Source organism: Pseudomonas sp. Tof1 (genome assembly GCF_055390395.1).
This window is the reverse complement of sequence record NZ_AP024344.1, coordinates 6,361,669-6,418,388: the sequence shown is the minus strand read 5'-3', so window position 1 is coordinate 6,418,388 and position 56,720 is coordinate 6,361,669. Positions and strand designations below refer to the sequence as shown.

General features: G+C 64.6%; 45 protein-coding genes and 10 pseudogenes (2 of these 55 only partly in view). 28 read left to right on the top strand and 27 right to left on the bottom strand.

The window, feature by feature from the left end; all coding sequences use genetic code 11:
- Positions 1-161, bottom strand: the start of a protein-coding gene (locus tag ACZ5KU_RS28975) for a hypothetical protein (RefSeq protein WP_464736594.1). It extends 418 nt beyond the left edge of the window; only the first 161 of its 579 coding nucleotides appear in the window; its start codon is at positions 159-161; the stop codon falls past the left edge of the window.
- Positions 162-373: 212 nt separating this feature from the next.
- On the opposite strand from ACZ5KU_RS28975, the gene ACZ5KU_RS28970 reads away from it, so the two are divergent.
- The 7 genes from ACZ5KU_RS28970 (at position 374) to ACZ5KU_RS28940 (ending at position 4,932) form a co-directional block, all read left to right on the top strand.
- On the top strand, positions 374-619 hold the full coding sequence (locus ACZ5KU_RS28970) for a hypothetical protein (RefSeq protein ID WP_054064621.1): 246 nt from the start codon (positions 374-376) through the stop codon (positions 617-619).
- Positions 620-790: 171 nt separating this feature from the next.
- Complete coding sequence (locus tag ACZ5KU_RS28965; protein ID WP_054058616.1) at positions 791-1,135, top strand: type II toxin-antitoxin system Phd/YefM family antitoxin; 345 nt, start codon at positions 791-793, stop codon at positions 1,133-1,135.
- Positions 1,135-1,794: an AAA family ATPase gene (locus ACZ5KU_RS28960; protein ID WP_054064622.1), complete on the top strand. Its 660-nt coding sequence runs from the start codon at positions 1,135-1,137 to the stop codon at positions 1,792-1,794. Before ACZ5KU_RS28965 ends, ACZ5KU_RS28960 begins: the two co-directional genes overlap by 1 nt.
- Before the next feature lie 108 nt (positions 1,795-1,902).
- Positions 1,903-2,445 carry a DUF2780 domain-containing protein gene (locus tag ACZ5KU_RS28955; RefSeq protein ID WP_464736593.1) on the top strand — a complete coding sequence of 181 codons (543 nt, stop codon included), beginning with the start codon at positions 1,903-1,905 and terminating at the stop codon, positions 2,443-2,445.
- Positions 2,446-2,585: 140 nt separating this feature from the next.
- The gene (locus ACZ5KU_RS28950; protein ID WP_193394242.1) at positions 2,586-3,011 is read left to right on the top strand and encodes a DUF350 domain-containing protein; all 426 of its coding nucleotides are present in this window, start codon (positions 2,586-2,588) and stop codon (positions 3,009-3,011) included.
- A gap of 11 nt (positions 3,012-3,022) precedes the next feature.
- Complete coding sequence (locus ACZ5KU_RS28945; RefSeq protein WP_464736592.1) at positions 3,023-3,775, top strand: DUF1190 domain-containing protein; 753 nt, start codon at positions 3,023-3,025, stop codon at positions 3,773-3,775.
- Entirely contained in the window at positions 3,775-4,932 is a 1,158-nt protein-coding gene (locus tag ACZ5KU_RS28940) for a glutathionylspermidine synthase family protein (protein WP_464736591.1), read from the top strand. The genes ACZ5KU_RS28945 and ACZ5KU_RS28940 overlap by 1 nt, the downstream gene beginning before the upstream one ends.
- 3 nt (positions 4,933-4,935) lie before the next feature.
- On the opposite strand, the gene ACZ5KU_RS28935 is transcribed toward ACZ5KU_RS28940, so the two are convergent.
- Positions 4,936-5,823, bottom strand: a complete 888-nt coding sequence (locus ACZ5KU_RS28935; RefSeq protein ID WP_464736590.1) for an acyltransferase — start codon at positions 5,821-5,823, stop codon at positions 4,936-4,938.
- A gap of 195 nt (positions 5,824-6,018) precedes the next feature.
- Here ACZ5KU_RS28935 and rloA2 point away from each other — a divergent pair, with 195 nt between their 5' ends.
- Positions 6,019-6,519 carry a retropepsin-like aspartic peptidase RloA2 gene (gene rloA2 / locus ACZ5KU_RS28930; protein ID WP_054064627.1) on the top strand — a complete coding sequence of 167 codons (501 nt, stop codon included), beginning with the start codon at positions 6,019-6,021 and terminating at the stop codon, positions 6,517-6,519.
- A 187-nt stretch (positions 6,520-6,706) separates the two neighbouring features.
- On the opposite strand, the gene ACZ5KU_RS28925 is transcribed toward rloA2, so the two are convergent.
- Positions 6,707-7,513, bottom strand: a complete 807-nt coding sequence (locus tag ACZ5KU_RS28925; protein ID WP_416773578.1) for an RHS repeat-associated core domain-containing protein — start codon at positions 7,511-7,513, stop codon at positions 6,707-6,709.
- On the opposite strand from ACZ5KU_RS28925, the gene ACZ5KU_RS28920 reads away from it, so the two are divergent.
- The 4 genes and pseudogenes from ACZ5KU_RS28920 (at position 7,508) to creD (ending at position 11,500) form a co-directional block, all read left to right on the top strand.
- A complete protein-coding gene (locus tag ACZ5KU_RS28920; RefSeq protein WP_416773594.1) occupies positions 7,508-7,693 on the top strand; it encodes a hypothetical protein in 186 nt (61 codons plus the stop codon). The two genes, ACZ5KU_RS28925 and ACZ5KU_RS28920, sit on opposite strands and share 6 nt — an antisense overlap.
- Positions 7,694-7,941: 248 nt before the next feature.
- Positions 7,942-8,622, top strand: coding sequence for a two-component system response regulator CreB (gene creB / locus ACZ5KU_RS28915; RefSeq protein WP_054058620.1), 681 nt, complete (start codon positions 7,942-7,944; stop codon positions 8,620-8,622).
- On the top strand, positions 8,622-10,040 hold the full coding sequence (creC, locus tag ACZ5KU_RS28910) for a two-component system sensor histidine kinase CreC (RefSeq protein ID WP_054058607.1): 1,419 nt from the start codon (positions 8,622-8,624) through the stop codon (positions 10,038-10,040). Before creB ends, creC begins: the two co-directional genes overlap by 1 nt.
- An 87-nt stretch (positions 10,041-10,127) precedes the next feature.
- A pseudogene (creD, locus tag ACZ5KU_RS28905) lies at positions 10,128-11,500 on the top strand (cell envelope integrity protein CreD).
- A 144-nt stretch (positions 11,501-11,644) separates the two neighbouring features.
- Here the strand turns inward: creD and ACZ5KU_RS28900 are convergent.
- The 8 genes and pseudogenes from ACZ5KU_RS28900 to ACZ5KU_RS28865 all read right to left on the bottom strand — a co-directional run bounded on the left by ACZ5KU_RS28900 (position 11,645) and on the right by ACZ5KU_RS28865 (position 21,605).
- Positions 11,645-12,937: an MFS transporter gene (locus ACZ5KU_RS28900; RefSeq protein WP_416770778.1), complete on the bottom strand. Its 1,293-nt coding sequence runs from the start codon at positions 12,935-12,937 to the stop codon at positions 11,645-11,647.
- 332 nt (positions 12,938-13,269) lie between these two features.
- A complete protein-coding gene (locus ACZ5KU_RS28895; RefSeq protein WP_054064632.1) occupies positions 13,270-13,449 on the bottom strand; it encodes a hypothetical protein in 180 nt (59 codons plus the stop codon).
- Complete coding sequence (locus ACZ5KU_RS28890) at positions 13,446-14,570, bottom strand: PepSY-associated TM helix domain-containing protein (RefSeq protein WP_464736589.1); 1,125 nt, start codon at positions 14,568-14,570, stop codon at positions 13,446-13,448. The genes ACZ5KU_RS28895 and ACZ5KU_RS28890 overlap by 4 nt, the downstream gene beginning before the upstream one ends.
- Before the next feature lie 61 nt (positions 14,571-14,631).
- Complete coding sequence (locus tag ACZ5KU_RS28885; RefSeq protein ID WP_464736588.1) at positions 14,632-17,061, bottom strand: TonB-dependent siderophore receptor; 2,430 nt, start codon at positions 17,059-17,061, stop codon at positions 14,632-14,634.
- Positions 17,062-17,262: 201 nt separating this feature from the next.
- Positions 17,263-18,243 carry a FecR domain-containing protein gene (locus ACZ5KU_RS28880; protein ID WP_464736587.1) on the bottom strand — a complete coding sequence of 327 codons (981 nt, stop codon included), beginning with the start codon at positions 18,241-18,243 and terminating at the stop codon, positions 17,263-17,265.
- Positions 18,240-18,758: an RNA polymerase sigma factor gene (locus ACZ5KU_RS28875; protein ID WP_419737375.1), complete on the bottom strand. Its 519-nt coding sequence runs from the start codon at positions 18,756-18,758 to the stop codon at positions 18,240-18,242. The genes ACZ5KU_RS28880 and ACZ5KU_RS28875 overlap by 4 nt, the downstream gene beginning before the upstream one ends.
- Positions 18,759-18,967: 209 nt before the next feature.
- On the bottom strand, positions 18,968-19,675 hold the full coding sequence (locus tag ACZ5KU_RS28870) for a 3'-5' exonuclease (RefSeq protein WP_054058347.1): 708 nt from the start codon (positions 19,673-19,675) through the stop codon (positions 18,968-18,970).
- Positions 19,672-21,605 (bottom strand): annotated as a pseudogene (locus tag ACZ5KU_RS28865) (putative nucleotidyltransferase substrate binding domain-containing protein). The gene ACZ5KU_RS28870 and the pseudogene ACZ5KU_RS28865 overlap by 4 nt, the downstream one beginning before the upstream one ends.
- A 318-nt stretch (positions 21,606-21,923) precedes the next feature.
- Between ACZ5KU_RS28865 and ACZ5KU_RS28860 the strand changes: the two are divergent.
- Positions 21,924-22,367, top strand: a complete 444-nt coding sequence (locus ACZ5KU_RS28860) for a response regulator (RefSeq protein ID WP_054058345.1) — start codon at positions 21,924-21,926, stop codon at positions 22,365-22,367.
- A gap of 113 nt (positions 22,368-22,480) precedes the next feature.
- On the opposite strand, the gene ACZ5KU_RS28855 is transcribed toward ACZ5KU_RS28860, so the two are convergent.
- On the bottom strand, positions 22,481-24,658 hold the full coding sequence (locus tag ACZ5KU_RS28855; protein ID WP_054058344.1) for a malate synthase G: 2,178 nt from the start codon (positions 24,656-24,658) through the stop codon (positions 22,481-22,483).
- Positions 24,659-25,111: 453 nt separating this feature from the next.
- Here ACZ5KU_RS28855 and ACZ5KU_RS28850 point away from each other — a divergent pair, with 453 nt between their 5' ends.
- Positions 25,112-25,630, top strand: a complete 519-nt coding sequence (locus ACZ5KU_RS28850; RefSeq protein WP_054058343.1) for a glycine cleavage system transcriptional repressor — start codon at positions 25,112-25,114, stop codon at positions 25,628-25,630.
- Between the two features lie 216 nt (positions 25,631-25,846).
- Here ACZ5KU_RS28850 and rarD read toward each other — a convergent pair whose 3' ends face one another.
- From rarD to ACZ5KU_RS28820, 6 genes and pseudogenes are all read right to left on the bottom strand, one after another.
- Complete coding sequence (gene rarD / locus ACZ5KU_RS28845; RefSeq protein WP_054064638.1) at positions 25,847-26,734, bottom strand: EamA family transporter RarD; 888 nt, start codon at positions 26,732-26,734, stop codon at positions 25,847-25,849.
- 202 nt (positions 26,735-26,936) lie between these two features.
- Entirely contained in the window at positions 26,937-27,911 is a 975-nt protein-coding gene (locus ACZ5KU_RS28840; protein ID WP_054058341.1) for a serine/threonine protein kinase, read from the bottom strand.
- A gap of 170 nt (positions 27,912-28,081) precedes the next feature.
- Positions 28,082-29,730: pseudogene (locus ACZ5KU_RS28835) on the bottom strand (PhoX family protein).
- Entirely contained in the window at positions 29,628-29,981 is a 354-nt protein-coding gene (locus ACZ5KU_RS28830) for a hypothetical protein (protein WP_464736586.1), read from the bottom strand. The pseudogene ACZ5KU_RS28835 and the gene ACZ5KU_RS28830 overlap by 103 nt, the downstream one beginning before the upstream one ends.
- Positions 29,982-30,128: 147 nt before the next feature.
- Complete coding sequence (locus ACZ5KU_RS28825; protein ID WP_464736585.1) at positions 30,129-30,893, bottom strand: TOBE domain-containing protein; 765 nt, start codon at positions 30,891-30,893, stop codon at positions 30,129-30,131.
- Positions 30,894-30,955: 62 nt separating this feature from the next.
- Positions 30,956-31,696 (bottom strand): double zinc ribbon domain-containing protein, encoded by a 741-nt coding sequence (locus ACZ5KU_RS28820; RefSeq protein WP_416770771.1) that lies wholly within the window; start codon positions 31,694-31,696, stop codon positions 30,956-30,958.
- Between the two features lie 88 nt (positions 31,697-31,784).
- Between ACZ5KU_RS28820 and bioB the strand changes: the two genes are divergently transcribed.
- The 10 genes and pseudogenes from bioB to ACZ5KU_RS28770 all read left to right on the top strand — a co-directional run bounded on the left by bioB (position 31,785) and on the right by ACZ5KU_RS28770 (position 44,418).
- Positions 31,785-32,840, top strand: a complete 1,056-nt coding sequence (gene bioB, locus ACZ5KU_RS28815) for a biotin synthase BioB (protein ID WP_054059332.1) — start codon at positions 31,785-31,787, stop codon at positions 32,838-32,840.
- 184 nt (positions 32,841-33,024) lie between these two features.
- Positions 33,025-34,215, top strand: coding sequence for an 8-amino-7-oxononanoate synthase (bioF, locus tag ACZ5KU_RS28810; RefSeq protein ID WP_054064640.1), 1,191 nt, complete (start codon positions 33,025-33,027; stop codon positions 34,213-34,215).
- The gene (locus ACZ5KU_RS28805) at positions 34,208-34,939 is read left to right on the top strand and encodes an alpha/beta fold hydrolase (RefSeq protein WP_416770764.1); all 732 of its coding nucleotides are present in this window, start codon (positions 34,208-34,210) and stop codon (positions 34,937-34,939) included. The genes bioF and ACZ5KU_RS28805 overlap by 8 nt, the downstream gene beginning before the upstream one ends.
- Complete coding sequence (gene bioC, locus ACZ5KU_RS28800; protein WP_054061586.1) at positions 34,932-35,744, top strand: malonyl-ACP O-methyltransferase BioC; 813 nt, start codon at positions 34,932-34,934, stop codon at positions 35,742-35,744. The genes ACZ5KU_RS28805 and bioC overlap by 8 nt, the downstream gene beginning before the upstream one ends.
- Positions 35,741-36,420, top strand: a pseudogene (bioD, locus tag ACZ5KU_RS28795) (dethiobiotin synthase). Before bioC ends, bioD begins: the two are co-directional and overlap by 4 nt.
- A 127-nt stretch (positions 36,421-36,547) precedes the next feature.
- On the top strand, positions 36,548-36,841 hold the full coding sequence (locus ACZ5KU_RS28790) for a hypothetical protein (RefSeq protein ID WP_054057051.1): 294 nt from the start codon (positions 36,548-36,550) through the stop codon (positions 36,839-36,841).
- Between the two features lie 335 nt (positions 36,842-37,176).
- Positions 37,177-38,981, top strand: a pseudogene (locus ACZ5KU_RS28785) (phenylacyl-CoA dehydrogenase).
- Between the two features lie 245 nt (positions 38,982-39,226).
- Positions 39,227-40,522, top strand: a complete 1,296-nt coding sequence (locus ACZ5KU_RS28780) for a GGDEF domain-containing protein (protein WP_054057049.1) — start codon at positions 39,227-39,229, stop codon at positions 40,520-40,522.
- Positions 40,523-40,612: 90 nt separating this feature from the next.
- Positions 40,613-42,409 (top strand): acyl-CoA dehydrogenase C-terminal domain-containing protein, encoded by a 1,797-nt coding sequence (locus ACZ5KU_RS28775; RefSeq protein ID WP_416770760.1) that lies wholly within the window; start codon positions 40,613-40,615, stop codon positions 42,407-42,409.
- 230 nt (positions 42,410-42,639) lie between these two features.
- Complete coding sequence (locus ACZ5KU_RS28770; RefSeq protein ID WP_464736584.1) at positions 42,640-44,418, top strand: acyl-CoA dehydrogenase C-terminal domain-containing protein; 1,779 nt, start codon at positions 42,640-42,642, stop codon at positions 44,416-44,418.
- A 227-nt stretch (positions 44,419-44,645) separates the two neighbouring features.
- On the opposite strand, the pseudogene ACZ5KU_RS28765 reads toward ACZ5KU_RS28770, so the two are convergent.
- A pseudogene (locus ACZ5KU_RS28765) lies at positions 44,646-45,574 on the bottom strand (LysR family transcriptional regulator).
- 102 nt (positions 45,575-45,676) lie between these two features.
- On the opposite strand from ACZ5KU_RS28765, the gene ACZ5KU_RS28760 reads away from it, so the two are divergent.
- From ACZ5KU_RS28760 to ACZ5KU_RS28745, 4 genes and pseudogenes are all read left to right on the top strand, one after another.
- Positions 45,677-46,375, top strand: a complete 699-nt coding sequence (locus ACZ5KU_RS28760) for an MOSC domain-containing protein (RefSeq protein WP_464736583.1) — start codon at positions 45,677-45,679, stop codon at positions 46,373-46,375.
- Positions 46,372-47,655 (top strand): aspartate aminotransferase family protein, encoded by a 1,284-nt coding sequence (locus ACZ5KU_RS28755; RefSeq protein WP_054057044.1) that lies wholly within the window; start codon positions 46,372-46,374, stop codon positions 47,653-47,655. The genes ACZ5KU_RS28760 and ACZ5KU_RS28755 overlap by 4 nt, the downstream gene beginning before the upstream one ends.
- Before the next feature lie 218 nt (positions 47,656-47,873).
- A pseudogene (locus ACZ5KU_RS28750) lies at positions 47,874-48,238 on the top strand (type II toxin-antitoxin system RelE/ParE family toxin).
- Complete coding sequence (locus ACZ5KU_RS28745; protein ID WP_054057042.1) at positions 48,222-48,542, top strand: helix-turn-helix domain-containing protein; 321 nt, start codon at positions 48,222-48,224, stop codon at positions 48,540-48,542. Before ACZ5KU_RS28750 ends, ACZ5KU_RS28745 begins: the two are co-directional and overlap by 17 nt.
- Positions 48,543-48,571: 29 nt before the next feature.
- Here the strand turns inward: ACZ5KU_RS28745 and pqqE are convergent, their stop codons facing one another.
- The 8 genes and pseudogenes from pqqE to ACZ5KU_RS28705 all read right to left on the bottom strand — a co-directional run.
- The gene (gene pqqE / locus ACZ5KU_RS28740; RefSeq protein ID WP_192842658.1) at positions 48,572-49,717 is read right to left on the bottom strand and encodes a pyrroloquinoline quinone biosynthesis protein PqqE; all 1,146 of its coding nucleotides are present in this window, start codon (positions 49,715-49,717) and stop codon (positions 48,572-48,574) included.
- Entirely contained in the window at positions 49,710-49,985 is a 276-nt protein-coding gene (pqqD, locus tag ACZ5KU_RS28735) for a pyrroloquinoline quinone biosynthesis peptide chaperone PqqD (protein WP_054057040.1), read from the bottom strand. Before pqqD ends, pqqE begins: the two co-directional genes overlap by 8 nt.
- Positions 49,982-50,733 (bottom strand): annotated as a pseudogene (gene pqqC / locus ACZ5KU_RS28730) (pyrroloquinoline-quinone synthase PqqC). The gene pqqD and the pseudogene pqqC overlap by 4 nt, the downstream one beginning before the upstream one ends.
- Before the next feature lie 12 nt (positions 50,734-50,745).
- Positions 50,746-51,656 (bottom strand): annotated as a pseudogene (gene pqqB, locus ACZ5KU_RS28725) (pyrroloquinoline quinone biosynthesis protein PqqB).
- A gap of 75 nt (positions 51,657-51,731) precedes the next feature.
- A complete protein-coding gene (gene pqqA / locus ACZ5KU_RS28720; protein ID WP_054057055.1) occupies positions 51,732-51,806 on the bottom strand; it encodes a pyrroloquinoline quinone precursor peptide PqqA in 75 nt (24 codons plus the stop codon).
- A gap of 131 nt (positions 51,807-51,937) precedes the next feature.
- Positions 51,938-54,424, bottom strand: a complete 2,487-nt coding sequence (gene pqqF / locus ACZ5KU_RS28715) for a pyrroloquinoline quinone biosynthesis protein PqqF (protein WP_464736582.1) — start codon at positions 54,422-54,424, stop codon at positions 51,938-51,940.
- Positions 54,425-54,472: 48 nt separating this feature from the next.
- Positions 54,473-55,266 (bottom strand): annotated as a pseudogene (locus tag ACZ5KU_RS28710) (carbon-nitrogen hydrolase family protein).
- 14 nt (positions 55,267-55,280) lie between these two features.
- Positions 55,281-56,720, bottom strand: partial view of a flavin monoamine oxidase family protein gene (locus ACZ5KU_RS28705; RefSeq protein ID WP_054057035.1) — the 3' portion only. The gene runs 243 nt beyond the window's last position; only the last 1,440 of its 1,683 coding nucleotides appear in the window; its start codon lies off the right edge, out of view; the stop codon is at positions 55,281-55,283.

The following is a 56,720-nucleotide window of genomic DNA, read 5'->3' as shown; positions in this document are numbered from 1 at the left end:
CTGATGCGGTGTTCGAGGGTCAGCCAGGCGGTCTGCTCGTCGCCGAGGTTGTCGGGCAGTTCGGGGTTGAGCGGGCCGCGCTGGCACTCGTGCACGCCGAAAGCGATGGCCAGGCCGGCCAGGATGATTGCCAGGGCGGTTCCGCCGATTTTCACGTCCATACGCGCATACTCCCTCAGGGACTCCCATTTTACGCCAAGTGCCCAGCCGCCCGCACAGGCCGCGATCATCGATTCCCAGTCCCTGCCCGCGGTTTTCCATCGGGGCCGGTCGTGTTTTCCGCTGCCGGCTGTCGCCGCCGGGCAATGGTCGCCACGTCGCTCGCCTCCCAACATGAGCCCCCCATTACATCACTCGATAACGAGGTGCCTTCATGGCCAAAAAGGAAATCCGACTCTCCCTGGAAGACATCGACAACAATGGCAGCCCGGAGGTGCTGGTAGAGTTCTACGAAGGTAATGAGCTTGTCTTTGCTTCGGCCGTTTCCTCGTCTGGCGAGGACAAGACCTACGACACCGTCAACGTCCGGGTGGACATGGATGAAGATGGCGACCTGGATGCCGACGATGAGCGTCATCTGCTCTCCCTGTGCCAGGCTTTCGCCGGATTCGCCCGCTAACCCTTCGGATGGCCGCCTGCCTTCGCCACGCCGCGGGTAGGCGGCTTGCCTCTGGCCCTCACGCCCCTGGCGGGAAGGGGCAGGGCTTTTACAAGTCAATAGGGCAAAAATGGCCAAAATGGCCGGCGGTTGTTATAGTGCAGGGGACTTCCCTGTCTGCGAGCACACGTCATGATTGCCCTGCCTGACCTCCTCGATCTGCCGCGCCAGAATGCCTCCCAGGTGAAGAACAAGTGGGCCGATGTGGTCCGCCTGGTCCATCAGTCCGGCAGTGTTGCGGTCACCAACCATTCCACCGTGGAAATGGTCCTGCTGGACGCCGAGACCTACCAGCAACTGACCGCCCAGGTGCAGGCCTACCAGGATCGCGAACAGTCGGCCCTGGATGAGTTGACCCAGCGTTTCGATGCGCGTCTGCGGAGCCTGCAGGAACCCCGGGCGGCCCAGGGTGTACGCTCGCTGCTGGCGTCCAGGGGCAAGCTGGGCAAGCGGCCTGAAGCCGGCTCCACGTTCTGATGAGTGCGCCGCCGGCGAGCGAGCGCCCGTTCATTTTCGTGCTGGCCGGGGTCAACGGCGCCGGCAAGAGTTCGGTGGGGGGCGCGTTGCTCGCCGAGAACGGCCTGGACTGGTTCAACCCCGACAGCTTTGCCCGAGAACTGACCGCCAGCCTCGGCATCGACCCGCAACGGGCCAACGGCCTGGCCTGGGAGCATGGTCGCCAGCAGCTGGAAAACGCCCTGCGCGAGGGGCGCAACCATGCCTTCGAAACCACCCTGGGCGGCAACACCATCGCCCTGATGCTCGCCCAGGCGGCGCAGACTCACGATGTGGTGATGCTATTCTGCGGCCTGTCCTCGCCGGAACAGCACCTGCGCCGGGTGCGCCTGCGGGTGGCGCGTGGCGGTCACGATATTCCACAAGCGAAGATCCGCGAGCGCTGGGTCAAATCGCGGCTCAACCTGGTCGCCCTCATGCCGTATCTGGCGCACCTGCAGGTGTTCGACAACAGCACCGACGTCGAGCCGGGCGAGGAGATTCCCGATCCGTTGCTGGTGCTGGAAATGGCCGACGGCCATCTGCTCAGCCCTGATCCGCAGGACGCCCAGGCCCTGCAAGCCACGCCCGAGTGGGCGCGGCCACTGGTCCAGGCGGCGATCGAACGGCTGCCCGGCTGACGAAAAGGTCACCCCCGCCAGGCGGAACAAGCCCGGCTTTTTCCACTCCAATGGCCAGCGCCGACCGCTGGCCAGCGGCGGCCTTCGATGACTTGTGAGGTAGCTGCAATGAAAATTCCACGCGGTGTCGTACTGGCTTCGCTCCTGACCTTCGCCGCTACGCCGGTGTTCGCGGCGTTCAGCCTGAATGACGCGGCCAATGCGTTGTCGGCTTTGCAGGGTGGTCAGAACGGCAATGCCACGGCGCCGGAGGGTGGCCTGCTCAGCGCCCTGGGATCGCAACTGAACGTCACCCCGGAACAGGCCATCGGCGGCGCCGCCGCCATGCTCGGCCTGGCGAAGAACCAGCTCAGCGGCAACGACTATTCGCAGTTGAGCCAGAGCGTACCGGGCCTCGACCAGTTGTCCGGCGCGGGTGCCCTGGCCGGGCTTGGCGGCCTGCTCGGCCATTCGGTCGGCGACTCGGCGGTGGGCAACGCCCTGGGGAATGTGAAGAACACCCACGACCTGAACAACGCCTTCGACGCCCTGGGCATGGACAGCGGCATGGTCGGCCAGTTTGCGCCGATCCTCCTCAGCTACCTGGGCGAACAGGGTGTCGGCGGCTCGCTGTTGCAGAGCCTCGGCGGTATCTGGGGCGCGGGTGGCTGAACCCCGCTACGGCTGACGACGCACCGGACTCCGCGAGGAACCGGTGCGTTTTTGTCTGTGCGGCCACGACGCCGGTTCAGTTATCGCGTGCGGTGTGCTATTTGTCGCCGCCTGTTCATGGAGAGAGTGTCACAAGCATGTTGGTCGATGCGGTGAAGATGTCGTTGCACCTGGATGCGGTGATGGGATTCGTCCTGTACCTGCTGGTGGCACTGCTGGTTTTCGGGCTGTATGCCTGCCTCTACACCCGGATGACGCCGCACAGGGAGTGGACGCTGATCCGCGAGGGCAATATTGCCGCCGCGATCGCACTGGGCGGCGCGTTGATCGGTTTCGCGATTCCGGCGGCCAGTGCCATCGCCCATTCGGTATCGCTGGTGGATTTCCTGATCTGGGCGCTGATCGCCCTGGTCGCCCAGTTGCTGGCGTTCGGCCTAGTCAGTCTGTCGATTCGTGGCCTGTCGGTACGGATCGCCAAGGGTGAGTCGGCGGCGGCGATTCTCTCGGCGGCGATTTCCATCAGTGTCGGCCTGCTCAATGCGGCCTGCATGACCCCTCCGGTCTGAGGGGGCTGGCGATGAAACGTAGTCAACGTGTTGGCCTGGTCCTGCTGGGCAGCGTGCCCTTCGTGCTGGTGGCCTGTGACGGTGAACAGGTGCGTACGCGGGACGTCATCAAAACCACGTCGTACACCAGCGAGCCGGCCTGTGTCGCGGCCGGCGTGGCGGCCGATGTCTGTGCCGACGCGGCGGCCGAGGCTCGGGAACAGCATCTGGAAATCGTTCCGGAATATGCCAGCCAGGATGCCTGCGCCAGTGATTTCGCCCGCAGCGATTGCGTGGCTGACCTGGGCAACAGCCGTTTCCACCCGCTGATGTCCGGCTTCAACCTGACCACCGTGCAGGCGGTGCCGGCACCTCTTGAGCAGGAGCAGGAACAGGAGGCCCAGGCTGCCGTCCAGAGCGCCCCGCCCGTTTCATCCTTGGGCGGCGGCAGCTATGGCGGTTCGTTCGGCGGTTCCGGTTACTCCAGCCATTCCAACGATTGGGGCAGCCGCTTCTGGCGCTGGATCGGCCTGGGCAGCGACCCCTATGCGCCGCGCTACTTCAGCGAGCCGCTGTACAACGAGCGCGACGGCCGTGGCGGTTATCAGGCCAGCAGCCTCAACCAGCAGGCCCGGGCCGGCAAGACCTTCGCCCAGTCGACCAACGCGCGCTTTCGCCTGAACAGCCCGGGGCAGTTCACCCCGGCCTCCTACCGTGGCTCGGCACCGCGGATGGTCAGCCGTGGCGGTTTCGGCTCGTCCCACGGCAGCAGCAGGGGCGGCTGATGAAACGCATCTCCAGCGTACCCCGCCCGGACTGGCAGGCCACCGCCGAACGGCTGGGCTTCCACTTCCACACCTTCGATGGCGAACCCTATTGGGACGAGTCGGCGTACTACCAGTTCAGCCTGCGCCAGATCGAGGACGACCTCGAAGAGCCGACCCGCCAGTTGCATGAGCTGTGCATGGAACTGGTCGAGCGGGTGGTGGACAGCGAGCACCTGCTCGACCGCCTGGCGATTCCCGAGGGCTATCGCGACCTGATCCGCCATTCCTGGCGCCAGGGCCACCCGCACCTCTACGGGCGGATGGACCTGTGCTACGACGGCCGCGGCCCGGCCAAGCTGCTGGAGACCAACTACGACACGCCGACTTCGTTGTACGAGGCGAGTTTCTTCCAGTACGTCTGGCTCGAGGAGCAGATGCGCCGCGGGCAACTGCCGGCCCGTGCCGACCAGTTCAACAGCATCGAGGACAAGCTGCTGCAGGCCTTCGTCGAGATCGGCTTCCCGTCGCCATTGCACTTCGCCTCGGTCCGCGACTCGCTGGAGGATCGCGGCACGGTCGAGTACCTGAGCGACATCGCCCGCCAGGCCGGGCTGACGACGCAACTGCTCGACATCGAGGCGATCGGCCTGGACCGGGCCGGGCGTTTCGTCGATGAGCAGGACCTGCCGATCAGCACCCTGTTCAAGCTCTATCCGTGGGAAAACCTGTTCAGCGAAGCCTTCGGCCCGGCCATCGCCCACAGCCGGACGCTGTTCGTCGAGCCGCCGTGGAAGGCGATCCTGTCGAACAAGGGCGCCCTGGCGCTGCTCTGGGAAATGCATGAGGGCCACCCGAACCTGCTGCCGACCTTCATCGACCCGCAGCCGAACGGCCGTCCGGAACGGGGCTGGGTGCGCAAGCCGTTCTTTTCCCGGGAGGGCGCCAATGTCGAGATTCACTCGCCGACCGGCGAACGGGTCAGCGAGCCGGGCCCCTATGACCAGGGGCCGTTCGTGCTGCAGCAGTTCAAGCCGCTGCCTTCATTTGCCGGCAGCCACACGGTGCTCGGCAGCTGGATGATCGGTGATCGGCCGGCCGGCATCGGCATTCGCGAAGACAACTCGCTGATCACCAAGGACACCAGCCGTTTCCTGCCGCACATCATCCTCGACTGAGGTTCAGTCGCGCTCGCTGCGCAGGGCGGCGATGCGCTGGTCCTTCTCGCTCCAGAGCTGGTTGACCCAGTCCTGGACCCGCTTGCGCAGCACCGGGTCGTTCTCGTAGTCGCCCTGCCACAGGCTCGGGTCCATGGCGCGGGTGTGGAAGTCAATGATCACCTTGGGCACGTTGCCGCTGATCAGGTCCCAGAAACCGGGGATCTTCTCCTGTGGATAAACCACCGTGACATCGAGCACCGCGTCCAGCTGTTCGCCCATCGCGGCGAGGACGAAGGCCACGCCGCCGGCCTTGGGCTTGAGCAGATGCTGGAACGGCGAGGCCTGCTCCTGGCGCTTGGCCTCGCTGAAGCGGGTGCCTTCGAGGTAGTTGACCACGGTCACCGGCTGGCGCTTGAACAGCTCGCAGGCGGCCTTGGTGATTTCCAGGTCCTGGCCCTTGAGTTCCGGGTGCCTGTCGAGGAAGGCCTTGGAGTAGCGCTTCATGAACGGGTAGTCCAGCGCCCACCAGGCCAGGCCCAGGAATGGCACCCAGATCAGTTCCTTCTTGAGGAAGAACTTGAAGAACGGCGTGCGCCGGTTGAGCGACTGGATCAGCGCCGGAATGTCGACCCACGACTGGTGGTTGCACACCACCAGGTACGAAGTGTCGCGGCGCAGGTCATCGGCGCCGCGAATGTCCCAGCGGGTGGGAATGCACAGGGAGAAGATCAGCTTGTCGATCTCGGCCCAGGTCTCGGCGATCCACATCACTGCCCAACTGGCGTAGTCGCGCAAACGGCCGGGCAGCACCAGCTTGAGCAGGGCGAACACCATCAGCGGGCCGAACAGCACCAGGGTGTTGAGCAGGAGCAGCAGCGTAACGAGGCTGCCGGTGAGCAGGCGGCGCATAAGGGAACTCTTTCAAGGGCGTGAGGGCGCGCCATCATAAAGCGGGGGCGGACAGACGCCAAATCCGCTGATCGACGAATGTTTCACGCACGATGTGCCAGGATGGCGGTCATTTAGCCGATTGTTCATGAACCAATGACGACGGTGCGGTCTAAACTGCTCGCCTCTGCGCGTCCACACAAAGGTACAGCCCAAGTGAAATCCGTTCTTGCCCTGTTGTCCCTCCTGGCCCTGCCGGTCATGGCCGCCGAGCCGACCCTCTACGGGCGCTACGAATACATCCGTCTGCCGGAGATCGGCCAGACCTTCAAGGCCAAGATGGACACCGGCGCGCTCACCGCGTCGCTGTCGGCCAAGGACATCGAGCTGTTCAAGCGTGACGGCGAGGACTGGGTGCGCTTCCGCCTCGGCACCGCTGACGCCGACAACAAGGTCTACGAGCACAAGGTCTCGCGCATCAGCAAGATCAAGACCCGTGCCGAGGAAGACGAGGACGGTGAAGCCGCCGACCCGAGCAAGCGCCCGGTGGTCGACCTGGAAATGTGCCTGGGCAACGTCAGGCGCACGGTGGAGGTCAACCTGACCAACCGCAGCAGCTTCAACTACCCGTTGCTGATCGGCGCCAAGGCCCTGCGCGAGTTCGGCGCGGCGGTGAATCCGGCGCGGCGGTATACGGCGGACAAGCCGGATTGTTGAGCCTGGTTCGAGTCAGCCAGCCGATCCAGCGGGTCGTAGTGATAGCGACACAGGAGGGTTTCGCGAGCAGAGGTCGGCATGGCGTAGTCTCCGTTCAGGGGCGAAATACTCTGCCGAGTGTTGGCTGTTTTCAGGCTCTTGCCTACTAGCAGAACCATCAGGTTCGTGGTGCAGTGAGTACGCAGATCTATAGATACGCCAGCACGACATATTTTCGGCGATGCTCCCGGCCGTGCCGAATATTTTCCAGTCTTCTGCTGACTCGCTGAAAGAGTTCTTGACCGTAGTCAGGATCGGTCGGACGGAGCGGGGTTGTGTCTGTTGCTTCTCTATAGGTGGGCGGCGCTATCTGAGGGTTGGATTGTGTCCTGCCGTAGTCGTAGTTTGAATGGGATTGATTGGGCCTGGTCGAGGAAGATGCCTGAGTCCTTTGGGAAGGTTGACTGTGGAGCATAGGTGCTGGTTGTGCTGATGGGTGGGAACGCCACCGTTCTGCGCTTATGCTGTAAGTCGCGACACGTTCAGAGTCGATGGGGACGGTCAAAGTATCGAGACCGGTTTGAGGTGCTCCCGGAGGCCGGTCCAGGTTCACTGGTACGGGCGTGGATGGTTCTGCTGTCCCAACTGGTTGTGAAACTTGAGCTCTACCCGGCCGAGTCGTAAGGTGAGATCTTGAACGCGGTAGGCTTGATAGAATCTCGCCGAATCCTGGAACATGCCCGGTCGGATCCTGCCTGTTGACCGGATCTCCCAAGCAGTACGCATAGGCATTCAACCCACCTTGCCCAAACGGACTCAAGTTGTCCGGACTGTTGAAACGCATCAACACCGGGTTGAATGCCCGGTAGCCATTGCCCAGCAGATAGTGCCCGGTCAGCGGATCTGGCCGTTCGCCGTTAAATCCGAGCAAGCTGAGCAATCCATTCTGCGGTGTCCGCTGTCCGTAGGCGGAATAGGCGCTGGGTTGTCGCTGCTGGGGGCTGAGGCAATGCAGGACCGAACCCTGGGTATCGGTGGCGAGCAGATGGCTTTCGCTGGCGTTTGCGTCCTGCCGGTGTTGTGCCAGCAGATGGTCGTCGTACTGGAACACACCGGTGCGAACCGTGCCCTGGATCTCGCTGGCCAGGCGGCTCTTGCAGTAGAAGCGCTGGACGCTGGCCTGGTCGACCGGTGAGCAGTCGGCCAGCCGATCCAGTGGGTCGTAGTGATAGCGACACAGAGGGTTTTCGCGAGCAGAGGTCGGCATGGTGTGGACTCCGTTCAAGGGCGAAAATACTCTGCCGAGTGTTGGCTGTTTCCGGGCTCTTGCCTACTAGCAGAACTATCAGGCTCGCGCCCCTGCTCACAAAGCCAGCCCCGGCCGATTGACGGCGCGACACGCCTGCGGCACCGTTGCGCGATCACTCCCAGCGCTCGGACGCCATGCCCCATATCCTGATTGTCGAAGACGAAGCGGCGATTGCCGATACCCTGATCTATGCCCTGCAGGGCGAGGGGTTCACCACCACCTGGCTGAACCTCGGCGCCGCCGCGGTGGAGTACCAGCGCACCACGCCGGCCGACCTGCTGATTCTCGATATCGGCCTGCCGGACATCAGCGGCTTCGAAGTCTGCAAGCAACTGCGGCGCTTCACCGAAGTGCCGGTGATCTTCCTCAGCGCCCGTGACGGTGAGATCGACCGGGTGGTGGGCCTGGAGATCGGCGCCGACGACTACGTGGTCAAGCCCTTCAGCCCGCGGGAAGTGGCGGCGCGGGTGCGGGCGATACTCAAGCGTGTGGTGCCCCAGGCGCCGGCGGCGGTGGTCGACGAGCGTTTCGTGGTCGATCACGAACGGGTGCAGATCAGTTACCGCGGCCAGGTCCTGAGCCTGACCCGCCATGAATTCCGCCTGCTTGCCTGCCTGCTGGAACAGCCCGAGCGGGTATTCAGCCGCGAGCAACTGCTCGATGCCGTCGGGGTCGCGGCGGATGCCGGCTACGAGCGCAGCATCGACAGCCACATCAAGAGCCTGCGGGCCAAGCTGCGGCTGGTGGCCAGCGCGGCCGAACCGATCCAGACCCACCGCGGCCTGGGCTACAGCTACAGCCCGAGTCACAGCTGATGCCGCTGGGGCTGCGGATCTTCCTCGTCTACTTCCTGTTCGTCGGCCTGACCGGCTATTTCGTGCTGAGCACGGTGATGAAGGAAATCCGCCCCGGGGTGCGCCAGTCCACCGAGGAGACCCTGGTGGACACCGCCAACCTGCTGGCGGAAATCCTCCATGATGACGTCAAGTCCGGCACCCTCGGCCAGAGCCGCCTGCCCGAGGTGCTCAAGGCCTACGGCCAGCGCAAGCCGGCGGCGAACATCTGGGGCCTGCCGAAGAACCAGGTCAACCACCGCATCTATGTGACCGATGCCAAGGGCATCGTCCTGCTCGACTCTGCCGGGTTGGCCCTCGGCCAGGATTATTCGCGCTGGAACGACGTGTACCTGACCCTGCGTGGCGAGTACGGTGCGCGCTCGACCCGCTCCGATCCCGACGACCCGAATTCGTCGGTGATGCATGTCGGCGCGCCAATCACCGACCACGGCCAGATCATCGGCGTGGTCACCGTGGCCAAGCCCAACAGTTCGCTGCAGCCCTATGTCGATCGCACCGAGCATCGGCTGATTCTGTGGGGCGCCGGGTTGATCGCCCTGGGCCTGCTGTTCGGTGCACTGCTGTCCTGGTGGCTGAGCGCGGCCCTGCGCCGGCTGACCGCCTATGCCCAGGCGGTCAGCGAAGGCCGACGTGCCGAGCTGCCGCATTATCGCGGCGGAGAAATGGAGCAGTTGGCCAATGCCGTGGAACACATGCGCACACAACTGGAAGGCAAGGCCTACGTCGAGCGTTATGTGCATACCCTGACCCACGAACTGAAAAGCCCGTTGGCGGCGATCCGTGGGGCTGCGGAGCTTTTGCACGGCGAGATGCCGGACGCCCAGCGCGAGCGTTTCGTCGGCAATATCGAGAACGAGAGTGCGCGGATGCAGCAGTTGATCGAACGGCTGCTGAACCTGGCGCTGGTGGAACAGCGCCAGGTGCTGGAAGAGCAGGTCGAGGTGCCGCTGGCGGCATTGGTCGACGACGTGCTGCAGGCCCAGGCCGCCCGTATCGAGCGGGCCGGCTTGCAGATCGAACGCCGGATCGCTGCGCACGTCAGCGTGTTCGGCGAGCGTTTCCTGCTGCGCCAGGCCATCGGCAACCTGCTGGAGAACGCCCTGGACTTCACCCCGGCTGGCGGGACGATCCGCTTCGCCGCCGAGCGCGAGGGACAGCTGTTGCGGTTCAGCCTGTTCAACCAGGCCGAGGCGATTCCCGACTACGCCCTGCCACGCCTGAGCGAACGTTTCTACTCGCTGCCGCGCCCGCAGAGCGGCCGCAAGAGCACCGGGCTGGGGCTGAACTTCGTCGAGGAAGTGGTGAAGCTGCACGGTGGCGAACTGCGGATCGGTAATGTCGAGGGTGGGGTCGAGGTGACGTTGCGCCTGCCCTGAATCTCCACACAGTCTCCACATGGGCTCCATCAACGCCCCATAAGGAGGCTCCAGACTCTCTCCCATTCCAATCAGGGAGAGAGACCCATGAACCGCAGTCTGGCAATAAAATTCGGGGCGATTGCCCTGCTGATGCTGTTGTTGCTGATCCCGTTGATGATGATCGACGGCTTGATCGGCGAGCGGCAGTACCTGCGTGACGGTGTCCTGGAAGATATCGCCCGCAGTTCCAGCAACAGCCAGTTGATCAGCGGTCCGGTGCTGGTGGTGCCCTATCGCCAGACGGTGCGCGAGTGGAAGACCGACGCCAAGGGCAAGCGTACCCAGGAGAGCAAGGAAGTCAGCGGGCGGCTGTACCTGCTGCCGGAGCGTTTCGTCCTCGATGGCACGGTCCAGACCGAGCGCCGTGCGCGCGGGATCTATGAGGCGCGGCTGTTTCACGCCAATAACCATATCAGCGGCACCTTCGTCGTGCCGCCACAGTTGGGCATCGACGAGGGTTTCGCCGATTACCGCTTCGACGAGCCCTATCTCGCGGTCGGTATCAGCGATATCCGGGGTATCGAGAACGCCCTGACGCTGCAGTTGGGCGACCGGCAACTGGAGTTCATGCCGGGAACCCAGGTGAGCTGGCTGGGCGATGGTGTGCATGTGAACCTGCCGCGGGTCGACGGTCGGCTGCAGCAGCGCCTGGACTTCGAGTTCGATCTGGCGCTGCAGGGCACCGGCCAGTTGCAGGTGATTCCGGTGGGCAAGACCAGCAACGTGCACCTGGCCGCCGACTGGCCGCACCCGAGCTTCATCGGCAACTACCTGCCGACCCAGCGTGAAGTGGGCGAACAGGGCTTCACGGCCAACTGGCAGACCTCGTTCTTCTCCACCAACCTGCATGAAGCGATGGGCAATTGTGTGGACACCAACGATTGCGAGGCTTTCAAGTCCCGCAGTTTCGGGGTGAGCCTGATCGATCCGGTGGATCAGTACCTGAAGTCCGATCGGGCGATCAAATATGCATTGCTGTTCATCGCCCTGACGTTCGCCGGTTTCTTCCTGTTCGAAGTGCTCAAGCGCCTGGCGGTGCACCCGATCCAGTACGCTTTGGTGGGCGTGGCGCTGGCACTGTTCTACCTGCTGTTGCTGTCGTTGTCGGAGCACCTGGGGTTCGGCCTGGCGTATCTGGTGTCGGCGGGGGCCTGTGTCGGTCTGATCGGTTTCTATGCCTGCCACGTGTTGCGCAGCCTGGGGCATGGGCTGGGTTTTGCGCTGGCGCTGGCCGCGCTCTACGGCCTGCTGTACGGATTGTTGAGCGCCGAGGACTATGCATTGCTGATGGGCTCGCTGCTGCTGTTCGGCCTGCTCGGCGTGTTCATGGTGCTGACCCGCAAGCTGGACTGGTACGGGGTTGGTTTGGCGAAGGGGGCGATGACCTGCCGGTCGCCGGCGAGGTGGCCCATGAGTAGGTCGCTGGGGTTGCGCGAGGACCAGCAGTGGGGGATGGAGTTGGCACGGCTTATCCGCGAAGGCGCCCTTGAAATGGCCAAGAGCTTCGCGGCGGTTCGGCGCCCCGAACCGCCGCGAACAGGCCCTTGAGCCTCACATGAGGGCTACGCCGTGGCGGGAGTGCCGCTCAGCGTCGGTTCATTCGGCGCCGGCTTGAGCGGCCGGGCCACGTTCCACACCAGCAGCGCGGCGACGATGTCGAAGATTGCCAGCACCACGAACAGTGGGCTGTAGCCGACCTTGGTGACCATGATGCCCAGCAGCATGGTGAACAGTGCCGCGCCGAAGTAGCCGAACATGCCGCCGACCCCGGTGGCGGTGGCCACTTCGTTCTTGCCGAAGGAGTCGGAGGTGATCGCGTACAACGCGCCCGACAGGGTCTGGTGGGCAAAGCCGCCGACACAGAGCAGGGCGATGGCGGTGTAGGGGCTCTCCACCAGGCCGATGCAGGCCGGGCCGATCATGCAGCTGCAGCCGAGAAACATCACCATCTTGCGCGAGGTGAACAGGCTGACCTTCAGGTGCTTGTGGAAGAACGGGCTCAGGTAGCCGCCGAGGATACAGCCGAGGTCGGCAGCGAGGAACGGCAACCAGGCGAACATCGCGATTTCCTTGATGTTCATGTGCCGTTCGGTCATCAGGTACAGCGGAATCCAGGCGTTGAAGGTCTGCCAGGCCGGTTCGGAGAGAAAACGCGCGCTGGCGATGGCGAAGAAGTTGCGGCTGATGACGACTTTCTTCCAACTGCCCTTTTTCGTGCCGGTGTCCTTGAAGTGTTCTTCCTGGCCACTGAGGATGTAGTCGCGCTCGGTGTCGCTCAGGCGCTTCTGGTCCCGCGGGTGCTTGTACAGCCACAGCCAGGTCAGGCTCCAGACGATGCCCAGGGCGCCGACGATGATGAACGCCAGTTGCCAGCCGCTTTGCAGGATCGCCCAGACCACCAGCGGCGGTGCCAGCAGTGCACCGAAGGACGAGCCGATGTTGAACCAGCCGATGGCGACGGAGCGCTCCTTGGCCGGGAACCACTCGGTGGTGGTCTTGACCGCCGCCGGCAGGCCGGCGGCCTCGGTAACGCCGAGCAGCCCGCGCACGAACGCCAGGCCCTGCCAGCCGCTGGCCAGGGCCGCCGCCGCGCAGGCCAGGGACCAGGCGATAGCGAAAATCGCGAAGCCCAGCTTGGTACCGATGGCGTCGACGATGTAGCCGGCGATCGGCTGCATCAGCGCATAGCCGATCTGCCAGGCGACGACGATATGCGAGTACTGCTCGGTGGAAACGCTCATCTCGCTCATCAGCGTCGGTGCGGCCACCGACAGCGTGTTGCGAGCCAGGTAGTTGACCATCAGGCCACAGGTGACCAGGCCGATCATCCACCAGCGGATGCCTTTGATTTTCATCACTTCACCCTTGTTGTTTTTGGAGTCGAGGGAGTGCGCAGCGCCCCGCGTTCGAACGGCAAGCCGGTTCACGAGGGGCATCAGGAGGGCGGCGAATGGGCCGGGTGTGCAAGGCGCAGGGGCCTGCCGAGGAAGCCATGAGTCCGATCATTTGCGTTGACACTCTTTGAATTATTTTTATTGGAGCGAATTTGTTTCGTTGTATGTCGTCGTATGACTTGTGCCTTTATAAGGACTGTCGAGAGTGGATGTCAATTGTGATTTCAATAAAAAAGCGCCTCTTGGGGTTTTTGACCCGTGGGCGCTTCTGATGTTGTCGTATGACTCGGCGGTCAGCGGCGTCGCAGCAGAGCCTGGATGCCGATGAGGGTTGGCACGCCCAGGCCCAGCCAGCTCAGCGTGTCCCACAGGCCGTCGCCGAGCAGGGCGGTGAACAGGCCGGCGGCCGTGAGCACGGCGATCAGCAGCGGGATGGCGAAGACCTTCCAGAAACTCGACACTCGCGGTTTCATCGGCTGGTCTCCGTCGTCACGGTGGCCCTGGCGTGGCGGCGGACCCACCACAGGTACAGGCCGCTGCCGAGCACGATGATGGTCAGCACGTCGAGCAGGGCCCAGAGGATCTTCATCGGCAGGCCGCCGTAGTCGCCGAAGTGCAGCGGCTGCGACATGCCCATCGCGTCCATGTACCAGGGCCTTTCGGCCACTGCGGTGACCTGCAGGTTGCCGGCGTCGATCAGCACCGGCGTCAGCAGGTGCGAGGTCAGGTGGCTGGCGCCCTTCATGAACACCGCGTAGTGGTGTTCGCTGGAGAAGCGTGTGCCGGGGAAGGCGATGAAGTCCGGTTGCATGCCGGGCGCGGCCTGTTCGGCGATCTTCAGCAGCTCGCTGGCCGGTGCGCGGAGGGTCAGTGGCGGGGCGTTGCGGTAGGGCTCGACCATGGCGGCGAGGCTTTCGTTGCGCCAGGCGTCGATGATCAGGTCGGCGCAGGCGCTGATCACACCGGTGATGCCGACCACCAGGCACCAGGTCAGCGTGACGATGCCGATCAGGTTGTGCAGGTCGAGCCAGCGCAGGCGCGTGGACTTGTCCTGGCGCACGCTGGCGAACTTCAGGCGGCGCATGAACGGCAGGTACAGCACCGTGCCGGAGACCAGTGCCAGTACGAACAGCACGCCCATGAACGCCAGCAGCAGTTTGCCGGGCAGGCCGGCGAACATGTCCACGTGCAGGCGCAGCAGGAACAGCGTCAGCCCGCCGTTCGCCGCCGGTGTTTCCAGCGCCTCGCCGGTGCGGGCGTCGAGCAGGAAGGAATGGGACGAGTTGGGTTCGGTGCCGGCGGTGGCGGCCATGATCGCGATCACCCCGTTCGGGTCATCGTCGTCCCAGGCCAGGTACTGCAGGGCTTCGCCTGCGCGATGGGCCTGGGCGGCCTGGACCAGTTGCTCCAGGTTCAGTCGTGGAGTGTCGGCGGGCATCTGCCGCAGCTCGGGTTCGTTGCCCAGCAGATGATCGATTTCATGGTGGAAGACCAGCGGCAGCCCGGTCAGCGCCAGCATCAGCAGGAACAGGGTGCAGATCAGGCTGGTCCAGGTGTGGATGAAGGACCAGCGGCGGATGGTTTGGCTTTTCATGGCTTTCCCAAATGCGAAAGGGTCACGGTTGCCCGTGACCCTTGTTTCAACGCCTGGCGGTTTACCACTTGTAATTCACGCTGGCGACCACACTGCGCTGGTCGCCGTAGTAGCAGTAGTAGCTGTCGCAGGTGGACAGGTATTCCTTGTCGAACAGGTTGGTGGCCTTGACCGCCACGGTGGCGCCCTTGAGGGCGTTGTCCACGCGGCCCAGGTCGTAATGGACCGAGGCGTCGAACACCGTGTAGGCGTCGGCCTTGCCCAGCCAGGTGTTGGCCTGGTCGCCATAGGTGTTGCCGGTGTAGCGGGCGCCGGCGCCAATGCCGAAGCCGTCGAGCAGGCCGCTGTGCCAGGTGTAGTCGGTCCACAACGAGGCCTGCTGCTCGGGCATCCGTTGCAGGCGGTTGCCCTTGTAGAGGCCTTTCTGTACTTCGGACTTGGACAGGGTGTAGCTGGCGATCAGCTTGAGGTTCTCGGTCACGTCGGAGGTCGCTTCCAGTTCCAGACCCTTGACCTTCACTTCGCCGGTCTGGCTGGTGACCGAGACATTCCCGACCATGTCGGTGACCTGGACGTTTTTCTGGGTCAGGTCGTAGACCGCGGCGGTGAGCAGGGTGTTGCTGCCTGGCGGCTGGTATTTCACGCCCAGTTCCCATTGCTTGCCTTCGGTCGGCTTGAAGGTTTCGGTGGGCGAAGCGCTGGCGTTGCTGGCCGGCTGGAACGACTCGGCGTACGACAGGTAGGGCACCACGCCCGAGTCGAACACGTAGCTGATTGCCGCGTTGCCGGTGAACGCCTTGTCACGCTGGGTGTTGGTGACGTCGTTCTTGTTGAAGTAGGTGGTGCCGCTGTGGACCCAGTCCTCACGACCGCCGAGGGTCAGGCGCCATTGGTCCAGGGCCATCTGGTCCTGGATGTACAGGCCGGTCTGGTTGGTTTTCTGGTTGTAGTCGTAGTAGGCGGTGGAACGTGCCGGACGGGTGATCGCCAACCCGTAGGTCGGGTTGTTCACGTTGATACCGGGCGCGCTGCCGAAGATCGAGGTGTAGGTGGTATCGCTGCGCTGGTGGTCCAGGCCGAGCAGCAGGGTGTGGGCGATGTCGCCGGTGTTGAAATTGCCCTGCAGGTTGTTGTCGACGGCGATCTGGCCGATGTTTTCGTCGGTGCTGGTGGTGGTGCGCGAAGACAGGTTGCCCTGGTCATCCACCAGCCCATAGGGATAGGAAGTGGGTGTGATGGCCTGGAAGTGCAGCTCGGACTTGGTATAACGCAGGTTCTGGCGGAACTGCCAGGTGTCGTTGAAGCGGTGCTCGAAGGCGTAGCCCAGCGAGTAGTACGTGCGGTCGTAGTATTCCCAGTTCGGGTCGCCGAGGTTCTTGTCGCGGGAGATGTCGCCAAATGGCATCTTGATCTTGGTGCCCTGGATCGGCCGGAACTGGCTGGTCATCCCGGTATCGTCGCGGGTGAACTGCGACAGCAGGGTCAGCCGGGTGTCGGGGTCGATGTTCCAGGTCAGGCTGGGGGCGATGTTGTAGCGCTTGTCGTCGATCTTTTCGATCTGGGTACCGCCGTCGCGCACCACGCCGCTGAGGTTGTAGAGGAACTGGCCGTCGTCATCGATCTTGCCGGTGCTGGCGAAGTTGATCTGGCGATGGTTATCGGTGCCGTACTGCACTTCGATTTCATGGCTGGCTTCGGCGCTGGGGCGACGGCTGACCATGTCGATCAGGCCGCCTGGCGGGGTCTGGCCGTAGACCGAGGAGGCCGGGCCGCGCAGCAGGGCGACGCGATCGAGGTTCCAGGTTTCCATCTTCGGGTTGGCATACACGCCCTTGGGCAGGGGCAGACCATCGAGGAACTGGGTCGGTTCGAAACCGCGCACCAGCAGCCAGTCGGCGCGGCTGTCGCTGCCGAAGCTGCTGGCGACGATGCCCGGCATGTAGCGTACGGCGTCGTCGAGGTTCTGCACGTTGCGCTGTTTCATCTGCTCGCGGGTCGCCACGGAGATCGAGCGTGGCGCCTCGACCAGCGCGGTGTCGGTCTTGGTGCCGGCTGCGGTGCGGGTGGCCACGTAGCCTTCGACCGGGCCCCAGGCGCTTTCTCCAGTGCCCTGGCCGGTGATATTGGTTTCCGGCAGGGCCAGCGCGCCAGTGGTAACAGGGACCAGGGTATAGGTCCCGGCACCGCTCTGCACCAGTTGCAGGCCGGTGCCGTTCAATGCGGCATGCAGGGCGCCGAGGGTGTCGAATTGGCCCTGGACCGGTGCCGAGGTCTTGCCGGCGGCCAGGGCCGGGTCAAGGCTCAGCACCACGCCCGCCTGGCTGGCGATCTGGCTCAGCACGGCGCCCAATGGGCCGGCCGGCAGGTTGTAGGCGCGCACGCTGGAGGCCTGTTCGGCGGCGATCAGCGTCGGGCTGAGCAGCGGCGTGCCGAGAGCGATGGCGGCGGCCAGGAGACTGGGGCGGAGCAGGGTATCGAGCGTGCGGGACATGGGCGGATTCCTGAATGGAAATGTTTCTCACTGCCTATGGGCCGGACGAGATTCGAAAAGTGATAGGGCTGATTGAAAATAATTTAGATTCACGTCGGCACTCAGGATGAACACTGTCCTCCCGTGGGGATAGGTGCGGGGCATTCCGTGGCCGGTGAGGGGGATGATCGTTCCCGGATGGGAACGATCAGGTGTCTGCATTCAGGGCTTGGTATCGGCCTTGGCCTGCACCGTCACCCACCACTGCGTGTGTCGCTCGATCTGCACCGGCAGGGTCGGCAGCAGCGCGGTCAGCGCCAGGTCGGTGTCGTGCAGCGGGAAGCTGCCGGTGATCCGCAGGTCGGCGACTTTCGGGTCGACGCCGAGGTGGCCGCGGCGGTAGCGGCCCAGTTCGTCGAGCATGTCCGCCAGGCGCACGTTGTCCACCACCAGCATGCCGCGGGTCCAGGCGTCGGCGCCGGGGGCCAGGGTTTGCAGCGGGCCCAGGCGGTCGTGCTGCATCAGCACCTGCTGGCCTTCACGGAGGATCTGCTCGTCAGGCTGCGATTCGGGGCGGGCGGCCACTGCCGATTGCAGGACGCTCAAGCGCGTGCCCCGGTCTTCGCGCTTGACCAGGAAGCGCGTGCCCAGAGCGCGCATGCGCCCGTCGCCGGTCTCGACGATAAACGGACGGGCATCGCCATGGCCGGTCTCGATGAGGATTTCGCCGTCACGCAGCACGACCCGGCGGGTCTTCTCGTCGAAACGCACATCCAGCGCACTGTGGGTGTTGAGCTGGATGACAGTGCCATCGGCCAGGTGCAGGGTGCGCTGCTCGCCGGTGGCGGTGCGCTGGTCGGCCAGCCAGTAGTCGATCGGCAGGAAGCGGTTGCCCAGCAGCAGGGCCAGGCCGCAGGCCAGCGCCACGCTGGCCAGGCCGCTGCCGAGCTTGCGCATCCGCCGGTGCGCACCGTCACGGGATTTCAGCAGGGCGCTGCGGGCCGGCGCGCTGGTGCCGCTGAAACGCTGGTCGAGCATGCCCAACTGGCTCCAGGCCCGGGCGTGTTCCTCGTCGGCCGCGTGCCATTTCTCGAACTCGGCCTGTTCCACGACACTGTGGCCGCTGCCCTCCAGGCACAGTTGCCAGGCAATGGCGGCATCGAGGACGCGGGCCGATACCGGTTTGTGACTGAACGGGTTCATGTCGGCTCGCCATACAGTGCGATGTAGCACTGACGAATGCCCTGGGCCAGGTACTGGCGTACGCGGGGCACCGAGACGCCGAGTTTTTCTGCAATTTCGGCGTGGCCCAGACCGTCGAGGCGGTTGTAGAGGAAGGCTGCGCGGGCCTTGCTCGACAGCTTGCCGAGCATCTGGTCGATGGCCTTGAGGTCCTCGAGGATCGACTGCTGTTCTTCCAGGGACGGCTGTTCGTGCTCCGGCAGCAGCATCAGTTCGTTGAGGTAGGCCTGTTCCAGGGCCGCCCGGCGGAAATGGTCGAACAGCAGGCCCTTGGCAATCGCCACCAGGAACGCCTTGGGTTCGCGGGGAGCCCTGAGTTCGTCCCGTCCGAGCAGGCGCACGAAAGTGTCCTGGCTCAGGTCCTCGGCGCGTTGCGGGCAGGCAATGTTGCGTCGCAGCCATGCCAGCAGCCAGCTGCGATGGTCGCGATACAAGGCGCCAACAAGCTCATGGTGCGGGCTTCGGACTGACGACACGGGATTACCGACAGGAAGTTTAAATTAACGAGAATTATTCGCGATTGTGTCAGGGTGCCGGGAAAGGTGCAATGGCTGCTGGTCGGATTGCCATCATCCGGGTGTGGTCGTCAGAGCCGGCCTCTTCGCCGATGGAGCCGGCTCCCACAGTGCCACCGTCGCTCGCAGGATTAATGCACGGCGTGAGAAGAAGAATACGCCGCGTCGCGTCAGAAGGACGGTGCCTGCTGCCGTCGCTTCCACTGGCCCAGCCGCTGTTGCAGGGCCAGCGGACTGTCCAGTTGCTGCCGCCGTGCCCGGCTGAACAGGATCAGCGCCAGCTCGGCGGTGGCCAGGGCATCGGCGCTGGCGTGGTGGCGCTCCTCGACCTGCAACTGGAAGTGGCCGATCCAGTCGTCCAGCCCGGCCTCCCGGAAATGCGCCTGGGGGCACAGCAGCGGGGCCAGGTCGGCGATATCGAGAAACGGATGCTGCAGGCGATAGCCCAGACTTTCCTTCAGTGCGCGGCAAAGCATGTGCTGGTCGAAGGGGGCATGGAACGCCAGCAGCGGACTGTCACCCACGAACGCCATGAAATCCAGCAGTGCCTCGACCGGGTCGCTGCCGGCCGCCAGTGCGCTGGGTCCCAGGCCGTGGATCAGCACACTGGGGCTGACGGTCCGCTCGGTGCGTTGCAAGGTCCGTTCGAACGACTGGCCCAGGTCGATGGCGCCATCCTCGATCGCCACCGCGCCAATCGAGATCACCTGGTCGCGGTTCAGGTTGAGCCCGGTGGTTTCCAGGTCGACCACGACCCAGCGTTGTTCACGCAGCGAGCATTCGCCCAGCGGTGCCGCCGCCGAGAGCCGTTGCAGGCGCTCCTGTTGCCCGGCATCGAGCTGTGGCGCGTTGGCCCTGAACCAGGAGAACAGGCTCATAGCTGATACCGCAGGGTCAGGCTGGCTTGCAGGCGCTGGGCCTGGCGCAGCGATTCGCGCAGGATGCGCCGGTCCAGGTGATTGAGGCTCTCCGGATCGACCCGGTTGGAGTAGGGCAGGTTGCTGCGGGTCTGCAATTGATGCTGCTGCATGCGGGTCTGCTGGATGAAGTGATAGGCCTCTTCATAGGCGGCACCGTCGAGCGGGTCGATCACTTCGCGGGCTACCAGCTGTTGCAGGCGTTCCAGGGTATTGTTGGCCTCGATGCCGTTGGCCAGCGCCAGCAGGCGGGCGCCGTCGACGAAGGGCGTCAGGCCCTGGATCTTCAGGTCGAGGGTGGCCTTGTCGTTGCCCTTGCGGCTGAGCACGAACTCGCGGAAACGCCCCACCGGTGGGCGGTTGCGCAAGGCGTTCTCGGCCATCATGCGCTGGAACAGGCGATTGTCGGCGACCTGGGCCAGAATGCCCTGGCGCAGTTGCTGGCAGGCCTGCTCTGCGCCCCAGACCACCCGCAGGTCGAAGTAGATGCTCGAACCCAGCAGGTTTTCCGGGGTGGCCTCGCGAATGAAGGCGGCGAAGCGCCGGGCCCATTCGGCGCGGGAAAGGCACAACTCGGGGTTGCCGGCCATGATGTTGCCCTTGCACAGGGTGAAGCCGCACAGCGCCAGGCTCTGGTTGATCTGCTGGGCCAGCGGCAGCAGCTTGCCGCGGATCTCGGCGGCATGCGCGGCGTCGCGGGCCTCGAAGAGGATGCCGTTGTCCTGATCGGTGTGCAGGGTCTGTTCGCGGCGGCCCTCGCTGCCGAAGCACAGCCAACTGAACGGTACGCCCGGGTCGCCGCGCTCGGCCAGGGTCAGTTCGATCACCCGGCACACCGTGTGGTCGTTGAGCAGGGTGATGATGTGGGTGATCTGGGTCGAGGAGGCGCCGTGGGCGAGCATGCGTTCGACCAGTTGGCCGATCTCGCCGCGTATCGCCACCAGGTTTTCCACTCGGGCGGCCGTGCGGATGGTACGGGCCAGGTGCACCAGGTCGACCCGTTGCAGGGAAAACAGGTCGCGCTCGGACACCACGCCGCACAGCCGCTGGTCCTTCACTAGGCAGACATGGGCGATATGCCGCTGGGTCATGGCGATCGCCGCGTCGAAGGCGCTGTGCTCCGGGCTCAGGGCGAAGGGGGCCTGGGTCATGTGCCGCTCGATGACCTGGTTGAAGTCGCTGACGCCATCGGCGACCACCTGGCGCAGGTCGCGCAGGGTGAAGATACCCAGTGGAGTCTTGTTTTCATCGACCACCACGATGCTGCCGACCTGCTGCTCGTGCATCAGGCTGACCGCTTCGCGCAATGGCGTGAGCGGGCCGCAGGTGACCGGATGACGCATGGCCAACTCGCCCAGCCGGCTATTGAGCGAGTACTGGGTGCCGAGGGTTTCCACGGCCTTCTGCTGCACCTGCTGGTTGACCTGGTCGAGCAGGCTGCTGACGCAGCGCAGGGCGAAGTTGCGGAAACAGTCGGAGAGCGAGAACAGCTTGATGAACGCCGGCTTGTTCAGTTGCAGGCAGAAGGTGTCTTCGCCCGCCAGGTGCTCGGTGCGGGTCGCGCGTTCGCCCAGCAGCGCGGCGAGGGGGAAGCATTCGCCGGTGGCGATTTCGAAGACGGTCTGGGTGCCACCCTTGGCCGTGTGCGGGCGTTCGCCGACGATGCGCCCCTGCTTGACGATATAGAAGTGCTCCACCGGGCCGTCGGCGGGTTTGATGATGCTCTCGCCCTGGCTGTAGAAGCGCAGCTGGCACTGCTCGACCAGGTAGGCCAGGTGGGCGTGTTCCATCTGGTTGAAGGGGGGAAACGTTGCAGGAACTGCATGGTGCCGTGGATGTTTTGCAACACCGCGGTCTTCCCTGCCTGGGTGAAGGCATCCGCTTTGCTCATAACCGCTATCGCTGTTGTCCGTTGTTGTTATCGGTTTCTGTCGCGAGCTGTCGCTGTGTTCACCCATGGTCGGACGCTTGTTGGCGGGTGCCCATTGGACGTAAGTCTAGGGTCCGTAGGAAATATTCCTGATCTCCGCAGGGCCAGCACCAGGGGTGGCCCCGTCAATTTGGGAAATAACCTACAGTTAACTCGTTGGGTTCTTGATGCTGAACCTCTTGGAAAACTTTCCGACGAAGTGCACATTGAGCAGCCGTAGAGCGATGTCTGAGCACAGTGCCAGGGTATTTGGATGGCCAAGGGAAGCCAGAGAAGCGTATGACCGACCACGATATTTTGAGCGATGCCGAGCGTGAGGCGTTACTTCAGGTGATGCATGCTCCCCAGTTGCCCGCGCAGCGTGTGCTGATCGTCGATGACGACCAGGACGCCCGCGAGCTGTTGTCGGAGATTTTTGCCATCAATGGGATCAATTGCCTGACCGCCGCCAGTGGCAGGGCGGCGTTCGAGGTGCTGGAAGCCAACCGCTCCATCGGCTTGATGATTACCGACCTGCGCATGGCCGACGATGGCCTGGACCTGATCCGCAAGGTGCGCGGTTCGGAGCGCGCGACATTGCCGATCATCATTGTCTCCGGCAATGCCCAGGTGCGCGATGCCATCGATGCCATGCACCTGAGCGTGGTGGACTTCCTGCTCAAGCCGATCAATGCCGACCATCTGCTGAAGCTGGCCCGGCGCGAGCTGGGCATGGTGGCCTGATCGGCACTGGGGCCGCCCGCGAATGGGCCGGTAACCGGGGTAGGTTGGCGAGCCCGGAAATGAAAAAGCCCTGACCGTTCCGGCCAGGGCTTTTTCGTTGCGCTAGCGCGTGATTACAGGCCGTTGCGGGCCTTGAACTCGCGGCGGCGGCGGTGCAGCACCGGCTCGGTGTAGCCGTTCGGCTGCTTGGTGCCTTCGATCACCAGCTCGACTGCCGCCTGGAAGGCGATGTTGCTGTCGAAGTCCGGTGCCAGCGGACGGTACAGTGGGTCGCCGGCGTTCTGCCGGTCAACCACCGGTGCCATGCGCTTGAGGCTTTCCAGCACCTGGGCTTCGCTGACGATGCCGTGGCGCAGCCAGTTGGCGATGTGCTGGCTGGAGATGCGCAGGGTTGCGCGGTCTTCCATCAGCCCGACGTCGTTGATGTCCGGCACTTTCGAGCAGCCGACGCCCTGGTCGATCCAGCGCACCACGTAGCCGAGGATGCCCTGGGCGTTGTTGTCCAGCTCGTTGCGGATCTCCTCGGCCGACCAGTGGGTGTCGCTCGCCAGCGGGATGCTCAGGATGTCGTCCACCGACGCGCGCGCGCGTTTGGCCAGTTCGGCCTGGCGGGCGAACACGTCGACCTTGTGGTAGTGCAGCGCATGCAGCGCGGCCGCGGTCGGCGACGGAACCCAGGCGGTGTTGGCACCGGCCAGTGGGTGGGCGATCTTCTGTTCGAGCATCGCCGCCATCAGGTCGGGCATGGCCCACATGCCCTTGCCGATCTGCGCGCGGCCTTGCAGACCGGTGCTCAGGCCGATGTCGACGTTCCAGTTCTCGTAGGCGCCGATCCACTTCTCGGCCTTCATGGCAGCCTTGCGCACCATCGCGCCGGCTTCCATGGAGGTGTGGATTTCGTCGCCGGTACGGTCGAGGAAGCCGGTGTTGATGAACACCACGCGCTCGCTGGCGGCCTTGATGCAGGCCTTGAGGTTGACCGTGGTGCGGCGTTCCTCGTCCATGATGCCGACCTTGAGGGTGTTGCGCGGCAGGTTCAGCACTTCCTCGATGCGCCCGAACAGTTCGTTGGTGAACGCCACTTCCTCGGGGCCGTGCATTTTCGGCTTGACGATGTAGATCGAGCCGGTGCGGCTGTTGCGGCGCACGGTGTTGCCGTTGAGGTTGTGGATTGCCGCGAGGCTGGTGACCAGGCCGTCGAGGATGCCTTCGGGCACTTCGTTGCCCTGGCTGTCGAGGATCGCGTCGATGGTCATCAGGTGACCGACGTTGCGCACGAACAGCAGCGAGCGGCCGTGCAGGCTCAGTTCGCTGCCGTCGACCGCGGTGTAGCGGCGATCGGCGTTCATGGTACGGGTGAAGGTGGTGCCGCCCTTGGCGACTTCTTCCGCCAGGTCGCCCTTCATCAGGCCGAGCCAGTTGCGGTAGATCACCACCTTGTCATCGGCATCGACGGCGGCGACCGAGTCTTCGCAGTCCATGATGGTGGTCAGCGCGGCCTCCATCAGCACGTCCTTCACGCCGGCGGCGTCGGTCTGGCCGATGGGGCTGGTGGCGTCGATCTGGATTTCGAAGTGCAGGCCGTTGTTCTTCAGCAGGATGGCGCTCGGCTTCTCGGCAGCGCCCTGGAAGCCGATCAACTGGGCATCGTTGCGCAGGCCGCTGTTGCTGCCGCCCTTGAGGGCGACCACCAGCTTGCCGGCAACGATGCTGTAGCCGGTGGCATCGACATGGGAACCTGCGGCCAGGGGGGCGGCTTCATCGAGGAAGGCGCGGGCGAAGGCGATGACCTTGTCGCCGCGGACCTTGTTGTAGCCTTTGCCCTTTTCCGCGCCACCGGCCTCGCTGATGGCGTCGGTGCCGTAGAGGGCGTCATACAGCGAACCCCAGCGGGCGTTCGAGGCGTTGAGGGCGAAACGGGCGTTCATCACCGGGACGACCAGCTGCGGGCCGGCGGTACGGGCGATCTCGTCGTCGACATTCTGGGTAGTGGCCTGGAAATCCGCCGCTTCTGGCAGCAGGTAGCCAATGTCTTGCAGGAAGGCTTTGTAAGCCACGGCGTCGTGGGCCTGGCCGGCTCTCGACTGGTGCCAGGCGTCGATGCGGGCCTGGAAATCATCGCGTTTGGCGAGTAGGGCTTTGTTCTTCGGCGCCAGGTCGTGGATGACCTTGTCGGCACCGGCCCAGAACTGGTCCGCAGTCAGACCGGTGCCGGGAATGGCTTCGTTGTTCACGAAGTCGAACAGGACTCTGGCGACCCGAAGGCCACCGACTTGAACGTGTTCAGTCATTGCTTGCCTCACTCTGCTCAGCTATTCAGCTCTTCTATTTAAAGCCTTGCGTGCTTCTCTAAACACAGTACCAGAACATGCCCTCGCGGACGGCTGGGCTGGCCCCGCCAACCTTGGCCGGTGGGGCTTTCCGTGATTTCACAGGCACTCGGGCGAACATCCATCCAAGGTTATGTAGTGCGCGCTGGGGCATACTACATGATGCATTGCGGTTGTGAAAATCAGACTAAATACGTCGTTCTGCGACCAATCGGTTCTGTCTGGTCACGCAGCAGGTCTTGATGTTCTCAAGAAATGCATGGGTTGTTCCATAAAAATCTGAAAATGGTACACAATTTGTTGTCTGCGATTGGATATGCCCGGTGGAGCGCTTCCTGAATGTGAAAGCGCCAGCCCGGTCATCGCCTGGCTCATTGCCTATACTGGATCGATGAACCGCCAGAGGGCTGCCCCGTGGACCATCTCGTACTGACTGTATTCGCCCCGGACAAGGCCGGCCAGGTCGAACGGATCGCCCAATGCATCGCCGCCCACGGCGGCAACTGGCTGGAAAGCCGCCTGTCGCGACTGGCCGGGCAGTTCGCCGGGATCCTGCGCATCGGCGTGCCGGCCGAAGCCCACGATGAACTGATCGAAGCCCTGCAGGCACTCTCCAGCCAGGGTATCCGCGTGCTGATCGCCGAAAGCGGCATCGAGCAGTCCTGCACCTGGAAACCCATCGCCATGGAACTGGTGGGCAACGACCGCCCCGGCATCGTCCGTGATATCACTCGCCTGCTCAGCGAGCAGGGCGTCAATCTCGAACGGTTGGTGACCGATGTCCGCCCGGCGCCGATGAGCAGTGAGCCGCTGTTTCACGCCGAAGCGATTCTGGCGGTGCCGTTGACCCTGTCCCTGGAGGGCCTGCAGGCGAGCCTGGAAGCCCTGGCCGACGACCTGATGGTGGAGCTGGTGCTGCGCAGTGAAGGCTGAACCGGTTTATCCAAGTTAACCGGGGACGGGCCTGTGGATAAGCTGGGGAGACACGGCGCCCGGCCAGGTGGGCCGTGGCTTACCGAGAGTTGAGCAAAAAACGAGCAGTTTCAAGGGCTTGTGCACAAACGGCGTGGACCGGCTTGTGGATAACCTTGGGATGGAAGCCTGCAGCCCTTGCGGATCGCGGCTTGCAGGCTTCTGTACGTTTTCTGATCAGCCGCGTTTGCGCAGGCTGAGCCAGATATCCACGCTGTAGACCACCAGGCCCGCCCAGATGAACATGAAGGCGGTCAGGGTGCTGGATGACAGGTGCTCGTCGAACAGCAGCACGGCCTCCATCAATACCAGCGTTGGCGCCAGGTATTGGAGGAAGCCCAGGGTGGTGTAGGGCAGGTGGCGGGCGGCGGCGTTGAAGCTGACCAGCGGCACCAGCGTGACCGGGCCGGCGGCCACCAGCCACCAGGACTGGGGGTTGCTCCAGAATTCCAGATGGGCACTGCTCGCTTGCGGATGCAACAGCAGCCAGCCCACGGCCAGCGGCACCAGCATCCAGGTTTCCACCACCAGGCCGGGTAGCGCCTGGACCGGTGCCTGCTTGCGGATCAGGCCGTAGAAGCCGAAGGTCAGCGCCAGTGCCAGCGAGACCCAGGGCAGGCTGCCGACCTGCCAGACCTGCTGGGCCACGCCGATGGCCGCCAGGCCCACTGCGATCCACTGCAGGCGGCGCAGGCGCTCACCCAGCAGCAACATCCCCAGCAGCACGTTGACCAGCGGGTTGATGTAGTAGCCGAGGCTGGCTTCGAGCATGCGCCCGTTGTTCACCGACCAGACGTAGGTCAGCCAGTTGGCCGCGATCAGCGTGCCGCTCAGCGCCAGGATCGCCAGGCGGCGCGGATTCTCGCGCAGTTCGCGCCACCAGCCCGGATGTTTCCAGGCGGCCAGCAGCAGGCTGCCGAACAGGGCCGACCAGAGCACGCGGTGGATGATGATCTCCACCGCAGGCACGGCGGCGATGATCTTGAAGTAGATCGGGAACAGGCCCCAGATGATGTAGGCGGTAAGGCCGAGGATGTACCCGCGGCGCGGGTTGGCGGCTTGCATGCAAAGTCCTTGCTTGGGCTGCTGACAGAAGAGCGATTGTAAGGAGATTTATGGCGTTGTGGTGCTGGCACCACGGATCCATTGTGGGAGCGGGCTGGCTCGCGATTGCGTCGCGGCATTCAGCGATGGTGCTGGCTGATGCGCCGCGTTCGCGAGCACACCCGCTGCCACACGGGTCGCGGGTTGCTTGTCGGTATGTCGATCAGAAGAGCTTCAGCGGTTCTTCATTCAACGCTGCCAGTTGCTCGCGCAACGCCAGGACCTGGTCGCCCCAGTAGCGTTCGCTGCCGAACCACGGAAAGCTGCGTGGAAACGCCGGGTCGTCCCAGCGCCGAGCCAGCCAGGCGCTGTAGTGCATCAGGCGCAGGGCACGCAGCGGTTCGATCAGCGCCAGTTCGCGGGGATCGAAGTCGTGGAACTCGCTGTAGCCCTCGACCAGTTCCGAGAGTTGGCCGAGACATTCCTGGCGGTCGCCGGCGAGCATCATCCACAGGTCCTGGACCGCCGGGCCCATGCGGCAGTCGTCGAGGTCGACGATGTGGAACACCTCGTCGCGACACATCATGTTGCCGGGGTGGCAGTCGCCATGCAGGCGGATGTTGCGGTGCGGGGTTTCGCGGTAGAGCTGTTCCACCCGCTTGAGCAGGTCACGGGCCACCGACTCGTAGGCCGGCAACAGGCTGCCGGGGATGAAGCCGCCTTCGAGCAGGGTGGCCAGCGCATCATGGCCGAAGTTCTGCACGCCGAGGGCTTCGCGGTGCTCGAACGGGCGGGTGGCGCCGACCGCGTGCAGGCGGCCCAGCAGTTGGCCGAGGCGGTAGAGCTGGTCGAGATTGCCCGGCTCCGGGGCCCGCCCGCCGCGCCGTGGGAACAGGGCGAAGCGGAAGCCCTGGTGTTCGAACAGGCTTTCGCCGTTGTGTTGCAGCGGCGCGACCACCGGCACTTCGCAGTCGGCCAGTTCGAAGGTGAAGCGGTGTTCCTCGAGGATCGCGGCGTCGGTCCAGCGCTGTGGACGATAGAACTTGGCGATCAGCGGTTCGCTGTCTTCGATGCCGACCTGATAGACGCGATTTTCATAGCTGTTGAGCGCCAGTACCCGGGCATCGCTGAGAAAGCCGAGGCTTTCCACGGCGTCGAGGACCAGGTCGGGGGTGAGGGTATCAAACGGATGGGACATGTTGGCTCCTGCGCGCAGCAGGTTGCCGCGTCCGGCCAGGCATCTTAGCGCACTGGGGAGCGCAATGGTGTGGGCGGTCAGGGCATCTTCGCGGGCAAGCCCGCTTCCACTGGTGCAACTGCGCTTGACGCCGTCGCTGGGGGAGCTCGCTTGCCCGCGAAAGCCGGGTGTCAGGCGCCGATGATCCCGCCATCCTCCCGCCGAATCGCCATCACCGACGACCGTGGCTTGCCATTGGGCAGGTGCTCGGGAAAGGTCGAGCCGCCGTTCTCGCCCGGATGCTGGATGCCGACGAACAGGGTCTTCTGGTCTGGCGCGAAGCTGATGCCGGTCACCTCGCAGCCGACCGGGCCGACCATGAACCGGCGGATCTCGCCACTCGCCGGGTCGGCACAGAGCATCTGGTTGTTGCCCATGCCGGCGAAGTCACCGGCGTTGCTGTAGTCGCCATCGGTGAGGATCCACAACCGCCCGGCCTTGTCGAAGCCCAGGCCATCGGGGCTGTTGAACATGTTCTGCGGGGTGATGTTCGACGAGCCACCCTTGGGCGTCCCGGCATGCACGCCGGGGTTGCCGGCGACCACGAACAGGTCCATTCGAAGGTTGGGGCGCCGTGATCGTTGCCGGCGGCGTGCCAGCGCAGGATCTGGCCGTAGACGTTCTTCTCCCGCGGGTTCGGCCCGCCCACCGGCTGGCCGTCCTCGCCGCGCCTGGCGTTGTTGGTCAGGGTGCAATACACCTGGCCATCGATGGGACTGACGACGATCCACTCCGGGCGGTCCATGCGGGTGGCCTTGACCACGCTGGCGGCGAGGCGGGCATGGATCAGCACCTCGGCCTGGCTGGCAAAGCCGCTGTCGGCATCGATGCCGTTCCTGCCGAAGCTCAGTTCGACCCACTCACCCTTGCCCCTGGGCCGATCCGGGTTGCCGTCGCCGTTGTCGAAGCGCGCCACATACAGGGTGCCGTGGTCGAGCAGGTCGCGGTTGGCCTTGGGGTTCTTGTGGTTGATGCGGTCGCGGCTGATGAACTTGTAGATGAACTCGCCGCGCTCGTCGTCGCCCATGTAGACCACCGCGCGCCCGTCGCGGGTTTCGGCGAGGGCGGCGTTCTCGTGCTTGAAGCGGCCGAGGGCGGTGCGCTTGACCGGCGTGGACTGCGGATCGAACGGGTCGATCTCCACCACCCAGCCATGACGGTTCAACTCGTTGGGGTTCAGGGCCAGGTCGAAGCGCGGGTCGTGGACGTGCCAGCCGATCTCCTTGCTCGCGGCCACCACACCGTAGCGTTTCTGCGCGGCATCGAACTTCTGCTCGGCATTGCTGCTGCCGAAGCAGTCGGTGAAGTTTTCCTCGCAGGTCAGGTAGGTGCCCCACGGCGTCTTGCCGTTGGCGCAGTTCTGGAAGGTGCCGAGCACCTTGCGCCCCTGCTTGTCGGCGCGGGTCTGCAGCCAGGGATGACCGGCCGCCGGGCCGCCGATGCGGATCGGCGTGTTGCCGTGGATGCGCCGGTTGTAGGGCGAGCCCTGGACGAAGTGCCACTGGTCGTCCTTGCGCTGGATCTCGATCACCGACACGCCTTCGCTGGCCTGGGCCTTGTGCACGTCTTCCAGCGACTGCGGCTGGCCACCGTGAGCGTAGAGGTAGCGGTAGTTGGTGTATTCGTTGTTGATCGCCATCAGCGCGCGATGGTCGTCGCCGGGGAAGGGGAACAGGCTCATGCCGTCGTTGTTGTCGCCGAACTGGACTTCCTGGGCCTTGGCGGTGCCGTTGCCGCTCGGGTCGAAGGCCGGACCGTTCTTCTCCAGTGGCTGCCCCAACTGATCAGTACCGAACTGGTGTAGCCGGGCGGCAGGCTCAGTTGGTCGCCGGTGGCGGCGGCAATGCTGTCGAAACCCAGCAGCTTGCCGGTGGCGGCGCTGACACTGGCAGCCATCACGCTGCGGGTCAGCAGGTTGCCGCCGAGGAACAGTGCGGCGCCGCACAGGGCACCGGCACTGATGAAGCCACGGCGGCTGAGGCCGACCATCTGCTCGAGGTCGGTGGATTGGTTGTCTTCTAATAGGCTCATCGTCAGGCTCCCTGCGGTTAGGCAGTCACCTTAATCAGCGCGGATGACGGATTTGTTGCAGGAAAAAGTCGGAATGTTTCGCCCACCCACCGCCGGCTGCAGAATGCCGTCCGTACCTTGTAGGAGCATGGCTTGCCCACGAAAGCGTCAAAGTGGCGTACCCAGCAACACGAAGGCGGGCGCAAACTGCGCCCGTACCGCGCTCCCGCTGGTCAAACCCAGGGCCGCGAGCTTTTGCGCGGTGGTCAGGGCGCACAGCGTCTGTCCGTTAGGCAAGGTGATTCTGACCTCGGCAGGGCCGTTTTCGTCTTCCAGAATGTCCTCGACGATACCGTCCAGACAATTGTTTCCAGGTGTTGCCGAGGCCTGCGGAGCGAGCAGTTCCAGCCAGCCGGCCTTGATCAGGGCGACCACCTGGGTGCCGGTTTCCAGTTCCAGCCGCAGGGTGCTGTCGTGGGTGATCTGCGCCTGCAGGGTCAGGCCCGCGGCCAGTTCCAGACGTACCAGGTCGTTGCGTCCATGGCTGTCGATGCCGACCACGGTGCCGTGCAACTGGTTGCGGGCGCTGGTGCGCAACATCAGGCGTCCGAGCAGGTCGAGGTCGCTGGCGTCCTCGGCGGCTTCCAGCACCTGCGCCTGGATCGTCTGCAGGCGTTGATAGAGACGCAACACCCGCTCGCCCTCGGTCGACAGTTTCGCCCCGCCGCCGCCCTTGCCGCCGACACTGCGTTCCACCAACGGCTTGTGCGCCAGGTTGTTCAGCTCGTCGATGGCATCCCAGGCGGCCTTGTAGCTCAGGCCCGCGCTTTTCGCCGCGCGGGTGATCGAGCCCTGCTCGGCGATGTGTTGCAACAGGGCGATGCGCTGTGGGCGGCGGGCGATGTATTGGGTCAGCAGGACGGGCAGGGACATGGGCGGTGGTGGCAGTGTTTTCAAGGAGGTGCCTTCGAAAGTGCCCGCTGGCGTGGCGGGCGTCAAGCCGGGGCTCCCGGCTTGGGCGTGCGGGCCAGGCAGTAGACATCGACCCGTCGGGCGCCGGCCCGCAGCAGCAGGCGCGCCAGGCTTTCGGCGGTGGCGCCGGTGGTCAGCACGTCGTCGACCAGCGCCAGGTGCAGGCCTGCGACCGAAACGCCGGGGGCCAGGGCGAAGGCGTTCAGCAGGTTGCGCCGGCGCGCCCTGGCGTCCAGTTCCTGCTGGGCGACGGTGTCCTGAATACGTAGTAAACGGTGCTCATCTGCCGGAATCTGCAGGCTTCTGCCCAGCCAGTTCATCAACATCGCGGCCTGGTTGTAGCCGCGCTGGCGTTGCCGTTTCACGGCCATGGGCACCGGCAGCAGCAGGTCCGGTCGCGGCAGGCCGTGGTCGAAGCGTTCGCGCAGGGCCAGGGCCAGCAGTTCGGCCAGCAGGCGTCCCAGCGGCCACTGGCTCTGGTGCTTGAAGCGGGTGATCAGGCTGTCGACCGGGAACTGGTAGGTCCAGGGGGCAATGACCTGCTCGAAGCTGGGCGGCTGTTTCAGGCAATGGCCGCAGGTCAGGCCGGCCATCGGCAAGGGCAGGGCGCAGGTCTGGCAGTATTCCAGCAGCCAGGGCAGTTCGCTTTCGCAGGGGCTGCACAATGGATGGAGGTTGTCGCTGGGCTCGTCGCAGAGTAGGCAGGTCTGGTTGTTTTTTAGCCAGATGTAAACCTGTCGTTTGCGATGTGGTTGACAGTCCATGTCGCTTCCTTAAATATGCCGGCATCCGTGTCGTGGTCGTGGCTGTCGCCCCGGCCGCTTGCCCAGCATAAAACAAGGAACTCCAGCGATGAGTGCCAGCACTACTGCCACTTTGCGTCACGATTGGTCCCTGGCCGAGGTCAAGGCACTGTTCGAGCAGCCGTTCAACGACCTGCTGTTCCAGGCCCAGACCGTGCACCGCGCGCACTTCGACGCCAACCGCGTGCAAGTGTCGACCCTGCTGTCGATCAAGACCGGCGCCTGCCCGGAAGACTGCAAGTACTGCCCGCAGTCCGGTCACTACAACACCGGGCTGGAAAAGGAAAAGCTGCTGGAAGTGCAGAAGGTCCTGGAGGAGGCTGCCCGGGCCAAGGCCATCGGTTCGACCCGCTTCTGCATGGGCGCGGCGTGGAAGCACCCGTCGGCCAAGGACATGCCGTACGTGCTGGAGATGGTCAAGGGCGTTAAGGCCATGGGCCTGGAAACCTGCATGACGCTGGGGCGGCTGGATCAGGAGCAGACCGCCGCGCTGGCCGAAGCCGGCCTGGACTACTACAACCACAACCTCGACACCTCGCCGGAGTTCTACGGCAGCATCATCACCACCCGCACCTACAGCGAGCGTCTGCAGACCCTCGCCTACGTGCGCGATGCCGGGATGAAGATCTGTTCCGGCGGCATCCTCGGCATGGGCGAGTCCCTCGATGACCGGGCCGGCCTGCTGATCCAGCTGGCCAACCTGCCGGAGCACCCGGAGTCGGTGCCGATCAACATGCTGGTGAAGGTCGCCGGTACGCCGCTGGAGAATGCCGAGGATGTCGATCCGTTCGACTTCATCCGCATGCTGGCGGTGGCGCGGATTCTGATGCCCAAGTCCCACGTGCGCCTGTCGGCGGGCCGCGAGGCGATGAACGAACAGATGCAGGCCCTGGCGTTCTTCGCCGGTGCCAACTCGATCTTCTATGGCGAGAAGCTGCTGACCACCGCCAACCCGCAGGCCGACAAGGACATGCGCCTGTTCGCCCGCCTGGGTATCCAGCCCGAAGCCCGCGAGGAACATGCCGACGAAGTGCACCAGGCGGCTATCGAGCAGGCGCTGGTGGAGCAGAAGAGCAGCGAGCAGTTCTACAACGCCGCAGTCTGATTCACACCGCTTTTCCAACGGAACACCGCCCGGCCCTTGGCTGCGCCGATCTCTGTAGGAGTCGGGCTTGCCCGCGAAGCTTTTAGCGATCGAGAGGACGCATTCGCGGGCAAGCCCGGCTCCTACAGGGGGCGGCGCAGCCGGGACCAGGCGGTGTTCTTCAGATTGCATCTGCGAGGCGCCCATGTCCTTCGATCTGTCCGCACGCCTGGCCGCCCGTCGTGCGCAAAACCTCTATCGCCAGCGGCCGCTGCTCGAAAGCCCGCAGGGCCCGGAAGTGCTGGTCGATGGCCAGCCCCTGCTGGCTTTCTGCAATAACGATTACCTGGGCCTGGCCAATCACCCGCAAGTCATCGAGGCCTGGCAGGCCGGTGCCGCGCGCTGGGGCGTGGGCGGTGGGGCGGCGCATCTGGTGATCGGCCACAGCGGTCCGCACCAGGCGCTGGAAGAAGCGTTGGCCGAGTTCACCGGGCGGCCTCGCGCGTTGTTGTTCAGCGCCGGCTACATGGCCAACCTCGGCGCGGTCACGGCGCTGGTCGGGCAGGGCGATACGGTGCTGGAAGATCGTCTCAATCACGCATCATTGCTGGATGCCGGGCTGCTCTCGGGTGCACGGTTCAATCGCTACCTGCACAACGATCCGGCCAGCCTCGCCAAGCGCCTGGAAAAAGCCACCGGCAATACGCTGGTGGTCACCGACGGGGTGTTCAGCATGGATGGCGATATCGCCGACCTGCCGGCCCTGGCCCGTGAAACCCGTGCCCGCGGCGCCTGGCTGATGGTCGACGACGCCCACGGTTTCGGCCCTCTGGGCGCCCAGGGCGGGGGTATCGTCGAGCACTTCGGCCTGAGCCAGGAAGACGTACCGGTGCTGGTCGGCACCCTGGGCAAGGCATTCGGCACGGCGGGTGCGTTCGTCGCCGGCAGCGAAGAACTGATCGAAAGCCTGGTGCAGTTCGCCCGGCCCTACATCTACACCACCAGCCAGCCGCCGGCGCTGGCCTGCGCCACGCTGAAAAGCCTGGAACTGCTGCGCAGCGAACATTGGCGTCGGCAGCATCTGGACGCGCTGATCCGCCAGTTCCGCGAGGGGGCGCAGCAGATCGGCCTGGAGTTGATGGACAGTTTCACGCCGATCCAGCCGATCCTGATCGGTGATGCCGGCCGGGCGCTGCGCTTCTCGCAACTGCTGCGCGAACGCGGGCTGATGGTGACGGCGATTCGGCCGCCGACCGTACCGGCCGGCAGTGCGCGCCTGCGGGTCACGCTGACCGCCGCCCACAGCGAGGCGCAGGTGCGGCTATTGTTAGAAGCGTTGGCAGAGTGTTCCAGATTGCTGGGGCCCCATGAGCCGTTGGAGCCACCTCATGCGTGATCGTCTGATTCTGTTGCCCGGCTGGGGCCTTGGCATTTCGCCGCTGGAACCCTTGGCGGCGGCCTTGCGCGGTCTGGACGAGCACCTGCGGGTGGAGATCGAGCCGCTGCCGGCGCTTGCCGGCGGCGAACTGACGGAGTGGATCGAGGCGCTCGATGCCAGCCTGCCGGAGAACACCTGGCTGGGTGGCTGGTCGCTCGGCGGCATGCTGGCAGCGGAACTGGCGGCCCGCCGTGGCGATCGTTGCTGCGGCCTGCTGACGCTGGCGAGCAATCCGCGTTTCGTGGCCGGTGACGGCTGGTCCGGCGCCATGGCCGAGGACACCTTCGAGCAGTTCCTGAGCGGCTGTCGCGCGCAGCCTCAGGCCACCCTCAAGCGCTTCAGCCTGCTGTGCGCCCAGGGCTCGTCGGACCCGCGCGGGCAATCGCGGGTGCTCCTGGGCGGGGCACCGCACAGCAGCCCCGAGGTTCTGCTCAGTGGGCTTGAGGTGTTGGCACAGTTGGACACCCGCGAGGCCCTGCAAACCTATGGCGGCCCGCAGTTGCACCTGTTTGCCGGGCTCGACGGCCTGGTGCCGGCCGAGGCGGCGGGCGAGTTGCTGGCGTTGTTGCCGGATGTCGAAGTCGGCCTGATCGAACAGGCCGGCCATGCGTTTCTTCTGGAAGACCCCCATGGAGTGGCCGGGGCTATCCAGGCCTTTTTGCACGAGTGCGCCGATGACTGATCTTTCCCGTCCGCCGTTGCCGGGCGGCCTGCCCGACAAGCGCCAGGTCGCCGCCTCGTTTTCCCGTGCGGCCGCCAGTTACGACAGCGTGGCCCAGTTGCAGCGCGATGTCGGTGACGAGTTGTTGCGGCGCCTGCCGGAGCAGTTCAGCCCTTCGCGCTGGCTCGATGTCGGCTGCGGTACCGGCTACTTCACCCGGGCCCTGGGCGGCCGTTTTGGTGAAGGGCAGGGCCTGGCCCTGGATATCGCCGAGGGCATGCTCGAACACGCCCGGCCCCTGGGCGGCGCGCGACATTTCATCGCCGGTGATGCCGAGCGGCTGCCGCTGCAGGCGCAGTGTTGCGACCTGGTGTTCTCCAGCCTGGCCGTACAGTGGTGTGCCGACTTTGCCGCCGTGCTCGACGAGGCGCGGCGAGTGTTGCGCCCGGGCGGCGTGATGGCGTTTGCCAGCCTGTGTGTCGGCACCCTGCATGAGCTGCGTGAGAGTTGGCGGGCCGTGGATGGTCTGGTTCACGTCAATCGCTTTCGCGAGTTCGCCGAGTACCAGCGCCTGTGCGCGGCCAGCGGCTTGCGCGTGGTGAGCCTGGAAAGCCGGCCACAGGTGCTGTTTTACCCGGACGTGCGCAGCCTGACCCACGAGCTCAAGGCGCTCGGTGCGCACAACCTCAACCCCGGACGGCCGGGCGGGCTGACCGGACGCGCGCGGGTGCTCGGCCTGATCGACGCCTATGAACAATTTCGCCAGGCGCAGGGGCTGCCGGCGACCTACCAAGTGGTCTACGCCGTGTTGGAGAAGCCGCTATGAGCGCAGCCTATTTCATTGCCGGGACCGACACCGATGTCGGCAAGACCACCATCGCCGCCGGCCTGCTGCATGCGGCCCGGGCCGCCGGCCTGAGCACCGCGGCGGGCAAGCCGGTGGCGTCCGGTTGCGAGGTGACCCCCCAGGGCCTGCGTAACGCCGATGCCCTGGCGTTGCTGGCCGAGTGCTCGTTGCCGTTGTCCTACGCGCAGGTCAACCCGGTGGCGCTCGAGCCGGCCATCGCCCCGCACCTGGCGGCGCGCGAAGCCGGCGTGGCGCTGACGGTGCAATCACTGCTGGAGCCGATGCGCGAGATTCTCGCGCTGCAGGCCGATTTCACCCTGATCGAAGGGGCCGGCGGTTGGCGGGTACCCCTGGCCGACCAGGCCAATCTGTCGGACTTGGCCTGTGGCCTGGGTTGCCGGTGATCCTGGTGGTGGGCGTACGCCTGGGGTGCATCAGTCACGCCCTGCTGACCGCCGAGGCGATTGCCCGCGATGGCCTGCAGTTGGCCGGTTGGGTGGCCAACATCATCGATCCGAAGACCTCTCGTCTGGAAGAAAACCTCGCGACGCTGGCCGAGCGCCTGCCGGCGCCGTGCCTGGGACGCGTGCCGCGCCTCAAGGCAGCGACCGCACAGGCCGTGGCAGAGCGCTTGCAGCTGGATCTGCTGGACTGATGCCCGAGGCCAGGCGCTAGCTTTTGCCTATTGCCAGGCATTGTGCCATTAGTGTTTTTGACGGGCGTTTTTGCCCGGGTTCTGCTTCAATGCAGCCTGTAATGGTTTCGTACAGTCGAGTTCGCCCATGGAAATCTCAGGTAGCACCGCTTTTTATGCCGGTCTGAGCACTATTCAGTCCGGGCAGAACCGTGTCGACCAGGCCGCCGGCCAGATCGCCAACACCACTGTCGAGCGTTCGCTGAAGAGCCAGTCCTCCGACTCCCAGGTCGAACGGCTGCTGTCGCTGGACCGTAGCCAGCAGGACCTGTCGAACAGTCTGGTCGACCTGTCCCAGGGCAAGCTCCAGGTCGAACTGGGGACCAAGGTCGAGAAGGCCGCGGACAAGGCTCTCGGCACGCTGATCGACACCTACGCCTGATCGCTCCGGCGTAATCCCCCATCCGGGCGCGACAGCGCCCGTTTTGCCATGCGCATACCCCTTGTCGTGCCTCGATACCCGGCGTCAGTGGCACTTGGCGTTCGATGCGTCCGCTCGCCAGACCATCCTCTCGACTATTCTTTCCCTGTTGCCAGCCGCTGCCTGCGGCGCTGCCGGCGATTTCCCGCGCCTATTGTCGGCCTGTATGACCAATGGCTCATGAACGACGCTTGACAAGGCTTTGGCGCAAACGTATGTTTCAAACAACTGTTTGACCGGCGTGGCAAATCGACGCGGTCGCTTATTCCAGGTTTCATCAGCAGAGGTTTATCGCTATGCCTGACTACAAGGCCCCTTGCGTGATATTCGCTTCGTTCGTGACGAACTGCTTGGCTACGAAGCGCACTATCAGAGCCTGCCGGCTTGCCAGGACGCTACTCCGGATATGGTCAACGCCATCCTCGAGGAAGGCGCCAAGTTCTGCGAACAGGTCCTGGCTCCGCTGAACCGTGTTGGTGATACCGAAGGCTGCACCTGGAGCGAATCGGGCGTGAAGACCCCGAGCGGCTTCAAGGAAGCCTACAAGCAGTTCGTCGAAGGTGGCTGGCCGAGCCTGGCTCACGACGTCGAGCACGGCGGCCAGGGTCTGCCGGAGTCTCTGGGCCTGGCGATCAGCGAGATGGTCGGTGAGGCGAACTGGTCGTGGGGCATGTACCCGGGCCTGTCCCATGGTGCGATGAACACCATTTCCGAACACGGTACCCCTGAACAGCAGGAGGCCTACCTGACCAAGCTGGTGTCCGGCGAGTGGACCGGCACCATGTGCCTGACCGAACCGCACTGCGGCACCGACCTGGGCATGCTGCGCACCAAGGCCGAACCTCAGGCCGACGGTTCCTACAAGGTCAGCGGGACCAAGATCTTCATCTCGGCCGGTGAGCACGACATGGCCGACAACATCGTCCATATCGTCCTGGCCCGCCTGCCGGACGCACCGGCCGGCACCAAGGGCATTTCGCTGTTCATCGTGCCCAAGTTCCTGCCCAACGCCGACGGTTCGGTCGGCCAGCGCAACGCCGTGTCCTGCGGTTCCATCGAACACAAGATGGGCATCCACGGCAATGCCACCTGCGTGATGAACTTCGACGGCGCCACCGGCTTCCTGATCGGCCCGCCGAACAAGGGCCTGAACTGCATGTTCACCTTCATGAACACCGCTCGCCTGGGGACCGCGCTGCAAGGCCTGGCCCACGCCGAAATCGGTTTCCAGGGTGGCCTGAAGTACGCACGCGAACGCCTGCAGATGCGCTCCCTGACCGGTCCGAAAGCGCCGGACAAGGCCGCTGACCCGATCATCGTGCACCCTGACGTGCGTCGCATGCTGCTGACCATGAAGGCCTTCGCCGAGGGTAACCGGGCGATGGTGTACTTCACCGCCAAGCAGGTGGATATCGTCAAGTACAGCCAGGACGAGGAAGAGAAGAAGAAGGCCGACGCGCTGCTGGCGTTCATGACGCCGATCGCCAAGGCGTTCATGACCGAGGTCGGTTTCGAAGCCGCCAACCATGGCCTGCAGATCTACGGTGGCCACGGCTTCATCGCCGAGTGGGGCATGGAGCAGAACGTTCGCGACAGCCGTATCTCGATGCTGTACGAAGGCACCACCGGCATCCAGGCCCTCGACCTGCTGGGTCGCAAGGTGCTGATGACCCAGGGCGAGGCCCTCAAGGGTTTCACCAAGATCGTCCACAAGTTCTGCCAGGCCAACGAAGGCAACGAGGCGGTCAGCGAGTTCGTTGCGCCACTGGCCGCGTTGAACAAGGAGTGGGGCGAGCTGACCATGAAAGTGGGCATGGCCGCGATGAAGGACCGCGAGGAAGTCGGTGCCGCTTCGGTGGATTACCTGATGTACTCCGGCTACGCCTGCCTGGCCTACTTCTGGGCCGACATGGCCCGCCTGGCCGCCGAGAAACTGGCCGCGGGTACCAGCGACGAGGCGTTCTACACCGCCAAGCTGCAGACCGCGCGCTTCTACTTCCAGCGCATCCTGCCGCGCACCCGTACCCACGTGGCCACCATGCTGTCGGGCGCCAACAACCTGATGGACATGCAGGAAGAGCACTTCAGCCTGGGCTACTGAGCCCTGCCGGAGTGACCTCGAAAAGCCGCTTCTCCTTCGGGGGAAGCGGCTTTTTTGTGGGCGCTTTTCGGCATTGCCGATTTATGGGCGTCAATAGCGAAAATTCCTGACTAAAACGCTAAGAAGAAGCCGAGACCTGCCGTTAAAGAGAGAGGATTCGTGATCTCTGTCACATTCTTTGTGCTTTACTCGCGCAAATAAAGGCACAATGCCATCTATTGAATCTGCCGGTCGGAGCTTTACCCTTGCCGCGTTCTCCTGCTGTACATGCCAGTCATTTTCTACCCTCCGTCATGTTGTTGCTTGCGGGGCTCGCGGCGGCCTACGTCAAGGATCTCAACGTCTTCTTCACTTCGCTGTTCAACGTTCTGCCGACCCTGGTGCTGTTGCTCGGCGGTTCCTATTGCGCGGTCTATCGGCGCCAGCGCGAACTGTTCCTGATGATCACGGTGTACATCGCCTACTTCCTGCTTTCCACCCAGGCCGATTACTACCGCGACCATGGCAGGGTCCGACAGGATGCCGCGGTGGTTTTCCACCTGGTCTGCCTGCTGTTGCCACTGCTGTTCGGCGTGTTCGCCGCCTGGCAGGAGCGCACGCACCTGTTCCAGGACATGATCGCGCGGTTTGCCGTGCTGCTGGCGGTGGGCAGCGTGGCCCTGGGCCTGGAGCAGAGTTACCCGGAAGCCCTGCTCGGCTGGCTGGCGGAAATCCGCTGGCCCGCATTGCATGGGGCGTGGATGAGCCTGATCCAGTTGTCCTACCCGGTGTTCCTCGCGGCGTTCCTGCTGCTGACCGTGCAGTACTGGCGCAACCCGCGGCCGCTGCATGCGGCCCAACTGATCGGCCTGCTGGGCCTGTTCTGGATGCTGCCGATGACCTTCATCCTGCCGTTCACCCTGAACATCATGTGCAGCCAGGTGATGCTGATGATCGCTGCGGCGGTGGCCCACGAGGCCTATCAGATGGCGTTCCGCGATGAACTGACCGGGCTGCCCGGCCGTCGCGCGCTCAACGAGCGGATGCAGCGCCTGGGGCGCAACTACGTGTTGGCGATGACCGACGTCGACCACTTCAAGAAATTCAACGACACCCATGGTCACGACGTCGGTGACCAGGTCTTGCGGCTGGTCGCGAGCAAGCTGGCGAAGGTCAGCGGCGGCGGCCGGGCCTACCGCTACGGTGGCGAGGAATTCGCGGTGGTGTTCGCCGGCAAGAGCCTTGAAGAATGCCTGCCGCACCTGGAGGTGATCCGTGAGGTGATCGCCAACTACAGCATTCAACTGCGCAACCCGGACAGCCGCCCGCAGGACGACCAGCAAGGCCGCCAGCGCCGTTCGGGCGGTGGTGCGTCGAGTGTGTCGGTGACGATCAGTATCGGCGTCGCCGAGCGCCAGCTGGATCAGCGCACCCCGGACGAAGTGCTCAAGTCCGCCGACCAGGCGCTCTATGCCGCCAAGGGGGCCGGGCGCAACTGCGTCATGGCCGCCGGGCAGACCGCCAAGCGCGGCGCGGTGCGGACCAAGGAAGCCGTGGGCTGAGTGATGGTGGAGCATTCAGCGGCTGGACTGTGATTGCCCGGGGGCGGGCGCCGACAGTAGGTTGAATCATCTGCTGCCGGAGAAACGACCATGCCTGACTACAAAGCCCCGCTACGCGACATGCGCTTTCTGCTCGACCATGTTTTCGATTTCCACGCCCATTACGAACGCCTCGGCGCCAGCGATGCCAGCCCGGACATGGTCGGGGCGATCCTGGAGGAAGGCGCGAAATTCTGTGAACAGGTGCTGGCACCGCTGAACCGCTCCGGCGATGAAGAGGGCTGCCATTTCGACAATGGCGTGGTGACCACGCCCAAGGGTTTCAAGCAGGCCTTTGCCCAGTACGTCGAGGCCGGCTGGCATGGCCTGGCGGCCGATCGGCAGTATGGCGGGCAGGGCCTGCCGCAGTCGCTGGGGCTGGTGATCAGCGAAATGATCGGTTCCAGCAACACTTCCTGGGGCATGTACCCGGGGCTGACCCACGGCGCCATGTCGGCGATTCATGCCCACGGTACCGAGCAACAGAAACAGACCTACCTGAGCAGGCTGACCGCCGGCGAATGGACCGGCACCATGTGCCTGACCGAAGCCCACTGCGGCACCGACCTGGGGCTGATCAAGACCCGCGCCGTGCCCCAGGCCGATGGCAGCTATGCGGTGTCCGGGAGCAAGATCTTCATTTCCGCCGGCGAGCACGACATGAGCCGCAACATCGTGCACCTGGTACTGGCCAAGTTGCCGGACGCGCCGGCCGGTACCAAGGGTATCTCGCTGTTCATCGTGCCCAAGTTCCTGCCCGATGCGACCGGCGAGGCGGGCGAGCGCAACGGGGTGAGCTGCGGCTCCATCGAGCACAAGATGGGCATCAAGGCCTCGGCCACCTGCGTGCTGAACTTCGATGCTGCCAAGGGCTTTCTGATCGGTGAGGCGAACAAGGGCCTCAACTGCATGTTCACCATGATGAACCATGCCCGCCTCGGTACCGGCATGCAGGGCCTGTGCCTGGGCGAAACCAGCTTCCAGGGCGCGGTCCGCTACGCCAGCGAGCGTTTGCAGATGCGTTCGCTGACCGGCCCCAAGGCGCCGGACAAGGCCGCCGACCCGATCATCGTGCACCCGGACGTACGGCGCATGCTGCTGACCATGAAGGCGTTCAACGAAGGCAACCGGGCACTGACCTATTTCACCGCACAGTGGCTGGATATCGCCCATCGCGCCGCCCAGCCCGAGCAGCGCCAGGAGGCCGAGGACCTGCTGGCATTCCTGACCCCGATCTGCAAGGCGTTCATGACCGAGACCGGGCTGGAGGTGACCAACCACGGCATGCAGGTGTTCGGCGGTCACGGCTTCATCCGTGAGTGGGGCATGGAACAACTGGTGCGCGATTGCCGCATCGCGCCGATCTACGAAGGCACCAATGGCATCCAGGCCCTGGACCTGCTGGGGCGCAAGGTGCTCGGCAGCCAGGGCAAGCTGCTACGCGGCTTTACCCGGATCGTGCACAAGTTCTGCGAGGCCAATGCCGGGCACGGGCAGCTTGGCGCTCATGTGACGCGGCTCGATCAGTTGAACCGGGAGTGGGGCGAGCTGACGCTGCTGGTCGGCAAGGCGGCCATGCAGAATCCGGATGAGGTCGGCGCGGCGGCGGTGGATTACCTGATGTACAGCGGTTACATCGTCCTGGCCTACCTGTGGCTGCGCATGGCGCTGGTGGCCCAGGCGCAGTTGGAAGAGGGCAGTGGCGACGCGGATTATTGCCGGGGCAAGCTGGCGACGTGCGAGTTCTACTTCAAGCGATTGCTGCCGCGCACCGCCGCTCATCGGGCGGCGGTGGAAGCGGGGAGCGAGAGCCTGATGCGGTTGCCGGCGGATCTGTTTGCCCTGTAGTCGATGGATGAGGCTTGAAGGACCTTCGCGGGCAAGTCGGGTCGCCGCACCGCCTTGCCCGCGAAGAGGTCAGAACATTCACTCCAAAACTCCTGCATAGCGTTGTGACTAAAAATAACAAAAACGTCATGTGATGACCCTATGTGTCTGAAAAGTTGTTAAGGTACACTCAAGCCTTCGGAAATCGGCCCCGCGCGGGCCCTATCGTTCTAGATCTTGCGAGGTTTGCCATGGCTGACTACAAAGCGCCCCTGCGCGATATGCGCTTCGTCCTCAATGAAGTCTTCGAGGTCGGCAATCTCTGGGCCCAACTGCCTGCCCTGGCCGAGACCGTCGATGAGGAAACCGTCGAGGCGATTCTCGAGGAAGCCGGCAAGGTCACCGCCAAGAGCATCGCGCCCCTGAGCCGTGGCGGCGACGAGGAAGGCTGCCGCTGGGACAATGGCGTGGTCCGTACGCCCAGCGGTTTCCCACAGGCCTATCAGACCTACGCCGAAGGCGGCTGGGTCGGTGTCGGCGGTGATCCGCAGTTTGGCGGCATGGGCATGCCCAAGGCCGTTTCGGCGCAGGTCGAGGAAATGATCAACTCGTCCAGCCTCGCCTTCGGCCTGTACCCGATGCTGACCTCCGGCGCCTGCGTGTCGATCAACACCCATGCCAGCGAAGAGCTCAAGGCCACCTACCTGCCGAACATGTACGCCGGTCTGTGGGCCGGTTCCATGTGCCTGACCGAACCCCACGCCGGCACCGACCTGGGGATCATCCGCACCAAGGCCGAGCCGCAGGCGGACGGCACGTACAAGATCAGCGGGACCAAGATCTTCATCACCGGTGGCGAGCATGACCTGACCGAAAACATCATCCACCTGGTACTGGCCAAGCTGCCCGACGCGCCGGCCGGTCCGAAAGGCATCTCGCTGTTCCTGGTGCCGAAGTTCCTGGTCAATGCCGATGGCAGCCTGGGCGCGCGCAACCCGGCGACCTGCGGTTCGATCGAACACAAGATGGGGATCCAGGCTTCGGCGACCTGCGTGATGAACTTCGACGAGGCCACCGGTTACCTGGTGGGCGAGCCGAACAAGGGCCTGGCGGCGATGTTCACCATGATGAACTACGAGCGCCTGGGTGTCGGCATCCAGGGCCTGGCTTCCGGCGAGCGTTCCTACCAGAACGCGATCGAATACGCCCGCGACCGCCTGCAGAGCCGTTCGCCGACCGGGCCGAAGGCCAAGGACAAGGCGGCCGACCCGATCATCGTGCATCCGGACGTACGCCGCATGCTGTTGACCATGAAGGCGGCGAACGAGGGCGGCCGTGCCTTCTCCACCTACGTGGCGATGCAACTGGACACTGCCAAGTTCAGCGAGGACGCGGCGGCCCGCAAGCGTGCCGATGAACTGGTGGCCTTGCTGACGCCGGTGGCCAAGGCATTCCTGACCGACCTGGGGCTGGAGGTCACGGTGCACGGCCAGCAGGTTTTCGGTGGTCATGGTTACGTGCGCGAGTGGGGCCAGGAGCAACTGGTGCGTGACGTGCGCATCACCCAGATCTACGAGGGCACCAACGGCATCCAGGCGCTGGACCTGGTAGGCCGCAAGATCGTCGGCAGCGGCGGTGCCTACTACCGCCTGTTCGCCGAGGAAGTGCGGCACTTCATCGATACCGCGAGCGCCAATCTGGCCGAGTTCACCAAGCCCCTGGCGGCGGCGCTGGACAACCTCGACGAGCTGACCGACTGGGTGCTCGACCGTTCCGGAACCAACCCGAACGAGATCGGTGCGGCATCGGTCGAATACCTGCACACCTTCGGCTATACCGCCTATGCCTACATGTGGGCCCTGATGGCCCGGGCCGCCTTGGGCAAGGACAGGGAAGATGCGTTCTACGCGAGCAAGCTGGGCACCGCGAGGTTCTATTTCGCCCGCCTGCTGCCGCGCATCCACTCGCTGACGGCGTCGGTGAAGGCGGGTAGCGAATCGCTGTTCCTGCTCGATGCCGAGCAGTTCTGAGGCGGGGTTGGCATGTAAGCCTTTGCTTACATAACGCGCTGCTGTTTGCCCATATCGCCATATTGGATCCAGCGGTAATCTACTTATGAAGGACGTCGAGCAGGAAGCTCAAAGCAAAACACGGACACGTAGGATTCCGCCAGGATGGTGGAGCGAAATGGATGTCAGGGAAACAGTCTGCAAAGCCCCGCTTCGGCGGGGTTTTCTTTTGTCCGCGAAAAAGTTTTTCAGCCCAGGCCTTCAAGCCCCGTCGCTCCGTGCAGGTGCTTGACCGGGCTGTTCATCACGTCCTCCAGCAGCACCCGCAGCAGCTCCAGCGAAGCCTGCTGGCGTTGCATGTCGCGACACACCAGGCCGACCCGCAGCGAGACCCGCGGTTCGGTCAGCGGTTTCCACAGCAGATCATGGTCATCGTGTTCGTCCCGTGAGCGACCCGGCAGTACGGTGGCCAGGCGGGTATGCGGCAGGCTGTCGAGAATCCCCGCCATGTTGTTCAATTCGGCCTGGACCTGCGGGCGTCGCCCCAGGTTGGCCAGTTGCGCCTGCCAGATCTGCCGGATCTGGAATTCTTCGCCGAGCAGCAGCATCGGCAGCTCCGCGGCCTGGCCGACCGAGACCTTCTTGAATTCACGCAGCGGGTGCTCGGCGGGATCACCAGTTGCAGCTCGTCTTCGTACAGCGGCAGGCCGTGCAAGCCCGGCTGGCGGGGTGGCAGATAACTGATGCCGATATCCAGCGAGCCGTTGAGCAGGCGCCGTTCGATCTCCATGCCGGTCAATTCGTAGATCTGCACCACCAGGTGCGGATGGGCCTTGCGCACCCGTTCGAGCAACTGCGGCACCAGGCTGGTGTGCACGGTCTGCAGCACGCCGATGGCGAGGGTGCGCAACGCCTGCCCCTGGAAGTTGCGCAGGGCTTCGCGGGCCCGTTGCAGGCCATCGAGCAGCGGCAATGCATGGTTGTACAGGGTGTGGGCGGCCAGGGTCGGCAGCAGGCGCTTGCTGCTGCGTTCGAACAGGCTGACGTCGAGGTGGTGTTCCAGGTGGCGTATCTGTTGCGACAGGGCCGGCTGGGAGATCGACAGCCGTTCGGCGGCGCGGCCGACATGGCCTTCTTCATACACCGCGACGAAATAACGCAGTTGCTTGAAATCCATAAGCAGTACTTATCGAAAATGCTCGAAAAACGAAATGGCCGTGAACGCCTCGCAAGCCTAGTCTAACCGCAATTAAAAGGGCTTACAGGGCCAGAGCGTGCGATGAATACCGTTTGCGTCGATGGTGTTTACATAGGCAAGGCAAAAAATCTCGGACAGGGTCTGATCAGCGATACGGATAAATACCGGGTTGCCAGTCGGCTCTGGTTATGGCCACAGGGCCTGGGCAGCGACGAGCAGGGCGATCCGCGTTTCCACAGCGGACCGGAGCGGGCGCTGCATCATTACCCCGCCGAGCACTATGACTACTGGCGCAAACGGCATCCGCAACTCGACTGGTCGGCACCGGCCTTTGGCGAAAATCTCTCGACCCGTGGTCTGACCGAAGAGCAGGTCTGCCTGGGCGACCTGTTCCGCTGGGGCGGTGCGCTGCTGCAGGTCAGCCAGCCACGTTCGCCCTGCTATCGCCTGAGCCATCGCTGGGGCTTGTCCGAGCTGCCGCAGCAGGCCCAGGACACGGGGCGCTGCGGCTGGTTCTATCGGGTGCTCAAGCCCGGTTTCGTCAGCGCCGACCAGCCCTTCGAACTGCTGCAGCGCAGTTATCCCGGCCTCAGCGTGGCCTGGGCCCTGCACGCGTTCTACGCCGAACCGCTGGAGCATTCCGGCCTGAAGAAACTGGTGGACTGCCCGGCGCTGTCCTCGCGCTGGCGCGACATCGCCATTCGTCGCCTGCGCAGCGGCCGGGTCGAGGACTGGTCGGCCCGGCTGCTCGGGCTGCCGCTGGAAGGGCTGCGCGCATGAATCTGTTCAAGCTGCGCCGGCCGCAACCGAGCCTCGATGACCTGACCGCCGACTTCCAGCCCCGCGCCCGCCACGAGCACGCGGCCAGCGAGTACCTGATGCCCGCCGCCGAGCGCCCCAGCCCGGTGTTCGTCCGTGGTCAGGGCTCCTGGCTGTGGGACAGCGAGGAACGGGCCTATCTGGATTTCAGCCAGGGCGGTGGCAGCAACAGCCTCGGTCATAGCCCCGGTGTGCTGGCCCATGCCCTGGCGGACCAGGCCCATGGCCTGATCAATGTCGGCGCGGGTTTTCATAACCCGGTCCAATCGCAACTGGCGGACCGCCTGTGTCGTGCCACCGACAGCGACCAGGTGTATTTTCTCAACAGTGGTTCGGAAGCCTGCGAGGCGGCGATCAAATTGGCGCGCAAGTGGGGCCAGCTGCATCGTGGCGGCGCCTACCGGATCATCAGCGCAAGCAACGCCTGCCATGGGCGCAGTTTCGGTGCCATGTCGGCGTCCGGCCAGGATTGCTTCGGCAACCGCTTCGAGCCGCAATTGCCCGGCTTCAGCCAGGTGCCGTTCAACGATCTGGAGGCCTTGCATGCCGCGGTGGATGCCAAGACCGTGGCCATCATGCTCGAACCGATCCAGCGTGCGGCGGGCGTTACCCCGGCGACCCGGGAATACCTCCAGGGCGTCGAGCGGTTGTGCCGGGCGCTGGGCATCCTGCTGATCTTCGACGAGGTGCAGACCGGTATCGGCCGCTGCGGCAGCCTGCTGGCCGAGCAACAGTACGCGGTGCGTGCCGACATCATCGCCCTCGGCAAGGGCCTGGGTGGTGGCGCGCCGTTGTCGGCGCTGCTGGCGCGGGGCACGGCCTGCTGTTTCGAGCCCGGCGAAATCGGTGGCAGCCACCACGGTAACGCCTTGATGAGTGCGGCCGGCCTGGCGGTGCTCGATACGCTGCTCAAGCATGGCTTCCTCGACGAGGTGGCTGAGCGCGGGCACTACCTGCAACAGGGCCTGGATCGGCTGGCACGGCGTTATGAGCACGGCCAACTGCGCGGCGCCGGGCTGCTCTGGGGGCTGACCCTGAGCGACGCCTCGGCGGATGCGGTGGTCAAGGCCGCGTTGCAGGAAGGCCTGCTGCTCGATGCGCCGACCGCCGACAGTCTGCGCTTTACCCCGGCCCTGACCGTCAGCCAGAGCACCATCGACGAAATGCTGCTGCGCCTGGCCCGGGCCTTCTCCCGAGTCCGTACCGCCCAGGTGCAATGCCGCAGGGGAATCGCCGTCTGACTTGGCGCGTCGTTTTCTCCCAAATCTGATTCCGAACCGTCTTGCGGTATAACGCGTCGCCCTGTGCCTGACTCTTTTGGCACGGGGTGTTTTTTTGTGGGCGGTATTTCGGCTCGCATTGAGGTGCGGGCGAGCGTTGCTGCCATCGGGCGGAAAGAACCTCAATGGATTTGAATTTATATACCACCGAGTGGTACGTTTTATGGGGAAGGATTTCCATGCGATACAGGGTTTTCAAGACCAGGGGATTCGCCGCCAGCGCCAGGAAGGCAAGGATCGACGACGCCGAACTGGTGTTGGCAATGGGGGCGGTGGTCAGGGGCAGGCCGACAACCTGGGGGGTGGCGTGTGGAAAAAGCGCCTGAACGAAAACCGTTATCGTTCCATCGTCCTGGCCCGGGGCGGCTGTTACTGGATCTTCCAGTTCCTGTTCGCCAAGAGTGACCAGGGCAATATCAGCCAGCAGGAGCTCAAGGCCTTCAGGGCGCTGGCGAAGGCCTATGAAAACCTGAGCAGCCGGCAGATCGGGCAGTTGCTGGAGATGAGAGAGTTTGTGGAGATAGCTTATGAGCAAGCGGTATAAATCCGAGGCATTGGAATCGGTCCATGAATCGGCCAGCGCCCTGCATGCAATCGGTGCGATCGGCAAGGCGACCATGCGCGAGTTCGACGCCTCGTGCCTGGCGCCGGTACCGGACGAGATCGCCCCCGAGCAGATCAAGTCGCTGCGCGAGCGCAACCAGGTCAGCCAGCCGGTGTTCGCCCGTTACCTGAACACCAGCGTATCGACCGTCAAGCAATGGGAGGCTGGCGACAAGCAGCCCAGCGGCATGGCACTCAAGCTGCTGAGCATCGTGCAGAAGCACGGCTTGCAGATACTCGCCTGAATGACGTGACGTGGCACTCGGCGCTGGGCTCAGCCCTTGGCGATGAGGCGCGAGTTGCGCTCGTTGCGAAACACCAGTTGTTCGATGGCCGGCCCCTCCAGGCTGGCTTCTTCGCGGGCCTGCAGGATCACATCATGGTGGTGGGACTTGGCGCAGACCGGGTCGGCGTTGCTGGCGTCGCCGGTGAGCATGAAGGCCTGGCAACGGCAACCGCCGAAGTCCTTTTCCTTCTCGTCACAGGAACGGCACGGTTCGGGCATCCACTCGTAACCGCGAAAGCGGTTGAAACCGAACGAGTCGTACCAGATATGTTGCAGGCTGTGGTCGCGCACGTTGGGGAACTGTACTGGCAACTGCCGGGCGCCATGGCAGGGTAACGCGGTGCCATCCGGAGTGACGGTGAGGAACAGGCTGCCCCAGCCGTTCATGCAGGCTTTCGGGCGCTCCTCGTAGTAGTCCGGTGTAACGAAGATCAGCTTGCACGGGTTGCCCTCGGCCTGCAGCCGGGCGCGGTACTCATTGGTGATGCGTTCGGCGCGCTGCAGTTGCTCGCGGGTAGGCAGCAGGCCCTGGCGATTGAGCTGCGCCCAGCCATAGAACTGGCAGGTGGCGAGCTCGACGAAGTCCGCCTCCAGGGCCAGGCACAGCTCGATGATGCGGTCGATGCGGTCGATGTTGTGCCGATGGGTGACGAAGTTCAGCACCATCGGATAACCGTGGGCCTTCACCGCCCGGGCCATTTCCAGTTTCTGCGCGAAGGCCTTCTTCGAGCCGGCCAGCAGGTTGTTCACCTGTTCGTCGCTGGCCTGGAAGCTGATCTGGATATGGTCGAGGCCGGCCTGCCTGAAATCGCTGATCTTCTGTTCGGTCAGGCCGATGCCGGAGGTGATCAGGTTGGTGTAGAAGCCCAGCCGGCGAGCCTCGGCGATCAGTTCGACAAGGTCCTGGCGCACCAGCGGTTCACCGCCGGAAAAGCCCAACTGGGCGGCACCCATTTCCCGAGCCTCGCGCAGGACCTTGAACCATTGTTCGGTGCTCAGTTCCTGGCCCTGCCCGGCGAAGTCCAGCGGATTCGAGCAGTATGGGCACTGCAGCGGGCAGCGGTAGGTCAGCTCGGCCAGTAGCCACAGCGGCAGGCCGACCTGCGGCGTGGGTGGCAGGCCGGGGTCAGGCAAGTTCGATCCAGTGCTCTGCACGGGCGACCTCCATGAACTGCTCGATATCCTCGCCGAGCTCGGCTACGTCGGGGAACTGTTTCTGCAGCTCGGCGATGATCGCCGCGACATTGCGCTGGCCATCGATCAGGCCACCGATCAGTGCGGCACTCTCGTTGAGCTTGATCATCCCTTCCGGGTACAGCAGTACGTGGCCCTTCTGCGCCGGTTCGTACTGGAAGCGGTAGCCGGGGCGCCATTTCGGGGTCAGGCCGCGATCGAAACTCATAGGGGGATTCCTCGGTGCCAGACCCGCTGGTCGGTCACGCTGTGGTAGGGCGGGCGATTCAGTTCATAGGCCATGCTCATGGCATCGAGCATGCTCCAGAGAATATCCAGTTTGAACTGGAGAATCTCCAGCATACGCTGCTGGCCTTCGTACGTGGTGTAGTGCTGCAGGGTGATCTCCAGCCCGTGCTCGACATCGCGCCGGGCCTGGCCGAGGCGGGTACGGAAGTATTCGTAGCCGGCGGGATCGATCCAGGGTAGTGCTGTGGCCAGCTGTCGAGCCGCGACTGGTGGATCTGCGGCGCGAACAGTTCGGTCAGCGAGCTGCTGGCGGCTTCCTGCCAACTGGCCCGGCGGGCGAAGTTGACGTAGGCGTCCACGGCGAACCGCACACCGGGCAGCACCAGTTCCTGGGAGCGCAACTGATCGGGGTTCAGGCCGACCGCCTGGCCCAGGCGCAGCCAGGCTTCGATGCCGCCATCCTCGCCGGGTGCCCCGTCGTGGTCGAGCAGGCGCTGGATCCACTCGCGGCGGATTTCCCGGTCCGGGCAATTGGCGAGGATCGCCGCATCCTTGAGGGGAATGTTGACCTGGTAATAGAACCGGTTGGCGACCCAGCCCTGGATCTGTTCGCGGGTGGCGCGACCTTCATACATCGCCACGTGGTAGGGGTGATGGATGTGGTAGTAGGCGCCCTTGGCACGCAGTGCCTGCTCGAACTCGGCGCGGGACAGCGGGGTTTGGCTCATTCGGTGGTGCTCCTACAGCTCGATGCTCATGCCGTCGTATGCGACTTCGACATTGCGTCGCTGCAGTTCGGCACGTTGCGGCGAGTCTTCGTCGAGGATCGGGTTGGTGTTGTTGATATGGATCAGGACCTTGCGCTGTGCCGGTAGTTGCTCCAGTACCTCGAGCATGCCGCCGGGGCCGCTTTGCGCCAGGTGGCCCATTTCCCGGCCGGTGCGGGTACCGACGCCGCGACGCTGCATTTCATCGTCGTCCCACAGGGTGCCGTCCACCAGCAGGCAGTCGCTTTCGGCCATGATCCGCAGCAACGGCTCGTCGACCTTGCCCAGGCCCGGGGCATAGAACAGCTTGCCGCCGGTGCGCAGGTCCTCGACGATCAGACCGATGTTGTCGCCCGGATGCGGGTCGAAGCGGTGCGGCGAGTAGGGTGGGGCGGCGCTGCGCAGCGGCAGTGGGGTGAAGCGCAGGTTGGGGCAGGCGGCGATGGTGAAGCGGCCTTCGAGCTCGATGCGCTGCCAGTCGAGGCCACCATTCCAATGGGTGAGCATCTTGAACAGCGGGAAGCCGGTGCTCAGGTCCTCCTTGACCATGTCGGTGCACCAGACCTGGTGCGGGCAACCCTCGCGCAGGCTGAGCAGGCCGGTGGTGTGGTCGATCTGGCTGTCCATCAGGATGATCGCGCTGATGCCGGTATCGCGCAGGGCCCGGCCCGGCTGCATGGGGCGAAGCTCTGGAGCTGGGCGCGGATGTCCGGCGAGGCATTGCACAGGATCCAGTTCACGCCGTCATCGGAAAGGGCGATGGAGGATTGGGTGCGTGCCGTGGCCCGCAGGCTGCCGGCGCGGAACCCCGCGCAGTTGGCGCAGTTGCAGTTCCATTGGGGAAAGCCGCCGCCGGCGGCGGAGCCGAGAATCTGGACGTACATGAACCTGTCACTCACTCAGGGACTGAAAACGAAAACGCCCCGGCGAACCGAGGCGTTGCACTGCAGGTCGACCGATCAACGGTTGGCGAAGTACATGGTGACTTCGAAGCCGATGCGCAGGTCGGTGTAGGCGGGTTTGGTCCAGGCCATGAATGACTCCTTCGGTTGGGTGGATGGGTGTCTATACATATAGTCCACCTCCGGCGGGAGATGTTCAAATGCTTAGCAAGCTAATGTTACTGAATCTTACCGGCTAAGTAGACCGTTTTCTTGGAGAAAGCTCATTGCAGCCCGGGTAATGATCCCGTTGGGGGCTGCCAGGCCGACTCCGGTTCGGCGCCGTTGGCCAGGCACAGCCAGCCTCCTGCTGCCTGGGCGAGTTGTCTGGCGGCCGCTTGCAGGGGCGTGCGTTCCAGGCCGCGAATGGCGGCGGCCAGTTGTGCCAGGTAATCCGACGAGTGGTCGGCCAGATGCCCCTGCCAGAGCAGTTCGGCGGCCTGGGCCAAGGGCAGGTCCGCCAGGTTGAACTGTGCGGCCAGAGCCTCGCGCTGGGCATGCCAGGTGCTGTCGTCCAGGCTGGCGATCCGTTCGGGCAGGCTCGCCAGGAAGCTTTCGAAGTGCCCCAGCAACGCCGCGAGCGATGCGCCGGGAGATTGTACGCCGAGCAGCAGACCGCTGCGGCCATGGATCTGGCGGACGCTGCTGAACACCGCATAGCCCAGTTGCAACTCGACCCGCAGGCGCTGGTAGAAGGGGGCCTGGATCAGTTGGCCGAGTGCCCGCCAGCAGGCCTCATCGACGATGCTGGCGCTGGCGGCCGGGCAGAACAGCAGCAGGGCCTGCTCGCCGGTGTCGCAGGGCACGCTTTGCCAACGCCTCTGACCGGGTACCACGGGCAGGCGGGGCGGTTGTCGTGTCGGGCTGCCAGGCGTGCGGTTCAACGCGTTGTTGAGGGCCGGTTGTGTGGCGGCTGGAAAACCCAGGGCCAGGCCTTGCCATTTGGCCTCGGCCCAGAGCTTGCCCAGTTGCTCGGTATCCCAGGCCGCTGTGAGTTCATCGGCCGGCTGCGTCTGTTCGGACAACTGGCGGAGCAGTTCGCGAATGGGGATCAGTGGCTTGGGCTGTTCGGTGGGCGCTTGCCAGAATCCATCGGCCGGACTCGTCAGACAGCGCAGGGCCTGTTCGAGAATCGCCGGGATCGGTTCACGCCAGCCGATGAGCTGGAGTTGCCAGGCACCGGCCTGAACCGTGAAGGACAGTTCCACACCGGCCTGCCGCGCCTGGGCTCGCAGGTTGTGCAGGCTGTGGCTCAGTCGCGCATGCAGGACAGAGGTGCCGTGCGGGTTGTCCAGTTGCCAGCGCAGATAGACGGCGGCTTCACCGCTGTCATCCGCCGGCAGCTCGATATGGGTGATGGCGGATGAGTCGCGGCGTTTGTGCAGGCGGTCCTGGGCGAAAGTGCGCAGGCCGCGGTGGGCACTGGTCTGCCCACGGATCAGCCCAGGGTGCTCGGCAGGTGCGGTGGAGCGCAGGAACGGGTTGGCCGGTGGTAGCCGCCAGGACGCCGCCTGGTTATCCACAGGTGCGGCGTGGGTCCGGTGCAGCAGGGCCTTGAGGGCCGACAGGGCAGCCTCCGAGAGTTCTGCCGGGGTATCGGCGGCATCCCGGCGCGCTTGTTCCAGGGCGGTGCCGCTACGGATCCTGCGGTTCTGCAGCAGTCGGTATTCCCGGCGCAGCGCCGGCCAGTCGGCGTGGCTGGCGAAGAAGGCCAGCCAGCTCTCGAGCAGTGCCTGGATCGCGGCGCCTTGGCCGACGCCCTGGGGCGTCAGTGCGAATTCGAGTCGCACCAGCGCTTGTCCGGCGAACTGATAGAGTACGGTGGCGGTCAGCGAATTTATCCACAGGCGCTCGCGCAACGCGGCCGAGAATCCGCCGGGCTGGCTGTCGTTGAGCCAGGTGCAGAGGAAATCCACCGCCTGCCGGGCTCCATCGGGCAGATCGTCCCAGGCCAGCAGCAGGTCGAGCTGCTGAGCATCAGCCTGTTGATAACCTTGCCTGCCGTGAGCGAACAAGGCCGGTGGCGACTTCTGTTCGACCGCCTGGCCCGGACGCAGCTCGGCAGTCAGGGTCTGTGCCAGTGACTTCAACTCGTCCAGCGGCTGTGGGCCGACCAGGCTCAGGGTCATCTGCCCGGTCTGGTAGAAACCCTGGTAAAAATCCCGCAGCGCCTGTTGGAAGGCCGGCGCCTCGACTTGCAGGCTGGCGCGATTGCCGGCATGTACGCCGCGCAACGGGTGGTGTTCGGCCAACCCGGCGTAAAGCCGGAACTGCCGTTGCGCCACGACATCCCGCGACCAGGCGATGAATTCCGCCTCCAGCACCTCGCGTTCGCGCAATTGTTCGTCGGGGTCCAGACGGGCCCGGCCGAGCATGTCGCACAGGCGTTCGAGGCCGCCGGCAAAGGCCTGGGGTGGCAGTTCGAAGAAGAATTCGGTACTGCGTTCGGCGGTACGGGCATTCACCTGGCCACCGTGGCGTTGGACGTAGGCCATCAGCCCGTCGGCGGTGGCAAAGCGCTCGGTTCCGAGAAACAGCAGGTGTTCCAGGAAGTGTGCCAGCCCTGGCCAGGCCGCGGGCGCATCATGACTGCCTGCCGCTACCCGCAAGGCCGCCGCGCAACGCTTCAGTTGTGGCGCATGGCGCAGCGAGACCCGCAGGCCGTTGGCCAGGGTCAGGTATTCGGGGGCGTGGGCGATGGGCGCAGACATGGGCACTTCCGTTTCAGAGAAGTGCCCATGCTAGCGGATAACGTCGGGTCAGTCCCGGCTGAGCTGGCCGTAGAGCGCGGGGCGCCGGTCCAGCAGATAGCGGTTGCTGGCCCGGGATTGCTGCATTGCTGCGCGATCCAGCGTGCCGATGATCAGTGCCTCGTCCAGGCCGGCATGGGCGATACGGCTACCGTCCGGCGCGGCGATGCTGCTCTGGCCGCAATAGTGGATGTCCTCCTCGTGGCCGCAATAGTTGGCGTAGGCCACGTAGCACTGGTTCTCGAAGGCGCGGGCGCGGATGGTCACGTCGGCGACGAAGTCGAACGGCACCATGTTGGCGGTGGGCACCAGGATCAATTCGGCGCCGGCCAGGGCCAGGCGCCGGGTGTTTTCCGGGAACTCCACGTCGTAGCAGATCAGCAGGCCGAGTTTCCAGCCATTGAGTTCGACCACCGGGAACTCGTCCGGCCCGGCACTGAACATCGCGTGGTCAAGGTCGCCGAACAGGTGGGTCTTGCGATAGTTGCACAGGCTGTTGCCCGGGCATCGATCAACTGCACGGCGTTGTAGAGGTTGCCGTCCTCGGCACGCTCCGGATAGCCGTAGGCGATGGCGATGCTTGCCGCCCGGGCCAGCGCGGCGATGTGTTGCGCCGCCGCGCCGTCGCGCGCTTGCGCCAGTGCCGCGACCGCCTCGGCGCCGATGTTGTAGCCGGTCAGGAACATCTCCGGCAACACCAGGACATCGGCGCCATGGGCTTCGGTCACCAGTTGCTGCAGTCGCTGCAGGTTGCCCGCCACGTCCAGTGGCAGGGGCGGGCATTGGTAAAGCGCTACGCGCATGGGGGCGACTCCGTTCAGTCGGCCAGGGCGATCGGACCGATCTCGGCGAACACATCGCCCGGGCCCGGGTTCTCGGCATGGGTGCGGCCACCGAAGTGGTTCATGATGCCCCATACCGCGTTGAGCGAGGTCTGTACCGCACCCTCGACCCAGGCCGGTGTCCACGACACGTCGTCACCGGCGATGAAGATGCCGCGCTGTTCGGCGGGCATGTCGGCCTGCATGAAGTGCGCATACATCCGCTGGTTGTAGCGGTAATGGCCGGGCAGTGCGCCCTTGAAGGCGCCGAGGAAATGCGGGTCGGCCTCCCAGGACACGGTGATCGGGTCGCCGATGATGCGGGCGGCGATGTCCACTTTCGGGTAGATCTTCTTGAGGGCGTCCAGGGCCAGCTTGACCCGCTTGTCGATGGGCTGCGGCAGCATTTTCAGCGCGTCGCTCATCCACGAGTAGGACAGGCAGATCACCCCCGGCTTGTCGTCGCCGTTATCGAACAGGTAGGTGCCGCGGGTCAGGCGGTCGGTGAGGGTCATGCTCATCAGGTCGCGGCCGGTTTCCGGGTCCTTGTCCTTCCAGAACGGTCGGTCGACCATGACGAAGGTCTTCGACGACTGCATGTAGCGCGTGCGGTCCAAGGCCATCCACATCTTCTGCGAGAACAGCGATTCCTCACACTCGATCTGGGTGGTCAGCAGCCAGCTCTGGCAGGTGGTGAGCACGGCGGCGTAATGGCGGGTGTCGCCCCAGTTGTCGGTCACCGCGAAGCGGCCATCGGCGGCGCGGGCAATGCGTTTCACCCCGGTGCGCGGCGCGCCGTGGTGCAGGGAACTCAAGCTGGTGCCGGCCGGCCAGTGCGCGCAGCGCTCCGGGACATGGCGCCAGATGCCCAGCGGCACCTGCTCGACGCCACCGACCACCAGGTGCTGGTGGTCATCGCAGTTGGTCATGACCACGCGGAAGATTTCCAGCATCGAGTTGGGGAAGTCCGAGTCCCAGCCGCCGGTGCCGAAACCGACCTGGCCGAACACCTCGCGGTGGTGGAAAGACAGCTTGGCGAAGGCTTTCGAGGTGGCGACGAAGTCATAGAACGTGCGGTCGTCCCACAGGGGCACCAGGGTGTTCCACAGCTCCTTCAGGCGTGGCACATCGCGGTCGCGGATGGCCTGCTGGATATCGCCGAAGCGCGCACCGTCCTCCAGGGCATCGGCCCAGGCGTCGGCGACTTCCTGGAACAGCGCCGGCAGGTCGGCGAGTTTTTCCGCGTAGTGGGTCTGCCCTTCGAGGTCGATCACCGTGCTGCCGGAGGCCGGGGTCAGCGGGTTGGGGAAGGGTTTGGTTTCCAGGCCGAGCTTGTCGACATAGTGATAGAACGCGGTGGACGACACCGGGAAACGCATGCCGCCCAACTCGGCGATGATGCCCTTGGCGCCTTCGAACTCCTGGGAGCGCAGGCG

Excerpts from the sequence above, each read along its gene's own strand:
- ACZ5KU_RS28970 (WP_054064621.1), top strand. The coding sequence starts at position 374 with ATGGCCAAAAAGGAAATCCGACTCTCCCTGGAAGACATCGACAACAAT.
- ACZ5KU_RS28965 (WP_054058616.1), top strand. The coding sequence starts at position 791 with ATGATTGCCCTGCCTGACCTCCTCGATCTGCCGCGCCAGAATGCCTCC.
- ACZ5KU_RS28960 (WP_054064622.1), top strand. The coding sequence starts at position 1,135 with ATGAGTGCGCCGCCGGCGAGCGAGCGCCCGTTCATTTTCGTGCTGGCC.
- ACZ5KU_RS28955 (WP_464736593.1), top strand. The coding sequence starts at position 1,903 with ATGAAAATTCCACGCGGTGTCGTACTGGCTTCGCTCCTGACCTTCGCC.
- ACZ5KU_RS28945 (WP_464736592.1), top strand. The coding sequence starts at position 3,023 with ATGAAACGTAGTCAACGTGTTGGCCTGGTCCTGCTGGGCAGCGTGCCC.
- ACZ5KU_RS28940 (WP_464736591.1), top strand. The coding sequence starts at position 3,775 with ATGAAACGCATCTCCAGCGTACCCCGCCCGGACTGGCAGGCCACCGCC.
- ACZ5KU_RS28935 (WP_464736590.1), bottom strand. The coding sequence starts at position 5,823 with ATGCGCCGCCTGCTCACCGGCAGCCTCGTTACGCTGCTGCTCCTGCTC.
- ACZ5KU_RS28920 (WP_416773594.1), top strand. The coding sequence starts at position 7,508 with ATGCAGGACCGAACCCTGGGTATCGGTGGCGAGCAGATGGCTTTCGCT.
- creB (WP_054058620.1), top strand. The coding sequence starts at position 7,942 with ATGCCCCATATCCTGATTGTCGAAGACGAAGCGGCGATTGCCGATACC.
- creC (WP_054058607.1), top strand. The coding sequence starts at position 8,622 with ATGCCGCTGGGGCTGCGGATCTTCCTCGTCTACTTCCTGTTCGTCGGC.
- ACZ5KU_RS28900 (WP_416770778.1), bottom strand. The coding sequence starts at position 12,937 with ATGAAAATCAAAGGCATCCGCTGGTGGATGATCGGCCTGGTCACCTGT.
- ACZ5KU_RS28895 (WP_054064632.1), bottom strand. The coding sequence starts at position 13,449 with ATGAAACCGCGAGTGTCGAGTTTCTGGAAGGTCTTCGCCATCCCGCTG.
- ACZ5KU_RS28890 (WP_464736589.1), bottom strand. The coding sequence starts at position 14,570 with ATGAAAAGCCAAACCATCCGCCGCTGGTCCTTCATCCACACCTGGACC.
- ACZ5KU_RS28885 (WP_464736588.1), bottom strand. The coding sequence starts at position 17,061 with ATGTCCCGCACGCTCGATACCCTGCTCCGCCCCAGTCTCCTGGCCGCC.
- ACZ5KU_RS28880 (WP_464736587.1), bottom strand. The coding sequence starts at position 18,243 with ATGAACCCGTTCAGTCACAAACCGGTATCGGCCCGCGTCCTCGATGCC.
- ACZ5KU_RS28870 (WP_054058347.1), bottom strand. The coding sequence starts at position 19,675 with ATGAGCCTGTTCTCCTGGTTCAGGGCCAACGCGCCACAGCTCGATGCC.
- ACZ5KU_RS28860 (WP_054058345.1), top strand. The coding sequence starts at position 21,924 with ATGACCGACCACGATATTTTGAGCGATGCCGAGCGTGAGGCGTTACTT.
- ACZ5KU_RS28855 (WP_054058344.1), bottom strand. The coding sequence starts at position 24,658 with ATGACTGAACACGTTCAAGTCGGTGGCCTTCGGGTCGCCAGAGTCCTG.
- rarD (WP_054064638.1), bottom strand. The coding sequence starts at position 26,734 with ATGCAAGCCGCCAACCCGCGCCGCGGGTACATCCTCGGCCTTACCGCC.
- ACZ5KU_RS28840 (WP_054058341.1), bottom strand. The coding sequence starts at position 27,911 with ATGTCCCATCCGTTTGATACCCTCACCCCCGACCTGGTCCTCGACGCC.
- ACZ5KU_RS28830 (WP_464736586.1), bottom strand. The coding sequence starts at position 29,981 with ATGAGCCTATTAGAAGACAACCAATCCACCGACCTCGAGCAGATGGTC.
- ACZ5KU_RS28825 (WP_464736585.1), bottom strand. The coding sequence starts at position 30,893 with ATGTCCCTGCCCGTCCTGCTGACCCAATACATCGCCCGCCGCCCACAG.
- ACZ5KU_RS28820 (WP_416770771.1), bottom strand. The coding sequence starts at position 31,696 with ATGGACTGTCAACCACATCGCAAACGACAGGTTTACATCTGGCTAAAA.
- bioB (WP_054059332.1), top strand. The coding sequence starts at position 31,785 with ATGAGTGCCAGCACTACTGCCACTTTGCGTCACGATTGGTCCCTGGCC.
- bioF (WP_054064640.1), top strand. The coding sequence starts at position 33,025 with ATGTCCTTCGATCTGTCCGCACGCCTGGCCGCCCGTCGTGCGCAAAAC.
- ACZ5KU_RS28805 (WP_416770764.1), top strand. The coding sequence starts at position 34,208 with ATGCGTGATCGTCTGATTCTGTTGCCCGGCTGGGGCCTTGGCATTTCG.
- bioC (WP_054061586.1), top strand. The coding sequence starts at position 34,932 with ATGACTGATCTTTCCCGTCCGCCGTTGCCGGGCGGCCTGCCCGACAAG.
- ACZ5KU_RS28790 (WP_054057051.1), top strand. The coding sequence starts at position 36,548 with ATGGAAATCTCAGGTAGCACCGCTTTTTATGCCGGTCTGAGCACTATT.
- ACZ5KU_RS28775 (WP_416770760.1), top strand. The coding sequence starts at position 40,613 with ATGCCTGACTACAAAGCCCCGCTACGCGACATGCGCTTTCTGCTCGAC.
- ACZ5KU_RS28770 (WP_464736584.1), top strand. The coding sequence starts at position 42,640 with ATGGCTGACTACAAAGCGCCCCTGCGCGATATGCGCTTCGTCCTCAAT.
- ACZ5KU_RS28760 (WP_464736583.1), top strand. The coding sequence starts at position 45,677 with ATGAATACCGTTTGCGTCGATGGTGTTTACATAGGCAAGGCAAAAAAT.
- ACZ5KU_RS28755 (WP_054057044.1), top strand. The coding sequence starts at position 46,372 with ATGAATCTGTTCAAGCTGCGCCGGCCGCAACCGAGCCTCGATGACCTG.
- ACZ5KU_RS28745 (WP_054057042.1), top strand. The coding sequence starts at position 48,222 with ATGAGCAAGCGGTATAAATCCGAGGCATTGGAATCGGTCCATGAATCG.
- pqqD (WP_054057040.1), bottom strand. The coding sequence starts at position 49,985 with ATGAGTTTCGATCGCGGCCTGACCCCGAAATGGCGCCCCGGCTACCGC.
- pqqF (WP_464736582.1), bottom strand. The coding sequence starts at position 54,424 with ATGTCTGCGCCCATCGCCCACGCCCCCGAATACCTGACCCTGGCCAAC.